The following is a 55206-nucleotide window of genomic DNA, read 5'->3' as shown; positions in this document are numbered from 1 at the left end:
CGAGCCGCATGGTGAGGGGCAGGCGCTCGGGCCACACCGCCCGCACGGCGTCCAGGGCCTCGATGTGGAACCGCAGCCGGTTGTCGAGGTCGCCGCCATACTGGTCGGTGCGCTGGTTGGCGAGGGGCGAGAAGAAGCTCGCGCCGAGATAGCCGTGGGCGAAGTGCATCTCCAGCCACTCAAACCCGGCTTCCAGCGCCCGGCGGGCGGCGTCCGCGTAGGCGCGGTGGATGCCCCCGATCTCCGCCACCGTCAGTTCCTCGACCGGGTAGGTATAGCGGCCGCCGTAGGAGATCGGGGAGGGGGCCTTGAGCTGCCAGCCGTCGGGATGGTCGGGCGGCAGCTGCAGCTTGCCCTCCCAGGGCTTCTGCTCGCTTCCTTTCCGCCCGGTATGCCCGAGCTGGATCGCCGGCACGCCGCCCATCTCCCGGATGATGCGGGTGACGCGAGCGAGGCCCTCGATGTGCCGGTCGTCCCAGATGCCGGCGCAGGCGCTGGTGGTGCGGCCCTCCGGGGTGACCGCGATCTGCTCGGGGAAGACGAGGCCGAACCCGCCTGCCGCCCGCGAGCCGTAGAGCATCACGTGATAGTCGCCCATCGCCCCGTCGACCGAGCGATGCATGGTCATCGGCGACATCGCAATCCGGTTGCGGAGCGTGACGTCCTTCAGGGTGAAGGGGCTGAACAGATCGGGCATGCGGCCTCGCCGAACGGGACAGGCCACGCGCGGTGCCTCCGCGGAAGGCCACGCTCAAAGGGGTATGACGCCGGGTGGAGGGCCGGCAAGGGAGCGTAGCACAAAACGGCGATCCGTCGCGGGGGCGCGCGACAAGGCGCGTACGCAACCCCCTTCTGCGACGCGGCTGTCCGGCGAAAATTGACGCGTAGGATCTGGCGGGGGGGGGCATGCCCCCGAGCCTGACGGAGCAGCGGCTGTTTTCTTGTTGTCGAGACACGGACAACGGGTCCAGGGCATGCTCTCCCTGCCTATCCTCTCCCGCCAGCCGTCGGCAGCCATCGATCGCACCGCCTTCGCGCAGCGCGCGGTGCGGGCCAAGGCCCACGGCAAGTGCCTTGGCCCGTGGGATCACCTCGTCGTCGCGATCATCGCCCCGCTCAGCCGCGCCACCAGCGATCCCGACACCCGGCAGGCTGCCGCTCCGGGGATCACCGATGCCACCGTCGACGACACTCGGATCGGGCGAGCGATCACGCTGCAAGCCGGACGGATCGACGTCGTGCGGCAGGGCTTGGTCGAACCCTGCCACCTCGCCGGGCCCGGCCACCGCCGCCCCGACGGGAGCTCGCTCCCGCCCACCGTGCTGTCGACCTCGGAGCTTTCCCCGGACAGCCGTGGCCGAGGGCGGGAGGTTCGGGTCGGTGCACACCATCCCTTAACGCTCCCGCTCGCCACCCTCCTCTTCACCCCCCGGCAAGCATCTTTGCCAACCGGAACGACAGGTTTCCCGGCGGATTATCACGTGGCTCATAAGGTCACGCTCGAGGACCGCAGGGATGCACAAGCAGAGTGGATGGGCCGCGGCGATGATCGTCGCGGTGACGATGGCGGCCGGGCCGGCCGCGTCGCGGGAACTGGTCGCCTTCGATGCGGCGGCGGAAGCCGGCACGGTGGTGGTGCGGACCACCGAGCGGCGGCTGTACTTCGTCAACGGCGACGGGACGGCGATCCGCTATCCCGTCGCGGTCGGCAAGGTCGGCAAGCAATGGACCGGCTACGCCCGCATCGACGGGAAATACCTCCGGCCAGCCTGGTCGCCGCCCGACGAGGTGAAGCGGGACAATCCCCGCCTGCCGGACGTGATTGCCGGCGGCTCGCCGAGCAACCCGATGGGGGCGGCGGCCCTCACCCTGGACCGGGGCGAGTACGCGATTCACGGCACCAACCGGCCGGGCTCGATCGGCACCTTCGCGTCCTATGGCTGCATCCGCATGTACAACCAGGACGTGGCCGACCTCTACGGCCGCGTCCAGGTCGGCGCCACCGTGGTGGTGACGCGCTGAACGTGCCTCAGCCCTCGCGCCCGTGCACCTGCGCGGGCGGCGAGGTCGCCTCGACGGCGGTGAAGGTCTCGAGGATGCGGTAGGTGTGCTCGGCGCCCGCCGGCACCAGCCAGGAATCGCCCGGCTCCAGCCGCACGGTCTGGCCCTCGACCACCAGCTCGGCCCGGCCCGCGATCACGTAGCCGACGGTCTCGTAGGTGCGGGCGGCCCTCGGCTTGTCGTCGGTGGGCGGCTCGTCGACCCACAGCCGCATCGCGACGTGCTTGCCAGAGGCGAGGTAGCGCTGGCCGTCCGGCCCCTGGGGCGACTGCGCGCCGGACACCTTCTTGATCGTCGTGTCGCCCATGATCCTGCTCCTGTCGGGGGACGTCTCGTCCTTGTCGGGGACTTCCTGTCCTTGTCGGGGACTTCGCGACCCCAACGGGAGCGGGTGGCAGGCGTTCCGGATCTCCCGTCAGCGGAGTGACGCGGCGATCGCCCGCTGGATGCCGCGGATGTCGGCCCCGCGCTTCAGGGTGCGGGAAATCGGGTCGGGCCGGCCCGAGACCCAGATCGTCAGTTCCGAATCGAGGTCGAAATTGCCCGCATTCTCAATCGAGAACGAGGTGATCGCCCGGTAGGGCACCGTGAGGTAGGAGACCTTGCGGCCGGTGACACCCTGCTTGTCGACCAGGATCATCCGCCGGTCGGTGAACACCATGAGGTCGCGGATCACCCGGAACGCCACCTGCACCATCTCGCCCGGGACCAGCATCCCGTCGAGTTCCTGCGCCACCGCCTCCGGTGCCGCGTCGCTGCCATGGCCCAGCAGGCCGTCGAGCAATCCCATCGTCGCCCCCTCAGAAGTCGGTCGCCAGGCCCTTCACTTCCCAATCGTCGTAGCGCACCGGCTCCAGGCCGCCGCGCCCGTTGATCTCGCGCTCGCGCCGGATCTCCTCGGCCCGGGCGTCGATCTCGGCCCGCCGCGCCTCGGCCTCGGCGAGGGCGCGCTGCGCGGCCGGCGACAGGGCCTTGCGGGAAGGGGATTCGCTCTCGCTCATCGATCGACTCTCGATTGCTCCAGGTCGTCCTGGTCGTCGTCGCGGCGCTTGCATCTCGGGCGGCCGGATGCCACCCCGGAGCACGAGGCCGCCGATCCCTCCGAGGTGGAGGGCGCGAGCGGCAGCGTCAAGGTCCGCGCCGGGGGCGCGGTGGAGTGAGGATGGACGGACAGCAAAACGAGGTCGCCGGGCTGCCGGCGCGGCGCCTCGCCTGGGGGATCGTGGCGGACCTGCTCGGCAAGAACCGCGGCACGGCCCTCGAGGACGTGATGGAGCCGGCGGCCCACCGGGCTGCCTTGCCGCCGCAGGATGCGGGCCTCGCCCGCGCCATCGCCACCACGACCTTCCGGCATCTCGGGGTGATCTTCCATGCTCTCGACCAGCGCCTGGCGAAGGGCCTGCCGGAGGACCAGCCGGGCCTCGTCGCGCTGCTCGCCACTGGGGCTGCGCAGATCCTCTACCTCAACGTTCAGGACCACGCCGCCGTGGACCTGGCGGTGCGCCTCGCCAAGGCCGAGCCCGGCCTGCAGCACCTCGCCGGCCTCGCCAACGCGGTGCTGCGCCGGATCGCCCGCGAGCGCGACGCGATCCGCCAGGAGGGCGACGCCGACCCCCTGCACCTGAACACGCCGGGCTGGCTCGCGCGGCGCTGGATCGCGGTCTACGGCGCGGAGACGGCCCGGGCCATCGCGGCCGCCAATGCCCGCGGGGCGGGGCTCGACCTCACCCTGCGCCCGGGCGCCTCGATCCCCGATCGGTTGGACGGCCGGCGCCTGCCGGGATCCTTGAGCCTGCGCCTCGACGATGCCCGCACCCCGGTGCCGGAGCTGCCCGGCTTCGCGGACGGCGCCTGGTGGGTCCAGGACGCCGCGGCGGCGCTGCCGGCTCACCTCCTCGGGGTCAAGCCCGGCGAGCGGGTCGCCGATCTCTGCGCCGCGCCGGGCGGCAAGACCGCTCAGCTCGCCGCCGCGGGCGCGCAGGTGCTGGCGGTCGACCGCTCGGCACCCCGCCTGCGCCGGCTCGAGGCGAATCTCGCCCGCCTCGGTCTCTCGGCGGAGGTGCGGGCCCTCGACGCTCTTGCGCTGCCGGAGGACCAGCCCTTCGACGCGGTACTGCTCGACGCGCCGTGCAGTGCCACCGGCACGGTGCGGCGCCACCCGGACGTCGCCTGGTCGAAGCGCGAGAGCGACCTTCCCCGCCTCACCGCGCTCCAGGCGAAGCTCCTCGACAAGGCGGCGCGTCTTGTCCGCCCGGGCGGGCGTCTCGTCTACTGCACCTGCTCGCTGGAACCGGAGGAGGGCGAGGCGCAAGGAGAGGCCTTCCTGAAGCGCCATCCGGATTTCGCCCGGCGCCCGATCGCCCCCGAGGAGGTCGGCGATCCCGCCCTCGTCACCGCGACGGGCGACCTGCGCACCCTGCCGTCGCACTGGCCCGAGGAGGGCCGCGGCGGGCTCGACGGCTTCTACGCGGTGCGGCTGGAGCGCAAGGGCACGTGAGGAAGCGGCACGTGAGGAATCTGTTCACGGGGCGATCCGGCGGTTTGACCCCGCGGCGATCCTTGACCATTCCTTGACGAGCGTGGCCGCTCAATGTCGGCCCCTTCGGCGGACTTGCGTTGGCACGCCAACGCTTCGTCCGCCGAGGTCCTTGTTTTGCCGCAGGTTTTCGTCGCAGAACCGGCGGCCATGGTGGCGAAGCCTGCGGAGCGGGAGGTGGCGTGGGTTGGGGGCCTGACCGCTGGCGATTCTACCGGCTCGTCGGGCACGAGGCGGGGCGCGTCCTGCGGGGCGCTGCCGTGCGCGCGACCTCGCGCCCCTCGGCACTGGCCCGCCTGCGCCCCACCGGCCTCGTCATCGCGCCGCAGGACCTGCGCACCAGCGACGCGACCATCGCGGCCGACATCTATGCCGGCCTGTTCGTGTTCGCCGGCCGAGCGCTCGCCACCGGCGGGCGCTCGCCGTTCGACTTCGCGCCGCCGTCGAGCCAGTGGGGCGAGGAGCTCTACGGCTTCGGCTGGCTGCGCCACCTGCGCGCCGCCGAGAGCGCGCTGGCGCGCTCCAATGCCCGCGCCTTCGTGCAGGACTTCATGGCCGGGCGCGGCGACCAGGCCCTGGCCCAGCGTCCCGCCGTGGTCGCCCGGCGGCTGATCTCGCTCCTGTGCCAGTCGCCCCTGGTGCTGGAGGGGGCGGATCACGCCTTCTACCAGGCCTTCCTGAAGCTGATCGGGCGCTGCACCCGCACCCTCGACCGGGCCCTGCGACGCGGCGTCATGCCCCGCGGCCGGCTCGTCGCGGCGGTGGCGCTCACCTATGCGGGCCTGTGCTGCGAGGGGTTCGAGCCGGTCCTGCGCCGGGGCACGCGGCTCCTCAACCGCGAGCTGACGCGCCAGATCCTGCCCGATGGCGGCCATCGCAGCCGCGATCCGGGCTTCGCCAAGGACCTGCTCCTCGACCTGCTGCCCCTGCGCCAGAGCTTCCTGAGCCGCGACATCGCCCCGCCGGAAGCCCTGCTGAACGCCATCGACCGGATGCTGCCGCTCCTGCGCCTCCTCCGCCACGGCGACGCCTCGCTCGGCCACCACAACGGCATGGGGGCGACCGCCGCCGACCAGCTCGCCACCCTGCTGGTCTATGACGGGGCGCTCGCCAAGCCGCTGATGCACGCGCCCCATTCCGGCTATGCCCGCCTCGAGGGCGGGGGCGGCACCCTGGTGGTGGCGGATATCGGCGCGGCGCCCCCGCCGGCCTACTCGGCCGCGGCCGGGGCCGGCTGCCTGTCCTTCGAGCTGTCCTGCGGGCCGCAGCGGCTGGTGGTGAATTGCGGCATGCCGGCGACCGGCGAGGAGATGCGCGAGCTCGCCCGCACCACCGCCGCCCATTCCACCGCCTGCCTCGCCGATTCGTCCTCCTGCCGCTTCCTCGCCCTGCCGCAGCCGGGCCTGATCCACCCGCTCGCCGCCTGGCTGAAGCGCCGGATGGGGCCGATCGTCGTGCGCGGCCCGGCCGAGGTCACGGTCGAGCGCGGGACCGACGCGGCCGGTGCCGCCGTGCTCGCCGCCCGGCACGACGGCTACGCCCCGACGCTCGGCCTCCTCCACGAGCGGCGCTGGCGCCTGCATCCGGACGGCGCCCTTCTGGAGGGACATGACGGCTTCGTGCGCGATCCGGCCGGACGGGGCGGTACGGCCGAGGCGGCGATCCGCTTCCATCTCCACCCGACCGTGCGGGCGAGCCGGGTCGGGCGCGGCGTGCGGCTCGCCGGGGCCGGCGCGCCCTGGCTGTTCGAGGCCGACGAGATCGACCCGGTGATCGAGGAGAGCGTGTTCTTCGCCGCCCTCAACGGTGCCCGTCGCACCGAGCAGATCGTACTCCATCTCACGGCCGCCGACGGGACCCGGGTGGCCTGGCGCTTCCGCCGCCTGGCGGATTGAGCCCGCCTGTTAGTTTTTGAGCCGCCGCGCAGCCGGCAATTTTCCTCTTCTCTCACCCGATTGAGGGTTTCGCGGCGACGAATGAACATTCTTCGGGCATTCGGCCGTGCTACAAACCGTGCCGAGCGACGCCGGGCGGGAATCACGGGATGAAGCTGGACGCGCCGACCCTGGTGGCCGTGACCGTCTTCGTGATGGTCGTGATGGGAGCGCTGTACCTCCTGTCCTGGAGTCAGGCCAGGCAGACCCGGGCCCTCGGCTTCCTCGGTGCGGCCCAGATCGTCGGCGCCGTCGCGGTCACGCTGTTCGGCCTGCGCGACGTCATCCCGGACTGGCTGTCGATCGGGCTCGCCAACGCGATGATGCTCGCGGCCTACGGGCTGATCTGGGGCGGCGCCCGCTCGTTCGAGGGACGGCGCGTCCCGCTCCTCTGGATCGCCGCCGGCCCGCTCGTCTGGCTCGCCGCCTGCCTGGTGCCGCCCTTCTACGCCTCGCTCGGGGCGCGGGTGATCCTCTCCTCCGCGATCGCCGGCCTGTCCTGCGCCCTCGCCGCCCGCACCCTCTGGCACCATCGCGGCGAGAGGCTGCCGTCGCGGGCGCCGGCGGCGATCCTGCTCGCCAGCGAGGCGCTGCTGATCTGGACGCGGATCCCCGCCACCCTGGTCCTGCCGGCGCCGCCGACCGGAACCCCGGGCCAGACCTTCTGGGTGGCGGTCCTGTCCTTCGTCGCCCTGCTCTACACCGTGGCGATCTCGGTGCTGTTCATGGCGATGGCGAAGGAGCGCCTGGAGGCCGAGCAGCGCCGCGTCGCCGAGACCGACCCGCTCACCGGCGTCGCCAACCGCCGGGCCCTGGCGTCCGCGGCCCGCCGCGCGCGCAGAGCCGGGCCGACCGCCCTGCTGCTGTTCGATCTCGACCACTTCAAGCGGGTCAACGACACCTACGGCCACGCCGTCGGCGACGCGGTGCTGATCGGCTTCTGCGCCGCCGCCCGCCAGATCCTGCCGGAAGGGGCCGCGTTCGGACGCCTCGGCGGGGAGGAATTCGCCTGCCTGCTGCCCGGCGCCGGCACGGCCGAGGCGGCGGCCACCGCCGAGACCGTGCGCCTCGCCGTGGCGGCGATGCGCCCCGACCCGGTGCCGGGCCTCGCGGTCACGGTGAGCGTCGGGGTCGCCCGGGGCACGGGAGACTTCGACGCCTTGCTCGCCCTCGCCGACCGGGCGCTGTACCAGGCCAAGGCACAGGGGCGGGACCGGGTGGAGCTCGCCGCGCCGGAGCTGCGGCAGGTGGCGTGAGGCGGGGAGTCGATCGGACAACCCGGCAGGGCTCTCCGGGGACGTGAAACGGCGCAGGACTTCCCCTCTTCCCGAACAGCCCCGTCTCCCCTGGGAGGAGGGAAGCCGCCGATCTCCCCGGCGCATCCCCACCCCGGCGCCCGACCGGCTTGTCGTCGCCTCCCAGGCTCCTAAGACACCTCCATCCCATGACACCCGGGCACGCCGCCCGGCGCCAGATGAGGGCTCAACCCATGGAATATCGGCAGTTCGGGCGGTCCGGCCTCAAGGTTCCGGTCCTGAGCCTCGGCACCGGCACCTTCGGGGGCAGCAACGAGTTTTTCCAGCGCTGGGGGCAGACGGACGTCGCCGAGGCGAGCCGGATGGTCGACCTGTGTCTCGATGCCGGCGTCACCTTCTTCGACACCGCCGACATCTACTCGCAGGGCGCGTCTGAGGAGATCCTGGGCCAGGCGCTCAAGGGCAAGCGCGACCGGGCGCTGATCTCCACCAAAGCGACCTTCCCGATGGGCGAGGGGCCGAACGACAAGGGCTCGTCGCGCTACCACCTGGTCCGCGCCTGCGAGGCGAGCCTGCGCCGGCTCGGCACCGACCATATCGACGTCTACTTCATGCACGGCTTCGACGCGCTCACCCCGGTCGACGAGACCCTGCGAGCCCTCGACGACCTCGTCCGGGCGGGCAAGATCGGCTATATCGGCGCCTCTAACTTCTCCGGCTGGCAGCTGATGAAGGCGCTCGCGACCTCCGAGCGCTACGGGCTCGCCCGCTACGTCGCCTATCAGGGCTATTACTCGCTGGTTGGCCGGCACTACGAGTGGGAGCTGATGCCGCTCGGCCTCGACCAGGGCGTCGCCCTCATGGTGTGGAGCCCGCTCGGCTGGGGTCGCCTCACCGGCAAGATCCGCCGCGGCGCCAACACCAGCGGGCGCATCGCGTCCGGCGGCGCCGAGGGCGGGCCGCCGGTCGCCGACGAGGCCCTGTTCCGGGTCGTCGACGTCCTCGACGAGCTCGCGGCCGAGACCGGGCGCAGCGTGGCCCAGGTGGCGCTCAACTGGCTGCTCAGCCGTCCGACGGTCGCCAACATCGTGGTCGGTGCCCGCAACGAGGAGCAGCTGAAGCAGAATCTCGGCGCCGTCGGCTGGACCCTCGACCCCGCCCAGATCGCCCGCCTCGACGCGGCGAGCCAGGAGACGCCGATCTATCCTTACTGGCATCAGAAGGGCTTCGACGAGCGCAATCCGAAGCCGACCACCTGGTAGCTCCGCAATCGTGGGACGATCAAATGCGATTGCGCAACTCCCAATTCGTGCGTCGCGCGGGTTTGCGAGCTGCGGTATGAGATAAGGTGCGAAGCTCCCCGGCTCGGTCGAGCCGGGGTCGGACGCATCCGCTCCGGCGGCCGTCCATGCGAGTTCAAGGTGCCCGATGGCGCATGCCGGCGTCCACGATCCCGTCCTCGTCACCCTCTCGATCGCGATCGCGATGCTGGCGTCCTTCGTGGCGCTGGATCTCGCCGGCCGGATGAAGGCCGCGACCGGCTGGGCCCGGCGGGCCTGGCTGATGACCGCCGCCCTGGTGCTCGGCGGCGGCATCTGGTCGATGCACTTCGTGGCGATGCTGGCCTTCCGCCTGCCTGGCCTCGAGATCACCTACGACCTCGGCCTGACGCTGCTCTCCCTCGCGCTCCCGGTCGCCGTGACGGCGTTCGGCCTCGCCGCCGTCCAGGGACCGAAAGCCGGCCCGGGGAGGATCGTCGTGGCGGGCCTGGGGACCGGGCTCGGCATCGTGTCGATGCACTATACCGGCATGGCGGCGATGCGCCTTCCCGCCTCGCTCCATTACGATCCGGCCTGGGTCGCCGCCGCGGTGCTGATCGCGGTAGGGGCCGCCACGGTGGCGATCCGGCTGGCGCTCGGCGAGAGCGGGCTCGTCTTGAGGATCGCGGCCTCCGTGGCGATGGGCCTCGCCATCGCGGGCATGCATTACGCCGCCATGCAGGGCCTGCACGTCTCTCAACCCACCGGGGCGGACCAGTCCGGGGCCGGAGCGGGGTTCGACCAGGTCCGCCTCGCCGTCGGCGTCACGGCGGTGACCTTCCTGGTCTTCACCCTCGCGCTGCTCGCCGCCGCGATCGACCGCCGCGTCTCCCAGCGCGCTGCCCGCGAGGCCGCGGCGTTGCGCGCCAGCGAGGAGCGCTACCGCCTGCTCCTCCAGAGCGTGACCGACTACGCGATCTTCATGCTCGACCGCGACGGCGTGGTCGCGAACTGGAATTCCGGCGCGCGCCGGATCAAGGGCTACGAGGCCGGCGAGATCGTGGGCACCCACTTCTCGCGCTTCTACACCGACGAGGATCGGGCTTCCGGCGTGCCGGCCCGGGCGCTCGCCACCGCCGCGGGGAGCGGGAAGTTCGAGGCCGAGGGCTGGCGGGTGCGCCGGGACGGCACGCGGTTCTGGGCGAGCGTCGTGATCGACCCGATCATCGGCGAGGATGGCAGGCTCGTCGGCTTCGCCAAGGTCACCCGCGACATCACCGAGCGCAAACGGGCGCAGGAGGCCCTGGAGCAGGCGCAAGCCGCGCTCGCCCAGGCACAGAAGATGGAGGCGGTGGGCCAGCTCACCGGCGGCGTCGCCCACGACTTCAACAACCTGCTGATGGCGGTGCTGGGCAGCCTCGAATTGCTGCGCAAGCGCCTGCCCGACGATCCCCGCCTGCTGCGCCTGCTCGACAATGCCGTGCAGGGCGCCGAGCGCGGCGCGGCCCTCACCCAGCGAATGCTCGCCTTCGCCCGGCGCCAGGAGCTCAAGCCCGAGGCGGTCGACCTCGCGCGCCTGGTGCGCGACATGACCGACCTGTTGCAACGCTCGATCGGCCCGGCCGTGCGGATCGAGACGCGCTTCCCCCTCGGCCTGCCACCGGCCCTGGTCGACGCCCACCAGCTCGAGCTCGCGCTCCTCAACCTCGTGGTCAATGCCCGCGACGCGATGCCGGAGGGCGGCACCGTCACGATCGCGGCCCGGCTGGGTCAGGAGGCACCTGAGCAGGAAGCACTTGGGCAGGAGGCACTTGGGCAGGAAGCACTTGGGCAGGAAGCACTTGGGCAGGAAGCACTTGGGCAGGAGCATTCGGCCGGGGAGAACACGCCCATGCTCTGCCTCTCGGTCACCGATACCGGCACCGGCATGGACGCGGCGACCCTCGCCCGGGCGCAGGAACCGTTCTTCACCACCAAAGGCGTCGGCCGGGGCACCGGCCTCGGCCTCTCGATGGTGCATGGCCTGGCGGCGCAGTCGCAGGGCCGCCTGGTGCTGCGCAGCCGGCCGGGCACCGGGACCACGGCGGAGATCTGGCTGCCGGTGGCGGCGCCGGATGTCGCCGCCACCGCGGCACCGGGCGAGGCGCCCTTCCGCTGCGGCGTCTCCCGCACCCTGGCATCGCAGGTCGTCCTCGTCGTCGACGACGACCCGCTGGTGCTCGAGAACAGTGCCGCGATGCTGGAGGATCTCGGCCACCGGGTGATCGAGGCCCGCTCCGGCCAGGAGGCGCTGGAGCTGATGCGCCGCGCCCGCACCCTCGACCTGGTCCTCACCGATCACGCCATGCCGGAGATGACCGGCCTCCAGCTCGCCGCCCGTATCGCGGCCGAGCGGCCCGGTCTCAAGGTGATCCTCGCCACCGGCTATGCCGACCTCGCCCCGGATGAAGCCGCCCGCCTGCCGCGGCTGGCCAAGCCCTACGATCAGGCGACCCTCGCCCGGATGATCGAGGCGGTGGTGCGGGGTGCGGAGAAGGGCGGCGGCGGGGACGAGACCGTGGTACCGTTTCCGAAGAGCGCGTGAGGGGTATTTCCGTTCGCGATTCTGCGACCGGCCGGTCGTTCCGGGTCCGCGCGACGAAGCCCGGAATCCGGAACCGGAGGCGTGGACGCATCAGGCGGAAAGCGCCCCGCATTCTTCTGGTCGCCGGCGTGTCTGGATCCCGGGCTCCGCTGCACGGGCCCGGGACGACCGTGTGACGCCGATGCGATGCGGCCAGTCAGGCGCGCTCCAGCCGTCGAAGCCGGCCCGGCCCCCCGCTCACGCCGCCGGCATCTTCCGGGCCTTGGCCTCGCGCAGCAGCGCCAATCCGTCGGGTCCGAGATCGAGCGCGAGTCGCAGCACCTCGTCGGCATAGGCCTGCGGCGTGGTGCCGGCCTGCTTCGCCGCCCGCGCGAGGCGCAGGCCCAGCGCCCCCTCGACCGGGATCGAGGTGCCGCGGGGCGCCGGCTCGGCCGCGGGAGAGGACGGCGATGCCGGGGCGGCCGGGGAGACGGCCGCGGTCATGGTGGGCGTCATGACGGGCGGCGTCTTGGCCGGCGCGATGTCCGGGCGGGGCGGCAGCCCGAGGGCCTGGCGCCTCCCTTGCGCCGCCAGCCGGTCGGCGCGCTCGTTGCCGGCCTCGCCGGCATGGCCCTTCACCCAGACCCAGCGCACGTCGCGCCGCGCCGCCAGCTCGTCGAGGCGCTGCATCAGCTCGACGTTCTTCACCGGGCCGGTCGTGGTGCGCCAGCCCTTGAGCTTCCAGCCGCGGATCCACTCGGTGACGGACTTCACCACGTACTGGCTGTCGCAGCGCATCTCGATCGCCGCGCCCTCGGGAAAATGCTCCAGCGCCCGGATCGCCGCGGTCAATTCCATGCGGTTGTTGGTGCTCTGCGGGTCGCCCCCGCACAGCTCGACGGTGCCCTCCGGCGCCTGGATCACCACGCCCCAGCCGCCCGGGCCGGGATTGGGATCGCAGCCGCCGTCGGCGTACACGATGGTTCGCATGGCTGCCTTTGCCTGAACGTCATAACGGAACGCGGCCGTTCCCCGAATCGGGGTGCCGGCCGCGTGGGCAGTGTCGGCCCGGAATGGTGAACAAATACCCAGGCGCGCCCATCCGCAACCCGGACGGGCACTGGCACGGCGCTTGCGGCTCCCGCAGGATGCGCGATGATGAGGCGCCGGCGCGACGCAGGGACGTCGCAGTCGGTCTACCCGCGCTGCCCTCGGAAACGCGAAGAAGAGACGCGACCCATGCCAGTCGAGCACGCCGATGCCGTCGAGGAGATGCTGCCGCCGGCCCGCCTCGTGCCACTCGCGGTGCAGCACGTGCTGGTGATGTATGCGGGCGCCGTGGCGGTGCCGCTGATCATCGGCCGGGCGCTCGGATTAGGCCCCGAAGAGGTCGCATTCCTCATCAGCGCCGACCTGTTCGCCTGCGGCCTCGCGACCCTGATCCAGTCGGCGGGATTTCCGGGCGTGGGCATCCGCCTGCCGGTGATGATGGGCGTGACCTTCGCGGCGGTCGGCCCGATGCTGTCGATGGCAGCCACGCCCGTAATCGGGCTCCTCGGCATCTACGGCTCGGTGATCGGTGGGGGCGTCTTCGGCCTCCTGGTCGCGCCCTTCGTCAGCCGCCTCCTGCCGCTGTTCCCGCCGGTCGTCACCGGCACCATCATCCTGGTCATCGGCATCTCGCTGATGCGGGTCGGCATCAACTGGGCCGGCGGTGGCCAGCCGACGCTGACGAAGATGATCGATGGCGTGCCCGCCGCGGTCCCGAACCCGAACTACGCGCAGGCGGGCGGCCTCGGCATCGCCCTCCTGGTGCTCCTGACGATCCTGGCCCTGATCCGCTGGGGCCGGGGTTTCCTCGCCAACGTCGCGGTGCTGCTGGGCATCGTCGCCGGCTCGGTGCTCGCGGCGTTCCTCGGCCTCATGCATCTCGACAAGGTGGCGGCGGCGCCCTGGTTCGCCCCCGTCCTGCCGTTCCATTTCGGCTGGCCACAGTTCCACCTGGTGCCGATCGCCACGATGTGCGTGGTGATGATCGTGGTGATGATCGAATCGACCGGAATGTTCCTGGCGCTCGGCGAGATCACCGGCCGGCCGGTCTCGCAGAAGGACCTTGCCCGGGGCCTGCGGGCCGACGGCCTCGGCACGCTGCTGGGCGGCATCTTCAACACCTTCCCGTACACCTCGTTCTCGCAGAATGTCGGCCTCGTCGGGGTGACGGGGGTGCGCTCGCGCTACGTCACGGTGGCGGGCGGGGTCATCATGCTGGCGCTCGGCTTGGCTCCGAAGATGGCCGCCCTCGTCGAGGCGGTGCCCCAGGTGGTGCTCGGCGGCGCCGGCCTCGTGATGTTCGGCATGGTGGCGGCCACCGGCGCGCGCATCCTCACGGCGGTCGATTTCCGGGGCCAGCCGAAGAACCAGTTCGTGGTGGCGATCGCGGTCGGCTTCGGCATGATCCCGCTGGTGGCGCCGACCTTCTTCCGCAACCTGCCGCACGCGCTGCACCCGCTGCTCGAATCGGGCATCCTGCTCGCCTCGATCGTCGCGGTCGTGCTCAACGCCTTCTTCAACGGCGTCGGCAGCACGGAGCAGGCGGGCCGGGACGCTTCCGCTGCGGCGGCCGCCGCCGAACACGTCTGATCCGAGATCCATTTCCACGAGGTACCGATGACCCTGCTGCACAAGACCTACGGCAAGGGCCGGGTGCGGGTGATGCGCGTCCACCGCGACGGCGACCGGCACGAGGTGCGCGAGCTGACCGTGAAGGCGATGCTGACCGGCGCCTTCGACCGCACCTTCACCCACGCCGACAACAGCCAGACCGTCTCGACCGACACGGTCAAGAACGTGGTCTACATCGTCGCCCGGGAATGCCCGACCCTGCCGGCGGAGGCGTTCTGCCGCGCGGTGGCGCAGCGCCTCCTCGACAGCTACCCGCAGATGGAGACGGCCACCGTCACCGGCCACGAGACCCGCTGGAACCGCCTCGCGGTGGATGGCACGGCTCACGCCCACACCTTCACGCTGGACGGCAACGGCCAGCCCTTCGCCCGGGTCGCGCTGTCCCGCGACGGTGCGGTGGTGGAATCCGGCCTGTCGGGCTTCACCTTCCTGAAGAGCACGGAATCGGGCTGGGCCAACTACGTCAAGGATCCCTACACCACGATCCCCGAGACCCACGACCGCATCGCCGCCACCAGCATGGAGGCCTCCTGGCGCTGGACCTCCGAGCCCGCCGATTACGAGGCCGCCAACGCCCGCATCCTGGATACCCTGCTCCGGGTGTTTGCCGGCAGCTACAGCCACAGCCTGCAGGACAGCCTCTACCGCATGGGCACGGCGGCCCTGGAGGCGGTGCCGGAGATCGAGACGATCACGCTCGCCTGCCCGAACAAGCACTACCTGCTGGCGAACCTGTCTCCGTTCGGCCTCGACAACCCGAACCAGGTATTCATCGCGACCGACGAGCCGCACGGGCAGATCGAGTGCACGGTGGGACGGTGAGGCGCATCGCGCCATCACGGGCCGCTCAACGGGCTGCTCGACGCGGCATCGCCTCCGCACCGAGGGAGACCGACGCGTGCTGGATCATCTTGCCATCGATGTGTCCGACCTCGCCCGCAGCCGGCGCTTCTACGCCGCGGCCCTCGCTCCGTTAGGCTACGTCGTGCGACGGGACGAGATCGCCTCGGTCGGGTTCGGCGTGGTCGAGGGCAGGGGACGATCGCTCGATCCGGGCGGGGATTTCTGGATCGCCGTGGGCGCTCCCCCCGCTCCGCACGTTCATTTCGCCTTCAGCGCATCGTCCAGGGCAGCCGTGGATGCCTTCTTCGCCGCTGCGCTCGAAGCGGGCGGCGTGGACAATGGCCGCCCGGGCCTGCGTCTGCGCTACCATCCGAACTACTACGCGGCCTTCGTGATCGACCCGGACGGCTACAACATCGAAGCCGTCGGTCACGAGGCCTGCGACTGATCGATCGACGCGACCGCCGCGCACTCGCCGTCGGAACCGGTCGGCCGGAACTTGGGAACGGCTTCGTGCCGTCGGCGGCATCGCCACGCTCGATCCGTCCGACGCCTCAATGCCGGGTCGGGTTCGCTCCCACCGTCTCGGCCGTGAGCCAGTCGACCACCTCGGCCAGTGCCTCCCGCGGCGGCAGGCCGCGCCCCTGCGCTTCGGTGAACAGGGCAAGCTGGCGGTCGGCACTGGTGCCGCGGGCGACGATCCAGCGCGCGAGGTCGAGCTCGGCCTCGCAGGCGAGCGCCCGCGCATCCTCGGCGACCAGCGCCAGGGTCTCGGCGAGCACCGTTGCCACCGGCCGCGCCGCCCGCGTCGTCTCGCAGACGAAGCTGCCGTGGATGCCGTAGCGCTGTGCCCGCCAGCAATTCTCCGCCGCGATCGCCTGCGAGGCGCCGGTGAGGTCGCGGTGGCGCTCCGCCTCGCGGGCGAGGCGGCGCACCAGGCAGCGGTAGAGCGCCGCGATGGCGAGTGCGTCGTCGAGGCGGGTGCAGCTGTCGGCGATGCGCAGGTCGAGGCTCGGGGTCGTGGGCGAGGGGCAGATCACCCACCAGACGTGGCGCGGGTCGTCGATGGCGCCCGTACCCACCACCGTGTCGAGGTAGCGGGCGTAATCCGCCTCGTCGCGGAAGAGCGGCGGCAGGCCGCTGCGGGGCAGCTCCCGCGCGGCAGCGAGGCGGTAGCCGAGGAGCCCGGTGCGCTGCGCCTGCCAGAACGGCGACGAGGTCGAGAGGGCGAGGAGCAGGGGCAGGAAGGGCTGCATCCGGTTCATCAGATCGACCCGTGACACGCCCGAAGGCACCCCGACCCCGACGCTGAGCCCGCAGACCACGTTGCGGCTGCCGACCATCTGGAGGTCGCGCAGCACCCGGCCGCGGGCGGCCTGGTCGCGCGGGCGCACCCGGCTCCACAGGGCGAGCGGATGAGTGCCCGAGGCCATCAGGGCGAGGCCGCGGGCGGAGGCCAGCGCGCCGATGCCGCCGCGGAGCCCGGCGAGCGCGCGGCGCGCCTCGCCAAGGTCGCTGACCGGATCGATGGACCAGACCAGCTGCGGCTCCATCAGCTCGGTGCGCACCTGCGGGTAGGTGGCGCGGCAGGCGGCCAGGAAATCGCGGGTGCGGGCCCGGGCTGCGTCGCGCTTGCCCGCATCGTTGATGAACACCTCCTCCTCGAGGCAGACGTCGAATTCCGCTCGCATACGCAACACCTCCGGCAACAGCGGGCCGCGACGCGCCGACGACCGTCAGCCGCGAATCGGCTCACGGCCGCGGGGCGGCTCCGTGATTCAGCGCTTGGATTGCGGCGCAAGCCTGGCCAGGCGGCGCCGCGAAACAGGGTGGATCAGGCCCCTGGGCTCTTCGTCAGACCCTCGCCCGCCCGTCGCCGAGCACGGCCTGGACCAGGGCGAGCACTGCCACGGCGGCAGTGTCGGCGCGCAGGATCCGCGGGCCGAGGGAGAGGCGGACGGTATTGGGACGGTCTCCGATCAGGGTGCGCTCCTCCGGCGTGAACCCCCCCTCCGGCCCGATCACAACGGCCAGCGGGACGGCGCCGTTCCCCGATACGGCGTGGCCTCCCGCCGCGGCGCCAGCCTGGGTCAAGGCCACGACCGGATCGGCTAACGGAGCGTCCTCGTCGCAGAACACCAGCAGGCGATCCGGCGCGAGCCCGGCTAGGGCGTCCGCCAGCGGCGCGGCGTCGCGGATCTCCGGCAGGCTCAGGATGCCGCATTGCTCGGCGGCCTCGATGGCGTTGGCCCGCAGCTTGTCGAGCTTGATCCGATCCCCTTGCGTGCGCCGCGTCACCACCGGCTGGATCAGGCTCGCGCCCATCTCCACCGCCTTCTGGGCGACGTAGTCGAGGCGGGCGGTCTTCAGGGGGGCGAAGAGGTAGTGCAGGTCGCCGGGGAGGGTCTGGGGCCGGGTCTGCGCCCGCAGCACCAGGTCCGCCGCCTTGCGGCCGGTGGGCTCGATCTCGGCCCGCCACTCGCCGTCACGGCCGTTGAACACGAGCACCAGCTCGCCCGCGCCGCGGCGCAGCACCGAGAGCAGGTAATTGGCCTGCGCCCGGTCGAGACTGTGCCGCGCGCCCTCGTGCATCGGAATGTCGAGGAAGAGCCGGGGAGCGTTGAAATCGTAGGCCGCCATGGCCGCCCTGCTCGCCGAGGTGGAGGCGGAATGTCAATCCACCGGCCTGTGGCTCCTTCGCAACACGGGCCGGCGACCGGGGCCGGACCGGTTGCCTTGCGGTGCCTCCCGCACGATGGCGCCACATTCCTGTGCAGAAAGCGCAACGAGGCCGGGAGCGGCACGGAATTCTTCACTATGCCGGGCGCGCCGCCGAGAATGCGGCCGGGACCGGCTTGTCGGGGCCGAGACTTTGGGGCCGAAACTTGGGGCCGGAGCTTTGGGGGGTTGGGAGATGACTCGCATGCGTGTGACCGTGGCGGCGCTGGCCGGAGGCCTGCTCGGCGCGACGCTCCTCGGCGGGGCCGCCCGGGCCCAGGGCGCCGATTGCTCGGCGATCCAGAAGACCCTGACCGAGCGCAAGGACATCGTCGGCAAGGTCAACGCCGCCTCCCAGGGCAAGAAGGCGAAGATCACCGCGGCGGCGGCCTGCACCCTGTTCACCAAGCTCCAGGCCAACGGCAACGAGGGCCTGAAGTGGATCACCGCCAACAAGGATTGGTGCTCGATCCCGGATTCCTTCGTCGAGGGCTTCAAGGCCGATCACGGCCGGGTCTCGACGCTGCGCGGCAAGGTCTGCCAGGCGGCCGTGCAGCAGGCGGCGATGGAGAAGAAGGCCCGCGCCATGGCGGCGCAGCAGCAGCAGCAAGGCGGGGGCGGCGGCCTCCTCGGTGGGCCCGGCCTGACCGGCAGCTTCCGGGTCCCGCAGGGCGCGCTGTGAGCCGGATGCCGATGACGGCTTCGGCACCTCGCAACCGGGCATGAATCCTGCCCCCGACCGTCCGGTCGCCGACGCGGTCACCGGGCACTGGGTCGACCGGCACGCCCCCGAGGCCGTGCGCCCCTACCTGCGCCTCGCCCGCATCGAGCGGCCGATCGGCTGGTGGCTGCTGCTCCTGCCGTGCTGGTGGTCGGCGGCCCTCGCCGCCATCGCGGCCGGCCGGCCGGGCCCGAGCCTGTGGCACCTCGCCCTGTTCCTGATCGGCGCCGTCGCGATGCGGGGGGCGGGCTCGACCTACAACGACATCGCCGACCGCGACCTCGACGCCCGCGTCGAGCGCACCCGCCTGCGGCCGCTGCCCTCCGGGCGCGTGCGCGTGCGCCACGCCCTGATCTTCCTGGTGCTGCAGGCCCTCGTCGGCCTCGCGGTGCTGCTGCAATTCAACGAGACGGCAATCCTCGTCGGCATCGCCTCGCTCGCGCCCGTCGCGATCTACCCGTTCATGAAGCGGGTGATGCCGGTGCCGCAAGCGGTCCTCGGCCTCGCCTTCGCGTGGGGTGCCCTGATGGGCTGGGTCGCCCTGTTCGGCCGTCTCGACGCCCCGGCTTACTGGCTCTACGCCGGCGCCATCGCCTGGGTGATCGGCTACGACACCATCTACGCGGTTCAGGACATCGAGGACGACGAGATCGCCGGCATCAAGTCCTCGGCGCGCTTCTTCGGCACCCGGGTGCGGCTCGCGGTGGCGGGCTGCTTCCTGGCCTGCGTCCTGTTCATCGGCCTCGCCCTGTCCGGGGCCGGGGCCGGCCCGATCGGTCTCGCGGGTCTCGCGCTGTTCGCTGGTCACCTCGCCTGGCAGGTTGGCCGGCTCGATCCGCGCGACGGCGCGGAGGCGTTGCGGCTGTTTCGCAGCAACCGCGATGCGGGGCTGATCCTGTTCTGCGGACTCGCCCTCGACGCGCTCTGGCAAGGATTGATGTAGCCGGTTGAGGAAACCGGGGACGCGATCAGACGCTCTCGCCCTCGGTCATCAGCGCCTCGTCGCGGTAGACCAGGGGGCGCAGCGGCAGGCGGCCGGTCTTGCGGCGGGTGAGGAAGCGCGGCCGGCGGTGGTTCAGGAGGCCGTGCCGGCGGCGGATCCGCACCGCGCCGAGCTTCACCCGGCCGAGCTGCTGGCCCATCGGGGAGACGGCGCCGTCCTCCTGGATCACCACCAGGGGCAGGCCCGATTCGGCGCCGAGCCGGCGCCACACCGCCACCACCTCGTCGTCGCCGTAAGTGCCGAGCCGCATCACCGGGTCGCCGCTGCGGTCGAGCACCATCACGGTGAAGCGGTCCTCCCCGGCGGCATCGCTGGCGTCGCCATCGAGGCAGAGCGCGAGGCTGCCGGCGGCGCTGCCGCCGGGCAGGCGGCCGACGATCGGCAGCGCCGACGGCTCGGCCTGGACCGGGCCGCGGTGGATGACGGGGAGCCCGAAATCACGGCGGGCGGTCTGGCGGTTCGACGAGGGGAATCTGGTGACCATGGATCTGCTCGACGCCCTGTTCGCGTGAGGCGGCGACCTCTGTCGTGTCGTCCGCTGTTGTCACGACATTGGACCGTGCCCGGCTCAGAACGCCTTAAAAGGCAGCGTTAAGCGATGGTTGTGGCGATGCAGATGCGCCGAATGCTCAACGGATCCTTGTCCCGACCCGATTCATTTATCGTTCACCGCCAGTACATGGCAGCGCGGCGTGGCGAAACGCTTCGCTAAGACAATGCGGCATCGCTGCCGCCGCGTCGCGGCCGCGGCGTCCTTGTGGCGCCCGGTGGGGGGGCCTACAACGGAATCAATCTTGGGAATCGATCTTGCTCCGTGCTCCCCCGTGCCCGCCGCGGGTCCGCCGGGCGCTCTCCTCGAACCTTCGGCGGCCGACACCATGCCTCTCCCCGACGACGTGCGCCCGCTCCTGCCTCAGGTCCGGGCGATCATCCGCGAAGCCGCCCTGCTGGCCCTGCCGTATTTCCACCAGGGCGAGCGCACCAGCGCCCGGGTCTGGAGCAAGGCCGGCGGCTCGCCGGTGACGGAAGCCGACGTGACGGTGGACGCCTTCCTGAAGGTGCGCCTGAGCGAGCTGATCCCCGGCGCCGCCTGGCTGTCCGAGGAGACCCGCGACGACCCGGTCCGCCTCGCCCACGACCTGGTCTGGATCGTCGATCCGATCGACGGCACCCGCGCCTTCCTGTCGGGCGATCCGGATTGGTCGATCGCCGTGGCGCTCCTGGCCCATGGCGAGCCGGTGCTCGGCCACGTCGCCGCGCCGGTCACCGCGACCCTCTACGAGGCCGTGGCCGGGGAAGGGGCGACGAAGGACGGAATGCCGATCCGGGTCTCCGGCCAGGATGGCATGGCGGGCGCCCGGGTCACCGGCCCGAAGCCGATGGCCGACCGGCTCGAGCGCCAGCTCGGCCTGGGCGGGACCCCGGGCGCGCTGGTGCGGCTGCCCCGCATCCCGTCGCTGGCCCTGCGCCTGGTGCGGGTGGCCGAGGGCCTGGTCGATGTCGGGCTGGTCTCGTCGGATGCCCGCGACTGGGACCTCGCCGGCGCCGACCTGATCCTGCGCGAGGCCGGCGGGGCCGTCGTCAGCCTCGACGGCCGTGCCCCTGTCTACAACCAGCGGGAGCCGATCCACGGGGAGCTCGTCGCCCTGCCGCAGGCCTTGCGGGAAGTGGTGCTGGCGGGGCTCGCCTGAAGCGCTTCGGCGGGCGGGATCATGCGGGTTCATACGATTTCCGATCCATTGCTTAGCAATGCGGAAATCGGCTTCGCTCAGGCGCCGCGCGGGCTGCTGATACCCTCGCGCCTTCGCCTCGACGTGTCGATGCGACGGCGAGCGGCGCATCGGCGCCGGCGCCCGTGCGGACTTGCCTGGCACCTTCGAACACGTCCGTTCGAAGGCGCGGCGGTATGACATGAGGTCCGGAAGGAGTCGTCCGGAACGCGAGTCAGAGCTTTTTCCCCGCGGCCCATGAAACCGACACAGTCATTCCAGGCTCCGCTGCACGGTCCCGGAATGACGCGGCCGATGTCAGACGTGTCGGGGACGTCGAAACAGCGCTCGATACGACGGGATTCGCCTGGGTCGAGCCTCCGTCGAGGCCTGCTCGGTCCGCCGGCCGGAAGCCTACCGCGCCTCCCGCTTCTCCAGCGCCGCTTTCACCTGCTTCATCTGGTCGAACACCGCGCTCGGCGTTGTGCCGAAGAAGGCGAAACCCGCATTGATCGCCCAGTAGCCGGCGAGCAGGATCAGCGGAACGAGGATCCAGCCTAGGATCTCCTCGCCGATCTTGCGCCGGCGGCGGCGCTGACGGCGCATCTCGCGCCGGGTCGCCTTCGGGGAGGGCGGGGTCACCGTCGCGGCCGGGGCGAGGGGGCCCTCGTTGAGATCTCCGCTCATGGGAACACTCTCATGGGGATCCTCTCACGTCCTCTGTCGCAAGGGCTCGCGCCCTCGCGTGTCCGTCGCCCCGCAAAAGCCGCTCGGGACACGGCCGGGGCCTCAAATGCACATCCCGGCGGGGAGGCCCCGCCGGGATGCGCGTCTCGCGGAGCCTCATACACGGGAGGGGATCCGGGATCGAGGGGGTGTGCCCTCGATCCCGGGCGCTCAAGCCCGGACCAGCGGCACCTTCGGCACCGTGCGGACCCCACCCTCGCCACCGCCCGAGCCGCCATCCTTCGGCTTCTTCGGCGCGGCGCGCGGGCGCTTCTGCTTCTTCGCCGCCTTCTTGGCCGCGATCGTCACGTCCTTCTCGGGCCGCGGCGTCACCGGACCGGCCGGGAAGACGAAGCCGAGGCTCGGCTTCTCGCCGTCCGGCCGCTTGACGATCACCCGGACGGCGCCGCCATCCTTGAGCTTGCCGAACAGCACCTCGTCGGCGAGCGGGGTCTTGATGGTCGACTGGATCAGGCGGGCCATCGGGCGGGCGCCCATGGCCTCGTCGTAGCCGTTCTCGACCAGCCAGTCCCGCGCCTCGTCGGACAGCTCGATGGTGACGTTGCGGTCGGCGAGCTGCGCCTCGAGCTGGAGCACGAACTTGTCGACGACCTTGGCCACCACTTCCTTCGGCAGATGGCCGAAGGACACGGTCGCGTCGAGGCGGTTGCGGAATTCCGGGGCGAACAGGCGGTTGATCGCCTCCTGGTCGTCGCCGGTGCGCTTGTTCTGGGTGAAGCCGAACGCCGCCTTGGCGAGGTCGGCCGCGCCCGCATTCGTCGTCATGATGATGATGACGTTGCGGAAATCGACCTGCTTGCCGTTATGGTCGGTCAGCTTGCCGTGGTCCATCACCTGCAGCAGGATGTTGAACAGGTCCGGATGCGCCTTCTCGATCTCGTCGAGCAGCAGCACGCAATGCGGGTGCTGGTCGATGCCGTCGGTGAGCAGGCCGCCCTGGTCGAAGCCGACATAGCCCGGAGGGGCGCCGATCAGCCGCGAGACGGTGTGCCGTTCCATGTATTCCGACATGTCGAAGCGCAGCATCTCGACGCCGAGGCTGGAGGCGAGCTGCTTGGCGGCCTCCGTCTTGCCGACGCCGGTCGGCCCGGCGAACAGGTAGGCGCCGATCGGCTTGTCGGGATCGCGCAGGCCGGCCCGGGCGAGCTTGATCGAGGCGGTCAGCGCGTCGATGGCGGCGTCCTGGCCGTAGACCACCCGCTTCAGGTTGTCGGTGAGGTGGGCGAGCACCTCCGCGTCGTCCTTCGAGACGGTCTTCGGGGGAATGCGGGCCATCGTGGCGATGGTCGCCTCGATTTCCTTGACGCCGATGGTGCGCTTGCGCCGCCCCTCCGGCACCAGCATCTGCGAGGCGCCGGTCTCGTCGATCACGTCGATCGCCTTGTCCGGCAGCTTGCGGTCGTTGATGTAGCGGGCCGACAGCTCGACCGCGGCCTTCACGGCCTCGGTCGTGTATTTGAGCTTGTGGAACTCCTCGAAGGACGGGCGCAGGCCCTTCAGGATCTCGATCGCGTCCGGGATCGACGGCTCGTTGACGTCGATCTTCTGGAAGCGGCGCACCAGGGCCCGATCCTTCTCGAAGTACTGGCGGTACTCCTTGTAGGTGGTCGAGCCGATGCAGCGTAAGCTGCCGGAGGCGAGCGCCGGCTTCAGCAGGTTCGAGGCATCCATCGCACCGCCCGAGGTCGCACCGGCACCGATCACCGTGTGGATCTCGTCGATGAACATGATGGCGTTCGGATGCGCCTCGATCTCCTTCATCACCTGCTTGAGGCGCTCCTCGAAGTCGCCCCGGTAGCGGGTGCCGGCGAGCAGCGTGCCCATGTCGAGGGAGAACACGGTGGCGTCGGCCAGGACCTCCGGCACCTCGTGCTGGATGATCTTGCGGGCCAGCCCCTCGGCGATCGCGGTCTTGCCGACACCGGGGTCGCCCACCAGCAGCGGGTTGTTCTTCTGCCGGCGGCACAGCACCTGGATCGTGCGCTGGACCTCGTTCTCGCGGCCGATCAGCGGGTCGATCTTGCCCTCGCGGGCCTTCTTGTTGAGGTTGACGCAATAGGCGTCGAGGGCATCGCCCTTCTTCTTCTGACCGCCGCGCTCGTCCTCGGGGCCGCTCGGGCGCTCCGCCGGACCGTCCTCGTCGGCACCGCGCACGGGCTTGCCCTCGGACAGGCCGGGGCGCTTGGCGATGCCGTGGCTGATGTAGTTGACCGCGTCGTAGCGGGTCATGTCCTGCTCTTGCAGGAAGTAGGCGGCGTGGCTCTCGCGCTCGGCGAAGATCGCCACCAGCACGTTGGCGCCGGTGACCTCCTCTCTCCCTGAGGACTGCACGTGGATCACCGCGCGCTGGATCACGCGCTGGAACCCCGCCGTGGGCTTGGCGTCCTGCCGACCGTCGCCTGTGAGATTGGCGAGCTCGGTGTCGATGTACTCGACGAGGTTGCGCTTCAGCAGGTCGACGTCGACGTTGCAGGCCCGCATGACGGCGGCCGCGTCCTGGTCGTCGACCAGGGCCAGCAGGAGATGCTCGAGCGTGGCGTACTCGTGTCGGCGCTCGCCCGCCAGCGCCAGGGCGCGGTGAAGAGCTTGTTCAAGGCTGCGTGAGAAGCTGGGCAAAGCGGGCCTCTTAGCTGGTGCCTATTTCTTTTCCATGACGCATTGCAGAGGATGTTGATGTTTCCGCGCAAAGTCCATGACCTGCGTCACCTTGGTCTCGGCGACCTCGTAGGTGAATATGCCGCACTCGCCGACGCCGTTCTGGTGGACGTGCAGCATGATGCGGGTCGCGTCCTCGCGCGACTTGTTGAAGAAGCGCTCGACCACGTGGACCACGAATTCCATCGGGGTGTAGTCGTCGTTGAGGAGCAGCACGCGGTAGAGGTTCGGCCGCTTGGTGCGCGGCTTCGTCCGCGTGATCACGGCGGTTCCCGATCGCCCGTCGCCGTTACCGTTCCCGGGCGCGCGGGGATTGGCCGCGACCGGCCTGGTGGAGGGTTCTCCCTGCCTCGGGACCTGAGCCATCTGAATCGTACCGACCTCGCTCTGGCGACCGCGCCGAACCGCGGGCCTCCCTCTGGCGGGGGGCTCGGTTGGTCGTGCGGGACGGCAGCCTATCACGTCGGCTGCCGGTGCCGAGCCTAATCTATAGGCCGAGTCGGCGCTTCGCCAGTCGGCTGCGCGCTCTTGTCGTGCAGGCCCCGCGGGAGGGCCCGAAACGCGCGCGACCGGCACGGGATCCCGTGCCGGTCGCGGTCGCGATGATAGAGCGGCGGCCCGAGGGGCCGTCCGCCCTCGCGTGAGCCGTGCTTACGCGGCGTCCTGGATCTTGTGGGTCTCGTCCTCGACCTTCTTCAGGCCGTCCTTGGCCATGCCGACGGCGCGGTCCTGGGCCTTGAACGCCTGCTCCTGAGCCTTCGCGACGATGCCCTCGAACGGCTTCGCCATCTCCTTGGCGAGGTTCTGGTAGAGCTCGGTCATCTTGGTGGTCTGCGCCACGAGACGCTCGTACGAGGTCTTCATGTACTCGGTCTGGATCTCGAGCGCCTTGTCGAGCGAGCGCACGCCCGCGAGCTTCTCGAGGGTGGCGGTGCCGTGCTCGAAGGACTGCTTGGCGAAGTCGGTCGCCTCGACGGCGATCGCCTGGCTCGCCTTCGACAGGGTGCCGAAGCTGCGCAGCATTGCGTCCATGCCGTCCTTGCCGAACTTCTGGGCCGCCTCGGCCTGCTGGCTGATGTTCTGCTGGTTCATGGTGTAGCGGCGCCCGAGGGGGCGCCCCTCCTCGCGCGGCGTTCTGGGCTTCGGCGGGGCGCCCGCGCCTCGCGCCCCGCTGACCTGCAATATGTGCACCGCACAAAATCCGTCAAGAGCCGATTGTGCATTGCACAATGAGGCGAATTCGAGCGCCGAAATTCGCCTCGGATTAACCGGGGCGTAACCGCGCCTCCCTAGCCTGATTGACAGTGATGCCGCTGCGCCACGCCGTCTTCGCGGGGCGCTGTCGGTCCAAGGGCGCCGCCCCCGTCGCAGGCGCCCTCTTCCATCGAGTGGGGTATCTGCGTGATGCGTTGCGTTCACGGCCAATCTGGACCCGCGCTGCCGGCCGTGCTCGCCGCCGCGGCGGTGCTGACGGCGCTCACCGCCTCGCCCGCCGAGGCGCGCCGGCGCGCCCATCACGGCGGCGGAGGCTACAACCCGCCCTATGCCGCGATGGTGGTGGACGCCAAGACCGGCCGCGTGATGCACGCGGTCAACGAGGACGCCCTGCGCCACCCGGCCTCGATCACCAAGGTGATGACGCTCTACCTGCTCTTCGAGCAGCTCGAGCGCGGCAAGATGGACCTCGACACGCCGCTGACGGTCTCGGCCAACGCCGCCCGGATGCCGCCCTCCAAGCTCGGCGTCCGCCCGGGCTCGACGGTCACCGTCGAGGAGGCGATCAAGGCGCTGGTGACGAAATCGGCCAACGATATCGCCTGCGCCATTGGCGAGAACATCGCCGGCTCGGAAGCCGCCTTCGCCGAGATGATGACCCGCAAGGCCCATGCGCTGGGCATGACGCGCACCCACTACGCCAACGCGTCGGGCCTGCCGGATTCCGACCAGATCACCACCGCCCGCGACCTGACGATCCTCGCCCGCGCGATCCAGGACCGGTTCCCGCGATACTACCGCTACTTCCAGACCCGCTCCTTCGCCTTCAAGGGCCGGGTGATCGGCAACCACAATCACCTGCTCGGCCGGGTCGAGGGCGTCGACGGCATCAAGACCGGCTACACCCGGGATTCGGGTTTCAACCTGATGACCTCGGCCCGCACCGGCGACCGCCACATCGTGGCGGTGGTGCTCGGCGGCAAGTCGGGCGCGAGCCGCGACAACATCATGGCCAAGCTCGTCCAGGCCAACCTGCCGGTGGCCTATGCGGGCGCCCGCACCACGGCCCCGGTGATCGAGGTGGCCGAGCGGCCGCGCCCCGCCGTGGTGGCCGAGCGCCCGGTCGCGACCCGCACCCTCGTGGCCTCCGCCGACGAGGACGATGCGGTCGAGACCACGAACTCCACCGGCCAGCCCCTCGACATCGCCCCCCGCGGCGGTGCCACGCCGCAATCCTCGCCGAAGTGGCGCGCCGCTGCCGTCGGCGCCGTGCCGGCGAGCGCCCAGGCCTACGCCCCCGCCACGACGGCGGCCTTCCCGGCCGCCAACGGCAAGTACGCCTCGCGCCTGCCGGCCTCCGAGCCCGGCGAAGCCCGGGCGCCGGCCCCGCGCGAGGCCGCTTCACCCGCCGCCAAGCCCGTCACGGTGACGCCCTGGGTGATCCAGCTCGGCGCCATGGACGACGAGGGCAAGGCGAAGTCGATGCTCACCGAGGCGCGCCAGCGGAGCGGCGGGGCGCTCGGCAAGGCCGCTCCCTTCACCGAGAAGGTGACCCATGGCGGCACCACGCTCTATCGCGCCCGCTTCTCCGGCTTCTCCGAGGCCGAGGCCGCGCAGGACGCCTGCCGCGCGCTCAAGCGCAACGGCTTCACCTGTTTCGCGACCCGGAGCTAGCGGGCTTTCCCGCTCCGCGAGGGGAGGGCTCTACGCAGAATGCAAGGGAGCGGGTCCCCTCTCGCACACGGGAGAGGGAACCCCGCGCCAAGTTCATCACCGTCGAAACCCCGCCGCGGCGCGTCCCTGCCGCGGTTTCGTCGACACGCGCGTGGAGTATCAGCGATGTCGGTTGAGCAAAAAGTCCTTGGCCGCGTTGACGCGGGCCGCCAGGTAGTCGGACCCGCCCTGGTCCGGGTGAAGCCGTTTCATCAGGGTGCGGTGCGCCCGGCGCACCTCCCCGAGGGGCGCCCCGCGCTGAAGCCCCAGGATCTGATAGGCCTCCTCCTCCGTCATCGGCCCTGGCTGCGCCGCACCGCCCGGCCGCGGGTCGCGATCAGCCTCAGCGTCTACGCGCCATCCGGAAAACCGGCGGTCCAGATAAGTCTCTAGCAGCCGGGCGCCGTCCGGGTCGCTCGCGCGGCACTCGGACAGAAGCGCGACGAGGCGCGGCAGGCCCAAGCCGTCGAGGGCCTGGCCCGCCAGGGAGCCTGCCAGCACCGTGCCGCGCATCGCGCCGCTGGCATGGTCGAGTTCCATCTCCAGCATGGCGGAGCGGACGCGCGAGGTCGCGTCCTGGCGCCGCGCGGCGGTGGTGCCGAGACCAACCCTGCCGAGGCCGAAGGGCAGGGGAGAGCCCTGCCGCCAGCCGAGCAGCCAGGCGCCGCCGAGGCCGAGCGCCCCGGCCATGTCGAAGCGCCCGCGCAGGAACAGGAAGGCCGCAACGGCGAGCGCCAGCCAGCCGCCGGCCTGGCGGACGACCCGTGCGATCGTCGTGGGGTTTGCCGTCGCGTAGTGGCGGCCAAGCCACCACAGGCCGACGAGGACCAGGACACCGAGGCCGAGGGCGATCATGCGTCTTCCATCACCCTCAGGTGCGCGCGGGGACGCCGTGTCTACCCGCCGGTCATGCCGGCGAGGAGCCGGCGCGCCGCCGCATCCTCATGCGCGGCCAGGCGCAATCCGTCGAGTCCCCGGGTGGCGTAGATCGCGGCGGCGCGCAGGAGGGCGGCCAGCACTTCCGGCGCCGTCGGATCGAAGCGCGCCGAGACGCCGCCGCTGAGCCGGGCGATCTCGGCGAAGCCCGCGGCGACCGCCGGATCGAAGCCTTCGTGGAAACAGAAGACCGGCAGGCCGAGGAGGCCGAGTTCGCCGGCGACGCCGCACAGGTCGTCGATGTGCTCCTCGATCGCGTCGCCGACGAGCACCAGCGCCTTGACCGGGCTCCGCCCGGCCTCGTTGCGGGCGTGGCGCAGTACCCGGCCGATCTGGGTCCGGCCGCCCTGGCAGGTCACGCCCTGCATCAGGCCGGTGAGCGCCCGCGCGTCGGCGACGAAGCGCGAGGCCCGGCACTCGGAGAACCCGCGGAAGTAGACGAGCTGTACCGCGAGCCCGCCGAGCCGGGCCGTCGCCTCGAACATGCCGGCCTGGACCCCGCAGGCGAGGTCCCAGGTCGGCTGCCGGCTCATCGTAGCGTCGAGGGCGAAGATCAGCCGCGGAGCGTCGCCGGAGGGTGGGGCGACCCGCCGCGCCGTCTCCAGAAAGGCGTCGACGGCAGCGCCCTGTGCCGTGTCGAGGTCGCGGGACCCGCCCATCGCCCGGTCAGTGTCGCCGGATGGTGCTGGCGGTGAGCGCGTGGACCGAGAACAGCCCGTCCGGATCGGTCCAGACGCTCTTGTGCTCCCAGCCGGCGCCGCGGGCGAGCGCCCGGAAGCCCGGCACCGTGTACTTGTAGCTGTTCTCGGTGTGGATCGTCTCGCCAGAGGCGAAGTGGAACGGCACGCCCGCCACGGTGACGAGCTGGCTGCGCCGGCTTACCAGATGCATCTCGATCCGCCCGAGATTCTCGTCGAAGAAGGCCTGATGCGCGAACCCGTCGAGGTCGAAATCCGCCCCCAGCTCCCGGTTGATGCGGGTAAGCAGGTTGAGGTTGAAGGCCGCCGTCACCCCGGCGGAATCGTCGTAGGCGGCGTCGAGCACCGCCTTGTCCTTCACGAGGTCGATGCCGACGATCAAGGTCGCGCCGGTGCCAGCACCGGTGCCGGCGCCCAGGGTGCGGGCGAAGCTGCCGAGCAGGGCTGCTGCCAGCTCGGGCTCGAAATTGCCGAGGGTCGAGCCCGGGAAGAAGCCGGCCTTTGGCGCGTCCTTCAGGTCGTCGGGCAAGGCGAACGGCTTGGTGAAGTCCGCCGCCACCGGCTCGATGCGCAGGCGCGGGAAGTCGCGGCCGAGCTCCTCGGCCTCGCTGCGCAGGAATTCCTCCGAGACGTCGACCGGCACGTAGGCCGCGAGATCGGAAAGGTGCGGCAGCAGGCGGCGCACCTTGGCGGTGGAGCCGCTGCCGAACTCGACGAGCGCCGCGCCCGGCGGCAGCCCGGCCGCGATCTCGGGGCCGTACTGATCGAGGATCGCGAGCTCGGTGCGGGTGGGATAGTATTCCGGTAGGCGGGTGATCGCCTCAAACAGGTCCGAGCCGCGCCGGTCGTAGAAATACTTGGCCGAGAGGTGCTTCTGCGGGGCGCGCAGGCCCGCGATCACGTCCTGGAGGAAGCCCCGGTCGATGCGGGCGGGGGTGGGCGCGAGGTGGGGAATCGGGGCAGTCACGGGCGGAATCTCCGAGGTCGATCTCCGGGGTCGGGCGGGCGCCCCTCAAGGGCGCCCGTGTCGAGGCACGTCCTTCCGCGCCTCACGCGCCGTACTGAGATAGACGCAGGCCCGTGAACTGCCAGCGCTGGTGGGGATAGAAGAAGTTCCTGTAGGTCGGCCGGCTGTGCCCCTGGGGCGTCGCCACGGAGGAGCCGCGCAGCACGAACTGGCTGACCATGAACTTGCCGTTGTACTCGCCGAGCGCCCCGGGCAGCGGTCGGTAGCCCGGATAGGCGCTGTAGGCGCTGCGGGTCCATTGCCAGACATGGCCGAAGGCGGCATCCAGCGCGCCGCTGGCCGCCTCCCACTCGGCCTCCGTCGGCAGGTCGCGACCGGCCCAGCGGGCGAAGGCGTCGGCCTCGTAGTAGCTCACATGGGTCACCGGCAGGGCCGGATCAACCGGCCTCAATCCGGCGAGCGTCATGCTCGACCACACACCGTCGGCGCGCCGCCAGTAGCCCGGCGCCTCCCAGCCCTCATTCTGCGCTGCGACGAACCCGTCCGAGAGCCACAGCTCGGGCTTTGCGTAGCCGCCATCCTGCATGAATTCGAGCCACTCGCCGTTGGTGACGAGGGCGCGGTCGAGGCTGACCGGGCGCAGGAGCACGTCGTGGCGCGGTTCCTCGTTGTCGAAGTGGAAGGCCGATCCCGCGTGGCCCATCTGCGTCACGCCGCCCTCGAGCGCCACGCGGCCCGGCTCCTGTGCCAGGGCGGGCCAGCGCCAGCCCTCGTCATAGGCCGGCAGGAGCGGGTTCTGCGCGAAGGCGTGCAGGATGTCGGTGAGCATCAGCTCCTGGTGCTGCTGCTCATGGTGCAGGCCGATCTCGACGATGGCGACGATCTCGGGGATCTGCGCCTCGGAGGCGCCCGCGATCAGGTCGGCGACGGCGGCGTCGACATGGGCGCGGTAGCCCGCGACCTCGTCGCAGGTCGGCCGGGTGACGAGGCCGCGGCTGATCCGCGGTGCACGCGGACCCGCCTGCACGTAGTAGGAGTTGAACAGGTAGAAGAAGCGCTCGTCGAAGACCGTGTAGCCCGGCACCCGCTCCTTCAGCAGGAACTGTTCGAAGAACCAGGTCGTGTGGGCGCGGTGCCACTTGGTCGGGCTCGCATCCGGCATCGACTGGATCTGCTGGTCCTCCGGCGAGAGCGGGGCGGCGCGGCGCTCGGTCTCGTCGCGAACGTGGCGGAAGGCCGCGATCCAGGCCCCCCGGTCGACCGGGCGGGCATCGACGGAGGGCGGAGGGAACGCGGGGCGCGTGTCGAGAACCTGCGCGGTCGCGGTCGCTGCCATCGGATCTTCCCTCATGCGTAGACTGATTGTCCACGTTTAACGCGGGTTAGGGGAACTCGTTTCTCCGGCGCGGCGTTACCGCGCAGCTTGCGTCCCAAGCGGCGGGGCCGAGGGTCCTGTGCATCGCGAGAGAAGCGGAGCCTTTTTGCCGCCGCAGTGACCAGGCGTTAACGATCCCGCCGGACTCTCGCCGGCAACTTCCCATCCCTCTCGGTCAAAACCTCTCATGCGGTTCGATCTGATGGCCGGCACTGCCGCGGCGCCCCTGGCGCCGATCACCCGTGCGCCGGTGGTCCTCGTGTTCGATTCCGGCCTCGGCGGCCTCACGGTGCTGGCCGAGGTGCGGCGCGCCCGCCCCGACGCCCGGGTGATCTACGCCGCCGACGACGCCGCCTTCCCGTATGGCGGCCTCGCCGAGCCGGTGCTGGTGGCGCGGGTGGTCACCGTCATGGAGCGGCTGGTCGCCGCTCACGCCCCCGACCTCGTGGTGGTGGCCTGCAACACCGCCTCGACCCTGGTGCTGCCGGCCCTGCGGCAACGCTTCGACATCCCGTTCGTCGGCACCGTGCCGCCGATCAAGCCGGCCGCGGCCGCGACCCGCTCCGGCCTCATCAGCGTGCTGGCGACGCCCGGCACCGTGCGGCGCGACTACACCCGTGACCTCATCGCCACCTACGCGGCGGGCTGCGCCGTCACGCTCGTCGGGGCGACGGGCCTCGCCGCGCTGACCGAGGCGGCGCTCTCCGGGCTGCCGGTGTCGGATGCCGATCTCTGGGCCGAGATCGGGCCGTGCTTCGTCGAGGCCGAGGCGGGACGCACCGACGTGGTGGTGCTCGCCTGCACCCATTACCCGCTGCTCCTCGCCCGCTACCAGGCGATCGCGCCCTGGCCGGTGACCTGGATCGATCCCGCCCCGGCGATCGCCCGACGCATGACCCAGCTGATCGGCGGCCCCGTCCGCGGGCCGGGCAACGGCTTGCCCGACGACGACGTGCCGGGTCCGGTGCTGGCCGCCTTCACCTCCGGCGACCGGCTGACGCCGGCCCTGCGCGCGGCCCTCGGCGACCGCGGCATCGCCGAGGTCGCGCTCGAGGCGATGCCGCTCGTCCTCCAATGAGGCCCGAGCCTTGACTCTGATGCGGGTCGCGCTGATCGCGGCCGGCCTGCTGCTCGTCCTGTACGGCGCCGTCGTGGCGGCGTTCTGGTGGTTCCAGCGCGGCCTCCTCTATCCGGGGCAGGGCGGTCCGGTGCCGGTGACCGGCGCCCGATTGCCGCCAGGAATCGAGACGGTCGCGGTGTCGACGGCGGATGGCGAGCGCCTGCGGGCGCTCTGGCTGCCGCCGGCCGAAGGCTCCGGTGTGGTGGTGACGTTCCACGGCAACGCCTCGCTGCCCGAGTGGCACGCCGAGCGCTTCGCCGCCGGGCCCTGGCGGGCGCGGGGCTGGGGCGTGATGGCGCCGGCCTATCGCGGCTACCCGGGCTCGACCGGCCGCCCGAGCGAGGCCGGCCTGATCGCCGACGGGCTCGCGGCCCTGGCCGAGGCGCGGCGCCGGGCGCCGGGGGCGCCGGTGCTGCTGCACGGCCACTCCCTCGGCGCGGCGGTCGCCGTCGCGGTGGCGGCGCGCACCGGCCCGGCGGGCGTGCTCGGTCTCTATCTTGAGGCGCCGTTCGACTCGATGACCGCGATGGCGCGCCACCATTTCCGGCTCCTGCCGACGGGCCTGCTGTCCGACACCTGGCGTTCCGACCGGATCGCCGGCACGGTCGCGGTCCCGATCCTGGTCGTGCACGGCGATGCCGACCCCGTGATCCCGGCGAAGTACGGTGCCCGCCTGGCGCGCGCAGCCGGTGCCGACTTCGTCGAGGTGCCGGGCGACCACGTCTCCATCCTGGGGATCCGCGACGCCGAGGCCGAGGGGCGGTTCCGCCCCACGCGCTAACCCTTGACCCCACACGCTTTGTCGCCTAAGAGCGCCCGGTTCGCGGGGCTCCGGTTCGGGGCCCCGCAGCATTTTGCGCACCCGCGAGCGGCTCGTCACGGCCGCTCTGTCGCCCCGGATTCGGGGGGAGGAGGGCGCGTTCCTCTCATACGTGATGCGATAAGTTCTCAGAGGACACGCGATGTCGAAACGCGTTCAGGCGAAGCACAAGCTCGATCGCCGCATGGGCCAGAACATCTGGGGCCGCCCGAAGAGCCCCGTGAACCGCCGTGAGTACGGCCCGGGCCAGCACGGCCAGCGCCGCAAGGGCAAGATGTCCGACTTCGGCACGCAGCTGCGCGCCAAGCAGAAGCTCAAGGGCTACTACGGCAACATCACCGAGAAGCAGTTCCGCCGCTACTACGCCGAGGCGATCCGCCTGCGCGGTGACTCGGGCGAGAACCTGGTCGGCCTGCTCGAGCGCCGCCTCGACGCGGTGGTCTACCGCTCGAAGTTCGTGGCGACCCCCTTCGCCGCCCGCCAGTTCGTGAACCACGGCCACATCCGGGTGAACGGCGTGCGCGTCAACATCCCGAGCTACCTGGTGAAGCCGGACGACGTGATCGAGATCAAGGACTCGTCCAAGCAGCTCGAGATCGTCGTCGTCGCGAGCCAGCTCGCCGAGCGCGACGTTCCCGACTACATCGAGGTCGACCACGGCAAGATGACCGCGCGCATGACCCGCGTGCCGACCCTGTCCGAGGTCCCGTACCCGGTGCAGATGGAGCCGAACCTGGTCATCGAGTTCTACTCGCGCTGATCGCGCGACGCGGGAACCGAGACGATGGGAAAGCCGCCCGAGAGGGCGGCTTTTCTTTTTGGGCCGTGACGTGCCGGTCCGACCTTGCGCTGCTTTGCGCTGGTTTCTCAGCAGAAGGCGCGCCCCCTCTCCGGTCGGTGCCGACGCTTGCCGCGCGGGAGAGGGGATCCTGCGCCCTTTCATTTCCTGGGACAGCCCTGCTCTGCGACAGGGGCCGAGGTCCGAAGCCGATCGAATCGATCGTGTGAAGGGCTGCCGAGGGCGATGCGGCGTGGTTCAGGCTCTGCCTGCGGGGGCTGGCTCCTGACGCAGTGCCGACACCGAAGGGAGGGCCAGCATCCGGGTCGATCACCCGGCCTGTTGCCCACCGAGGCCGGGGGCGCGATACTCGCCCGGCCGTTCCAACAAAAAATCGATGCTGCGGAGGAAATCACATGCGAGTCTTGAGTCGGTTGCGGACCGCAGCCGCGGGCGCGGCCTTGTCGTTGATTGCTCTCGCGGCGATCGCCGCAGACTACCCGGCGCCCAGGACGGGCGACTGGACGATCAAAGACTTCACGTTCCACACCGGCGAAGTCCTGCCGGAGCTGCGCCTGCACTACACCACGGTCGGAGACCCGAAGGGCGAACCGGTGGTCGTCCTGCATGGCACCACCGGTTCGGCAGCCAGCATGCTGACGCCCGGATTCGCCGGCGAGCTGTTCGGCCCTGGCCAGCCGCTCGACGCCGCGAAGTACTACATCATCATCCCGGACGCGATCGGGCACGGAAAATCGTCCAAGCCGTCCGATGGGTTGAAGACGAAATTCCCAAGATACAACTACGACGACATGGCCGAGGCGCAGTACCGCCTGCTCAAGGAGCATCTCGGTCTCAAGCACGTTCGTCTCATCATCGGCAACTCGATGGGAGGCATGCACACCTGGATCCTGGGCGTGAAGCATCCCGAGTTCATGGACGCCCTCATCCCCATGGCGTCGCAGCCGAGCGAGATGGGGAGCCGCAATTGGATGTTGCGCAGGCTCCTGATCGAGACCATCCGGCGCGACCCTGCCTATGCCAATGGCGAGTACACGACCCAGCCGCCCTCGTTGCGGGTCGCCAACGTCTTCTTCGCTCTGGCCACCAGCGGCGGCACGCTGGCCCTGCAAAAGCAGGGGCCGACGGGTGCGCTGGCCGACAAGCTCGTGGATGCTCGCCTCGCGGCACCGTTCAACGCGGACGCGAACGACTACATCTATCAGTGGGACTCGTCGCGCGGCTACAATCCCTCACCCGGCCTCGAGACGATCGAAGCGCCCGTTCTGGCGATCAACTCTGCGGACGACGAGCGCAACCCGCCCGAAACAGGGATCATGGAGCGCGAGATGAAGCGCCTCAAGACCGGACGCCTGTACCTGATCCCGTCCAGCACCGAGACCACCGGCCACGGCACGACGGGCTTCGCCAAGTTCTATAAGCAGCAGATCCAGGAGTTCCTGGAAGCGGCTCCGAAACGAGCCATGTGATTCCTCCGCGGTCGGCGTGGCATCGCGCCTGGTCACGGGATGCCGGCAGCGCGGACATCCGCGAAGGGCCGCGCGCATCCCCTCGCGCACCCGAGCTGACCGGTCTCTTGTTCCACGGTGGGAAGGGGCGCGGGACCTGTGATCCCCATGCCTCCTCCCACGGCTCGCAGCGATCTCGGGCTTGCCCGAGATCGCCTGGGGTGGGGACGTGATCTACCGTGCGGCGCGAGCCGCGACAGGACCGTCTCTCGCGGATCCGAACCAGACCGGCTCCGAGAGACCCCCCATGCGGACCCTGCTCCTCCTCGCCGCCCTCCTCGCCGGCTTCCCGGCCGTCGCGGCCCCGATCGAGATCCCGGTTGCGGCCGAGGGCGCGCGGCCCGAGCCCGGTGGGGTCGCCACCCTCGCCGAGGCCGTCAACGAAGCCCGCCGCCGCCGCGCTCGCGACCCTCGCGCGGCGATCACCGTCGCGCTCTCGCCCGGCACGCATCGCCTCGCCGGTGCGGTGCGGCTCGGGCCTCAGGACAGCGGCAGCGCCGGGGCGCCGCTGGTGATCCGTGGTCCCGCCGACGGATCGGCGCGCCTCGTCGGCACCTTGCGCCTCGCGCCGGTCCCGCTCGATCCGGCGCTGGCCGCCCGTCTGCCGGCGGCGGCGCGAGGCCAGGTGCAGGCCTACCGGTTGCCTCCGGCCTTGCGCGGCGCGGGGCGGATCCAGGCGCCGATCGTCCTCAACGGCCCGCCATCGCCCCCCGCCTTCGAGGTCTTCGACGGCGAGGGCGCGATGCATCCGGCGCGCTGGCCGGCCGAGGGCTTCGCCAAGGCGGATGATGGCGACGGGCCAGCCTTCACCCTGGCGAACCTCCCGATGAACGCCTTGCGCGACGAGCCCGACCTGTGGGCCGAGGGATATTGGCGCTGGGGCTGGCTGTTCGAGGCGCTGCCGGTGGTACGCGCCGCGCAGAAGGGGAACGGAACGCGCCTCACCCTCGACCGCACGCCCTACGAGGGCATCCGCCCGGGCGCGCCGGTCCGCCTCGTCCACCTGCTCGCCGGCCTCGACCGGCCCGGCAGCTGGTGGCGCGACGCGAAGAGCGGGATCCTGCTCGCCTGGCCGCGGGGCGGCGACGCGATCGAGGTATCGGTCGCCGAGATGCTGCTGGCTGTCGAGGGCGCCTCCCATCTGCGGATCGAGTCCCTGCGCCTCGCCATGGCCCGGGGCGACCTCGTGAGCGTGCGCGGTGGGCGCGACGTGGTGATCGCCGACAGCGTGCTCTCCCTCTCCGGCGGGCGCGGGGCGGTGTTCACCGGCGCGCGAGACGGCGGGCTCCAACGCTGCGACATCGCCGGGACCGGGGCCGAGGCGGTGATCCTGTCGGGGGGCGACCGCCGCACGCTCACCCCCGGCGGCCTGTTCCTGCGCGACAGCCGCCTGACTGCTTATGCCCGCCGGGAGCCGACCCAGCATCCGGCCGTCGCCCTCGACGGCGTCGGCGCCGAGGTCTCCGGCAACGTCATCCACGATTCGCCGGCCTACGCGGTCCATATCCGCGGCAACGACCACCGGGTCACGGCCAACGAGATCGCGAACCTGCTCGCTGGCGCCACCGATACCGGCGCGATCTATGCCGGCCGCGACTGGACCGCGCGAGGCAGCGTGATCGCCGGCAACGTCCTGCGCGACATCCGGGGCGGCACCGACACCGAGGTGAAAGGCGTCTACCTCGACGACATGGCGAGCGGGTTCACCGTCACCGGCAACCTCTTCCTGCGGGTCGACCAGCCGGTCTTCCTCGGCGGCGGGCGCGACAACCGGGTGGAGGGCAACGTCTTCGTGGCGTCGAGCCCGGCGGTCCACGTCGATTCCCGAGGGCAGACCTGGGCCCGGGACGCGATCGATGACCCGCAATCGGAGCTGCGCGCCGCCTATACGGCGATGCCGGTGGAATCCCCGGTCTGGCGGGCGCGCTACCCCCGGCTCCCCGGCCTGCTCTACGACCGCCCGGCGGTCGCGACCGGCAACGTCATCACCGACAACCTGCTGGTGCTGAGCGACCCGCCCCGCTTCACTGACGGGGGGCAGGCGGCCGAGCAGACGCTTGCCCGCAACCGCGGCCCGGCGAGCCCCCGCGCCGACTTGCAAAAGCTGGCGCGGACCTCCGTCGACCCGGCGGAGATCGCCGGGCTCGCTGCGGGAACCGGGCTCAGGCTGCCGACGATCCCGTCCGCCCGGACGCGGCGCTCGCCGCCGGCCGGGACGCCTTTCGGGCGCTGATCGCGTCCCGCGCCGCGATCGCGAGGAAGCGCGGGATCGTGTCGAGGTAGCGCCGCCACAGGCGCCGCGGCTCGCGGGCGAGGCGGTAGGCCCATTCGAGCCCCGCCACCTGAAGCATCCGCGGTGCCCGCGGGATGCGGCCGGTGGCGACGTCGAAGGCGGCGCCGACCCCCATCGCGATCGTGCCCGGCAGGTGCGGGGCATGCGCCGCCATGAACAGTTCCTGCTTCGGCGTGCCGAGGCCGACCCAGACGATCTGCGCCCCCGAGGCGCGGATGCGCTCCCGCATCGCCTCGGTCTCGGCGGCATCAAGGGGGCGGAAGGGCGGCGTCTCGACGCCGGCCACCTGCAGGCCGGGCACCCGGGCGCGCATCGTCGTGGCGAGGAGATCCGCGACCCCATCGCCCCCGCCGAGGAAATAGTGGCGCCAGCCCGCAGCGGCACCGGCCCGGCACAGGGCCTCGACCGATTCGATGCCCGGCACCTGCTGCATCGTGGTGAGGCCGCGCCAGCGGCCGATCCAGCTCAGGGGGCGGCCGTCAGCGACGACCAGCAGGGCGTCGTGATGGGCGGCGCGCAGGTCGGGGTCCTTCTGAGCCCGCACCACGCCATGGGCGTCGCGGAACACCACGAAGGTGCCGGGCTGTGCCGACCCGGCCGCGAGCCGGCGCCCGACCGCCTCGGCCAGCCCGGCCATGTCGGTGGCCGAGACCGGAACGCCGCCGATCGTGAAGGAAGGGACGAGAGGATCGTGTGCCACTGAGGTCAGGTTCCCGTACTGGCGAGGGGCGCTTCCGCCGCCCGGGCGGCGACGGCATCCCGGTAGATGTCGAGGAGGGCGCGGGTGGTGACGTCCTCGCGCCACTCGCGCGCGTAGACGGCGCGGGCCTCCCGCCCCATGGCGGCCGCGGCCGCGGGATCGCCCGCGATGCGCCCGAGGGCGCCGGCGAGGTCGGCCGCATCGCCCGGCTCGGCGAGGAGCCCCGTGACGCCGTCGGCGACGAGGCCGGCCAGCGCCCCGATGCGCGAGGCGACGACCGGGGTGCCCGTTGCATAGGCCTCCGCCACCACCATCGGCAGGCCCTCGTACCAGAGCGACGGCACGACGAGGGCGGCGGCCCGCGCCATCGCGGCCTGGACAGCGTCCGGGGCACACGTGCCCGTCAGCTCGAGGCCGGGATGGCCGGCGAGGGCGCCGGCGAGCGGCCCCTCGCCGATGACCGTGACCCGCAGGCCCGCCCGGGTGGCGGCCTCGGCGAGAACGAGCACACCCTTCTCGGGGCTCAGACGCCCGACGAAGAGGAGGCCTTGCCGCGGTCCGTCCGCGGGCGGCCCCGGATCGGGCAGCCCGTTCGGGCGGACGCGGATCTTCTCCGCCGGAAAGCCGGCCGCGACGAAGCGCTCGCGGGCGAAGGGCGTGAGCGCCACGAACCGATCGACGTCCCGCCGCCAAGTCCCGGCCCGGCGGTGATGGTCGATCATCCGGGCAACCGCCAGGGAGCCGGTCCGGGAGCCGCGGTAGCAGGCAAACCGCACCGCCCGGTAGGGAGAGCCGGTGACGCAGAGTTCGCACGGCGCGCCCTCGCGCATCAGGAAGGCGTTGGCGCAGATCAGGCGGTAATTGTGCAGCGTCTGCACCGTGGCGCAGCCGGCCGCCCGCGCCGCCGCGTGAATGCCCGGCGAGAGGAGCGGGAAGAAGTTGTGGATGTGGACCACGTCCGGCGCGAAGCGGCGCGCCGCCACCATTACCCGGGCGATTCCCTCCGGCGCGTGCGTCGCCGCGGCAGCCGCCCGCAGCCGGGCGGGGCCGGAAGCGATTGCCGCGTTGTCGAGGAAGACCGCCTCGACCGCGCAGCCCGCCCGTTCCAGCGCGGCGATGTCGCGGGCCACCGCCGCATCCTCGCCGCCGCGGACCTGGTAGCGGTTATGGGCGACGAGGACACGCGGCAGCGGAGTGCCGACGCTCACTGGGACGGCCTGCGCGTGGCCGTCCGCGCCGCCGGGCGACGCCCGGCGACAAACGCAGCGTTCCGGCCGGTGATGCCGGCGATCCGTCCCGTCCTGGCTTCCATCTCGCCTATCCCGATCTCTGCGGCCGGCTGACCCGTCCCGAGAAGTACACTGCTCGCCGTATCGAGCTGGACTGGTCCCATGCCGAGATCATCCAACCCAGGGCGATCGTCGTGCCGAGGACATTCGGAACGATAGCCGATCGAGCATCAGGGATATAACGCGTTACATGCGGGAAACTCAGTTGCGGAGGACTACCGACCCCGGCCGATCGAACGAATTCGACGTGCCCCGTCACGCCGGTTCGGGACGAGACAGCCCGTTGTTCTCGACCGTGCCCGGCCTTGGCGAGACAAGGTATTCCGTTGCGATCGCAGCGACTTGGCGGCGTTCGGATCGCAACCGATGCCCGCCGGCACGTCAAACGACAGTCGCGAGGGATCAGGCGAGCGGGCCACGCGGGGTGTGACGCGATGTCCGTCCCTTCAGCGGCCGGTCATACCCCCGGCCAGGATAGCCTCGACGATCTCCTGCACCTCCAGGGCCTCCGTCAGGGTGGCGAGGGCGTGGGATTCGCCCCGCGTCATCCGCACAACGCCCTCGAGCTGGCGCCGCAGGGCGATCGGACGAGCGCGCTCGTTCGGGAGCGCGTCGGGCGCGGGCGCGAAGCGTCCGTCCGGCCCCCGCCGCTCGGCGATCGCCCAATCGCGCAGGCGGACGGCGCCGGCCTCGCCCTCCAGCGTCCAGGTGTTGTGGTCGTCGAGCGTCGTCTCGCCGACCCGGCCGCGCAGTACCACCGGCACGGCGCCGGCCCGGAAGTCCGCATCGACCGCCCGCTCGGATCGGCCGGGCTCCGGAAACCGGGCCTGCGCACGAAGCCCGCGCAGGGGTCCGAGCAGGCGACGGCTGAGGAACAGGAAATGCGACACCACCTCGCGGGTGAAGCCGCCCTCCTGCGGTGCGTCGAGCCAGCCCGCGGCGTCGGCCTGCCATCCCCGCGGCCAACGTGCGAAGGCAACCTCGATGGTCAGGCGCTGCTGCGTGCCGACCGCGCCCTCGGCGATCCATCGCGCCAGCGTGGCGACCCCGAGGGAGGAGGCGAACGGGAAGTTCACCGCCCCCCGGTCGCCGGCCATCGCCACGAAGTCGCGCGCCTCGGCGAGATCGACGGCGAGCGGCTTCTCGCAGAACACGCTCCGCCCCGCCGCCAAGGCCGCCCGGGCGTGGCCGAGATGCGAGGCGGGCGGAGAGGCGATGTAGACGCACTCGCTCGCCGCCACGACCGCGGCGGCATCCGCCACCAGGGGCAGGGACGGGAACCGCGCGGAGATGCGCTCCCGCGCCGCCGGGTCCGGGTCCCACAGGGCCACGACGCGGACCGGAGCCTCGTCCTGCCCGAGGACGGCGTTGAGCATGCGCTCGCCCATGATGCCGGCGCCGATGATACCGAGGGGGAGAGGTGAGGGGGGCTGGCGCATCGGGGCTCCCAAAGCATTGTCCGGCAGAGTGGATACCGGATCGTCGAAGACAGTGCGGCACGATCGAGAACCGGGAGCGCCTCTCATAAGACCGAACAGGCGGCGGTGGAACGCGCCGCGATCGAACGGCCTGGCCGCGAGCAATGCGCGGAGAGCGGTCGTGGCGCGCGACGGCAAGGCTTGCCCTCGCGGATAACGCTGCGTTAACCACCCGCCCCGACCGGCACGCCGCTCGCAACCACCCTCCTGCGCGCGGGAAGAGTGTCCCGCTCCGGGAGAGAGTGTTCACATGTGGCACAGTGCCGTCGGTTTCCTCGCCGTCGCGGTTTCGGTCGCGCTGATCATCCGGCACTTCGGTGCGCCCCGCGCGGTGATCTACGGCTTCGTGATCACCGGGATCGGGGCCTCCGTGGCGACGGTGTTGCTCGCCGACGTCAACACGGTCGATCCGGGGATGAGCCGCGCGCCGACCTTCACCGCGCAGATGCCGCCGGTCCCGGGTCGCGACGCGCGCGACCTGCGCGGCTGGCGCTGAGGCTCAGGACATCGAGATCAGCGCGACACCGGCGATCATCAGGCCGCAACCGAGAAGACGCCCGAAGCCGGCCGGGTGCTGGGCGAAGCCGACCCAGCCGTAATGGTCGAGCAGCACCGAAGTGACGAGGCCGGCGGTGACGGTAAGTCCGGTGAAGATCGCGGCGCCGAGCCGCCCAGCGAGACAGATCATCGCCAGCACGTAGGCACCGCCCATCGCGCCGCCGAGCCAGGCCCACCACGGCACCTGGGCGAATCGCGAGGCCCCGGGCCAGCCGAGCCCGACGAAGGGCACGGCGGCGAGGTAGACCACCGCATTGGCGGCGGAGACCGTGAGGGCGACCAGCACCGGCTGGCCGAGCGCCTTGCCGAGCGCCGCATTCGCCCCCGCCTGGACGGTGTTGAGTGCGCCGGCGAGGAGGGCGATCAGGGTGATGAGGGCTGGCATGGACGGGCGCTCCGCGGTGGAGCCCCGTCAACACCGTTCCGGCCCCGAGGTCGCGTCGCCTGCCGTCGGATCACGATCGGGATCGGGGCGGCCCGCTACGCCGGCTCCCCTCGCACCGGCAGGATACCGATCTCGCCGGAGGTCTCGGCCATCACGCGCCGGTCACCGATCCGGGCCGGCAGCTGCTGGGCCGTGTAGGTGTCGCGCACGTAGGCGATCCAGGCGGGATTGCCGATACCGTCCCGGCCCTCGCCGACGCCCTGGACGCCGGGGATCTGCTGGAGCACGGTCTCGGCCTCGCGCCGCTCGGGCGACACCGCCTGCCGGGGCCGGTACGGGACCGGCCCGCCTTCGAAGATACTGTCGCCGGACATGGCTGCGACCCTTCTGGTCGCCCCCGACGTCCCGGTGCTCAGGCGAACAGAGCGATGTCGAGCGCGTCGAGGACGTGGCTGATCTTGTTCGCGAAGGTAAGCTCCGTGCCGCCTGCGAACAAGAGTCCGACCGGCGATCGGCCCTGGTCCCAGGTCCAGATCAGCGAGCCCGAATCGCCGGGCTGGCTGAAGGCCTTGCCGTCGTTGCCCTTGATGGAGATCTGGTCGCGGAAATTCGCCACGCGCCCGCCGCCGTACTTCACCTGGATCGATGCGTTCACGTCGATGATGCGGCCGGAGGTCAGCTGGGTCGTCCGGCCGGACTTGCCGACGATCAGGTCCTCCCGCGGCGCGACGGGCTGGCTGCCGACGGTGAAATAGGCCCAGTCCGCACCGTTCCGATAGATGAAGTCCTTGCGCACCCGATCGGGCCAGCACCAGGCGACCGCGCAATCGACGTAGTTGTCGCCGTTTGCCGAATAGTCGAGCGGCACCCACCGCTCGAGCACCGCGACCTGGTTGGCCGGATCAGGCTTCAGGTCGTCGGGGCCGGGCTGCAGGATGGCGTCGCCGGCCCGGCAGTCGTTCCGGTTGGCGAGGACGTGGTTGTTGCTCAGCATGAAGAGGCGGTTCTGGCGGGCGCCGGACCGGCCGCGCACCAGCGCACCCTGCGTACCGGCCGTCACGTTGAAGTGCCCGACCGAGATGCCGCAGGGCGAGGGCCGCGCCGGGTGAGTGTGGACGTGCGCCTCGATCGGGCCCGACTTGATCACGTTGACGGGCTGGCTGTCCGAGATCAAGGAGCGCATCCCCAGATGGTCGACGAGCACCGCCTTGGCGGCGTCCATGCCCATGGGCTCGGTGACGTAGACGTTGAGGACCGGGGCGCCCGGGCCGGCCGCGCCGACCGACTCGAAGTCGCGATGCGCCGACCCGATGCCGACGCCGACGACAACCCGATGCGGCTCGGGCGGCTCGGTCGCGGCGCCCAGGGCGAAGGCGGCCGCAGGGGAGCGGGCGAAGATCTTCGCCTCAAGTTCCCGGTGCATCGCCACGAGCTCGTCGCCGACGTCGCTCCGGCCGATGACGACGGCCGGCGCCGGCATCGCCGCAGCGCCCGCATCCGCCGCGAGGGCCATTGCCTCGGCGACGGTCTCCATCCTGCCCGCCTGAGGCGGTGGCTCGAAGGCCGGCTCAGTGCCAGGCGCGACGAGGTCGGCGGACAGTGCCGTCCCGCCGCCGCCGTCAGTCAGGAACCGGCGGGCATCGTCCCGCGCCTTGTTCCACCGGTTGACGAGGCCCCTCCAGAAGCGGCTCGTCTCGTCGCGACGCCGGCGCTCATAGGCTTCCCGGGCCGCGCGCAGATCGGCGAGCAGCCGCCGCGGATCGGCCTCGGCGCGGGTCACGGCGGCACGGGTCTCCGGGCCGACCGATTGATCGGTCGCGACGCCCACGGCCTTCTGGAGGATCCAGGCGGCGCCGCGCGTCCCGCGGTTGAAGACGCAGTCGCGCAGGTAGAACTCGATGGCCGCGTTCGACGTCCACCCCGCCGCCACGTCCGTGTTCTGCGCGATGAACGCGACGGCGCGGCGCTCGGCCTCCGCCTGCCGGCCGCTCTCGACCAGCGCCACCAGCTCGTCGCAGAGCGCCTTGTTGAAGCGCTCGTTGATCCCGGCGACCTCGTAGCGGCCGCCGCCGTCGTCGGGCGGCAGGTGGTAGACCTCGAGCCGCCCCCGGCTGTCCCGCCGCGCCTCGTAGTTCACGATGATCTGCGCCATCTCCAGGCGCCGGGTATCACCGACGTCGGCTGCTTCGGCGACGAGCGCCTGCGGCTCCGCCTCCGCGTCGACCTTGAGGTCTTGGACCACGCAGATGTACGGGTTGGCCTCCGTCTGCGCGACCGTGCCGTCCGCCCGCAGAGCCACCCGGGTCCGCCGGATCGAGTCGCTCTCGTTGCCGCCGATGGTCGTCGCGTAGCGGCCGATCCGGTCCTCGCCGATCTCGACGACGATTGCGCTGTGCGACGGGTAGTCGGAGCGGTCGCGCGCCTCCGCGTAGGTGACGGTGCCGCGGGAGCGGTTACGGTGGATCAGGTCGCCGATCCGCGGGGCGTACTCGTCGATCGGCCGGGCGCGGAACACGCCCCGCCTCGCATCGGCATTCGCGATCGCCGCCTTCACGAAGACCGCGTGGGACGCCGAGAAGGCGAACTCGCTCCGGGACGCCCCGGCCGTCTTGATGCACCAGGAGATGAAGGTGGCGGACCACGGGAACGCGGTGACGTCGCCCGGTGGCGCGATGCCGATCGCGCGGCAATACGCGTCGATCCGCGAGCGCAGGGGCTCGTCCGTCTCGATGATCCCGTGATAGGCGGCGTACTCGGCGGTCGCGACGGCGACGAGGGCCCTGACGTACCCGGTCGTCGCCGGCGCCGCCTCGGTCGACGGCCCGCTGAACTCGGCCATGGCCGGCAGCGCCGCCGGCTCGCCCTCGGAAAGCGCCGCCGCGACGGCCGCTGCGCCCTCGTCGGCCTGGCCCATCACGATCGCGACCTCCTCCGCCGTGTAGGCCGGATCCCAGTGGCTGTTGTGGGGCACCTGGCTGTGGCCGTAATGGCCGCCCCGGGTGGTCCAGTTCCCGACATCGCGGTTGTGGCCTCCGGGATCGCGGCCGTTGACCGCCGGCCGGGGAAAGCCGCTCGGCCATTCGGCCGGAATGCCGTGCTGCTGCTCCAGCCAGCGGCAGAGCGCCGCCAGGGTCGCGAGCGAAGTCGGCGACTTGGCGCGGCCGGCGAAGCCGACGAGCTCGATCTGGATCGCATGGCTTCGGTTGGTCTCGGGCGTCCCCGCCGGATGGGCCAGGGCGGTGACCGCGGTCTCGGTATCGACGTGCTGATAGACGACGTCCTCGTCGACGGTGAAATGCGGGTAACTGCCGGTTGTCTTGTAGGTCGCGATCGCTCCGGCCGCCGAACTTCCTTCGGTCGTGTGATGGATGATCTTGTATGGCCCGCTGCGATAACCGCCGATCCCGGGGAAAGTCGTCTGGATGGCGAGAGGATACCAGGCCATGGCGCTCCCTCTGATTCATTGATTAGTTGACGAGATCCGTCTTTCCGTGCATTAGACGCCGGACCCGCAGTCAAGTCAACTGCATGCCCATACCTTGATTGCGGGACACGGAGGATCGGACAGCCATCCTTACCGGTCTCATCGACGAATATCGGTATCCACGCGGATGACGCGCGGCATCGACTGAGATGCATTGCAAGTGAGAAAATCGGTGATGCACCGGCGCGACGCCCATCCGCGCCGGTGCAGGGGGCGCTCGGCGGGCGACGCGGAGGACGGGGATGATCGCGTATGTCGGGGCGACGTGTTTCGGCGCTCTCGTCGGCTGGTACGTCTACTATATCAACCGGTATCGCCGCAGCGACGTGCAGCTCGGCGACCTGACGACGGTGGTCGGCGTGATCGGCGGCGGGGTCGTCACCGTCCTGTTCAAGGATCCGAAGCTCTTCGGCGCCTACGGCCTGGGACTGGCGCTCGGGTTCTTCGGCTACTTCCTGGTCCTGATCGCCCTGGTGCGCCGCAGCAAGAACTTCGACAGCGACTGGTTCCTGGACGGGCGCCGGACGCGCCCCACCGAGCCGATCTACATCCCGGGCGATGCGCCGCCACCCGCATCGGGCTTCTCGATTCCGACGGCCCTCCCGCCGGGGCTTCCGTCGGCGACGGCGAGCGCCCTGTCCGTCCAGGCCTTCCAGGCCGTCGATGCCAACGCCGACCGGATCATCCGGGCCTGCGAGGACGCGTGGCCGACCACGAAGGGCGATTGCAGCGCCTTCGTGCGCGACGTCGCGGCCGATCTCGGCATCACTCTCGAGGGCAACGCCGACGCGATCGTCGACCGGATCGCCGGCGCGGGTTGGCAGGCGCTCGCCGACGGCCGCGCCGCGAAGGTCGCGGCGGACCAGGGCCTGTTCGTCGTCGGCGGCCTCAAGGGGAGCGACCAGCAGGAGCCCTCGGCGCACGGGCACGTCGTCGTGGTCGTGGCGGGACCGCTGGCCCGCGGGCTCTACCCGACGGCGTATTGGGGACGGCTCGGCGGCGTCGGCGAACGGGCGAAGACGGTCAACTGGGCCTGGCGCGCCGCCGACCGCGACAGGGTCGTCTACGCGGCGCGTCCCGTGCCGTGATCCCGAGGGGCCGGTTCGTGACTTGGCTCGACACCCTCGGCAGTGCCGGCTTCGGGCTCGTCTCCGCCTGGCTCGCGCTGCACGTCGCCCACGGGCGCCGGCACCGCCTGCGTTCGACCGCCTTCGCCGCGGCACTCCTGGCGGGCGGCCTGGTCCTGGCCCATGAAGCGGGGTCGCCGGTCGCCCTGGTTGCCGGCAGCGCCGTCGGTGCCGCGGCGCGGCTCGGCCTGGCGCGGGGCTGGCGGGCAGGCGGCGGACAAGCGTCGTAGGAGCGCCCGCGAGAGATGAGCGCGGCGCTCGTCGGAGTGCCGCACTTGGACGCCCTACTCGGAAGCCTCAGACCTGCGGCTCCCCGTCCTCGGGCGGCGCGGGCGGGGCCGGGGGCGCCGGCGGAACATGGTCCTTGCGCCACTGGGCAAACAGGCTCTGGAGCACCGCGACGGTGTCGCGCACCGCCTTGGCCTCGTCGTCGACCGACACGCCCTCGGAGACGGAGTTGCGCGTGGTCAGCACGGCACGCTCCTCGATCTCGGTCAGGCGCTCGAGGAAGTCGGGACGCGTGGCCAGGAGGTCGAGGGCGTCGCCCATGGCGGTGGCGAGGGTGGTGGCGAGAAGCCCCGCGGTCGCGACGTCGCCGACCGAGGCCTCGTAGGGCTCCGGGGCCTCGTCGTCCTCGTCCTCCTCGGCGGCGGCCTGCAACCCCTCGACCAGGGCCTCGACCAGCTCGACGGCGGTGTCCTCCGGCACGGCGAGCTTGACCGCGACCTCGACGTCGTCGCCGCTGAATCCGGCAGTGCCGAGGGTCACCTGGAGGATGCCCGGCCGGCGCAGGCTCAAGGCCATCAGGGTGTTGGCGTAGATGGTGGGCGCGTCCGGCATGACCTCGACCTCTTCCGGGCAGGCACGGGGATCCCGATGCCTGCCCGGCCTATATCGCGCTCCGGCGCTCGCGGCGACCGCAGGCGAAGGCGGTCACGCGCTGGCGAGCCGGGCGACCTTGTTGTCGGGGAGCTCGATGTCGACGCCGAGGGTCGAGACGGCCTCGCCCCGCTCCATCGTCACCTTCACCTTCTCCTGGTCGATGGCGACGTGCTTGGCGATCACCGCCAGGATCTCCTCGCGCAGGATCGCCACCAGATCCGAGCGGCCGAACGCGGTGCGCTCATGCGCCAGCAGGATCTGGAGCCGCTCGCGCGCGACCGGCGCCGTCCCGCGCCGCGACAGGAAGTTCAGCAGGTTCATGCCGCCCTCCGGGGGAACAGCTTGCCGAGCAGCGAGCGCTTCTCGCTCGGTACGGTCATCGCCACGGTCTCGCCCTTCAGGCGCCTGACCGCGTCGGCATAAGCGCGGGCGGGTGCGCTCTGGGGCGCGTTCAGCGTGACGGGGCTGCCGAGGTTCGAGGCCTTCAGCACCTCCTCGCTCTCCGGGATCACGGCGAGGAGCGGGATCGACAGGATCTCCAGCACGTCGTCGATCTTCAGCATCTCGCCGCGCTCGGCCCGGCCGGGGTCGTAGCGGGTCAGGATCAGGTGCTTCTCCAGCCGCTCGCCTTTCTCGGCCCGCTCGGTCTTGGAATCGAGGAGCCCGATGATACGATCCGAATCGCGGACCGAGGAGACTTCGGGGTTGGTCACCACCACGGCGATGTCGGCGTGGCGCATGGCCAGCGTCGCGCCGCGCTCGATCCCGGCCGGGCTGTCGCAGATCACCCAGTCGAATTTCTCGCGCAATTCGCCGATGACGCGGGCGACGCCCTCGTCGGTGAGCGCGTCCTTGTCGCGGGTCTGCGAGGCGGGGAGCAGCGAGAGGGTGTCGAGGCGCTTGTCGCGGATCAGCGCCTGGGGGAGCTTGGCGTCGCCCTGGACGACGTTGATGAGGTCGTACACGACCCGGCGCTCGGCGCCCATGATGAGGTCGAGGTTGCGCAGGCCCACGTCGAAATCGACCACGCAGACCTTCTGTCCGGTCCGAGCCAGGGCCGCGCCCAAGGCCGCCGTCGTGGTGGTCTTGCCCACCCCTCCCTTGCCGGACGTCACCACGATGACTTTGGCCATTGGTCCCCCTTTACGGATCGTTTGCCGATCGATGTCTGAAGTCGCGGCCGGCGCGGCCGCTGCGTGTGTTTTCTTTGATCTCGCCCCGTCCGCGGATCGTTGCCGCGGGGCCCCCGGGGCGGCGAAGACGAAGGTCGAGTGTCAGTCGAGGGCGGCGGTGCGCATCGCGTCGCCGTCGAGCCAGACCTGGACGGCCCGGCCGCGCAGGGTCGGGTCGATGTCGTCGGCGATGCGGTAGAGGCCGTCGATCGCGAGCAGCTCGGGCTCGAACTTGCGGCAGAAGATGCGGGCGCCGGGCGAGCCGGCGGCCCCCGCGATGGCGCGACCGCGCAGGGCCCCGTAGATGTGGATCGAACCGCCAGCGATGATCTCGGCGCCCGACGCCACCGAGCCCATCACGGTCACGTCGCCCTCGGGGAAGAGGATCGCCTGGCCCGAGCGCACGGGGCTCTCCAGCATCAGCGATTTCGCGCCCGTGACCCGCTCGACCTGCGGGGCGGCCGGCGCCTCGCCGGGCATCGCCACCTCGCCGGAAGGCCGGCCGCCATTGAGGGGCGGCGGCATCCCCGGCCCGAGCGAGCCCGCCGCGGCGCCCTCGATCCCCATGATGGGGATCTCGCGCTCGTTGAGGGCAGCCACCAGGTCCTTTAGCGCGTCCCGGCTCGGAGCGAGCGCGGTCACGTCGAGGATCACGGCGCGGCCGGCGAAGAACGCCGGAGAGCGCCTGGCAAGGGCGTCGAGGTCGGCGAGCCAATCCTCGATCGGCGCCTCGGGAGCTAACACGACCGCCAGGAACGAGCGGCCACGGAAGCGGATCGGCGGGCGGGTTTGGGTCTGGCTGGTCACGTCTTTACGACTCGTTACCAGCCCATCAGGCGCGCCTGATGGTTAGCGAATGGTTAACGGTCGTAACGAAGTGTTCACCTTTGCGATGAAGCGGCGGCGAGCGTGGCTTCGATGTGGCGCGCGAAGCCCGGATCGAGCCCGAGCCGCCGGGCGAGATGGTCGAGATAGGCCCGCTCCTGCGGCGTGTCGACGCTGATCGCCATCAGGGAGGCGGCGTAGATCTCGCTCGCCTGCTCCGGGTTGCGGGCGAGGCGCGCCACCGCTTCGACGTCGACGGGCGCGCGCAATGCGTCCATCAGGAAGGCCTTGTCGTCGGCGTCCAGGGCGTGCCGGTCCATCTCGCCGAAAATGCGGCGTTGCTCGTCCGAATCGATGTGACCGTCGGCCTTTGCGGCGGTGATCATCGCGATCAGGAGCGCGCGAGCCCGGTCCTGCTCGTCGGCTGGCGAGGCGGGCGCGAACCGCGTGCCGCCGAGCATCCTGGCCGCCTCGTCGGCGGAAGGGATGAAGCCGCTGACGCGGGCGGGCGCAGGCCCGTTCCCGCTCCGATTCGACTGGCCCTGATTCGCCTGCCAGCTCTGATAGGCCTGGTAGGCGAGGGTCGCGACGAGGGCGAGGCCACCGAGCCGACCGGTCGAGCCCATTCCCATGCCCGAGCCCATGCCCGAGCCCATGCCCGGCGCACCGAAGCCCGGCCCGAACCCGCCGCCCCCGCGCCGCCCGCCGAGGACCAGCGAGGCGAGGCCGCCGAGGATCGCCGCCTTGCCGCCTCCGCCACCGAGGGAACGGGCGACCTGTTCGAGGGGGGAGGGTGCGTGACCGTGATGGCCTTGTCCGTAGGGCGCCTGGCCGGGATGGCCGCCGAAGGAACCACCGGAATGTCCACCTCTCGGCGCGCCGCCGAGGAACTGGTCGAGCAGGCGCTTGGCGTCGAACATCGGGGCTCCCTCCGGCACGAGCCGACGAGATGGGGCGTCGGGGCGCTCTCGCAAGGGTAGGATGGCGGGTCGGCGGCGAAAATCCCCTCGACCCGCCTCAAGTCGATCGCATTCCCTCGCCCGCGCGGAAGGCGGGTTGTCGGTGAGAGTGGCGCGCTTGCGTAGTAAAGCGAGAACCATCGTGCCGGCAGCTCGACGTTCAGTGCTTGATTCGGCACCGTCGCCACCCTCACCCCACCCGTCTCCCACACAGGGGAGGGGATCCCGCGACTTCCGGGTGTGCGGGTCCATCAGGCAGACATCATTGCCCCGGCCGACGTTCCGCCCCGGCCCAGCGCCGCCGCACGCTCCAGGCGTAGCGCGAATCACCGTCGAGCAGGTGCAGGTGGTCCTGCAGCCGGTTGCGCTCCAGCCAGGCGAGGGCCGCCTCCAGCTCCTCGACCGTCATCGCGGCGCGGCTCTTGTTGTTGAAGAGGCGCTTGAGCACCGCGTTGTAGCGGTGGGGCAGGGGAGCGCCGCCGGTCCGGCGCAGCTCGGCCTCGTCCTCCACCGCCTGCGCCGTCACCATGGCGGCGACGCGGGCGCGCAGGGCGCGCTCGACCCGCGAGGGCGGGACCGGCGCCGGCTCGGCGGCCGCTTGCCGGGCTTCCTTGCGGGCCATCGCCACGGAAGGGCCGGGCCGCAGCATGGCGTAGCGCAAGCCCAGCGCATTGCTCTCCAGTGGCACGATGCCCTCGTCGGTCTCCCGCGCGAGGGGCCGCGGCTCGGGCGAGGCGGCCCCCGTCGGGCGCTTGCGCGGGCGCGTCGCGGTCGCCTGCTCGGTCTCGATCCGGGCGCGGAACTGCGCGAAGAGGGGGTCGTCGGGATGGAAGACCAGGGCGTGCTGGTCGGCATAGTCGCCCGCATGGGGGTCGACCCGGGTCGCCCGGGCGATCATCTGCTCGAGCCAGGGGCGGGAGCGGATATGGGTGAGCGCCGCCACCACCGCGACCTCGGGGGCGTCGAGGCCCTCGTAGGCCATCGCCACCGTCACCAGCACGGCGGGCTCGGGGGTGAGCCGGAAGGCGGCGAGGGCCGCGTGGGCGTCGGTCTCGGCGGAGGTGGCGATGCGCACGTCGCGGCGCGCCTGCTCCTCCGGCATCCAGGCCTGGAGCATGGCGTGGTAGCTCTGCGCGCTCGCCTGGTCGGGGGCGACGACCAGGAGCTTGCCCAGGCCGCGCACGGCGTCCGCTGCGGTGAGGCCGCGCTTGCGCCGGCGCTCGGCCCGCAGCCGGCGGGTGGCGTAGAACGCCTCGCGCAGGAGGTCGCGGGCGAACCCCGTGCGGAGCGCCGTGAACAGGGCCGGCCGCGTCGTCGCGCTCGGGCCCGGCCCCGAGAGCCGGTGCGGGCCGACCCGGGCCTGGCCGCTGGTGCGCCCGCCCTCGAGCCAGCTCGCCTCGCCGTCCAGCGCCCCGAAATTGACCGGAAGCACCGCCTTCTCGGCCAGCGCCTCGGCGCGGGAATAGCCGATCACCGCCCAGCCCGGCGCCTCGATGTCCGGCACCGGCGCGCCGCCCTCCTGGCGGTAGGGCAGCCACAGGATGCGCCGACCGTCGGCCCGCTCCAGGGTGCCGGAAAGGAGCAGGCGCAGCCGCGCCTCGCGGAACAGCGGCAGCAGGGCGCTGCTCCAGGCCGCGGCCTCGCTCCCCGTCTCGCCGTCGGCGAGGGCCGGCAGGTGGTGCACCTCGTCGACGACGAGGAGGGTGCGGTGGCGGCGCATCTCGGCGAGGTGCAGGGCGGGCGCCGCCGCCACCGCCTGGTAGGTGGTGACGTAGCCGGCCAGGCCTCGGCTCGGATCGGGCGAGTTGTCGGCGGCCCGCACCGAGAGGGAATGTCCCAACGCCGAGCGCCAGGCCGGATCGGCGAAGGCCTCCTCGGCCTGGAGGCGCAGGGAATCCCGCGGCACGACCCAGACCACGCGGTCGACGAGGCCCGCCGCGATCAGCCGCGAGGCGGCGATGACCGGCAGGAGCGACTTGCCGCCCCCCGGCGTCACCGCCGCCAGGATGTCGGCGATGCCCGTGGCCTCGCCGCGGGCGAGCGCGGCCACGAGTTCGAACAGGCTGCGCTGGTGGCTGCGCAGGGGACGGGACGGGGCGCTCAAGGCCTGAGGGAATCACGAACCATCACCGGACCATGCCGGAGCCCGCCCCCCTTGTGAATCCGGGGGACAAGCAGGATTTCCGCGTTCCCCACATCAGAAACCGGTTGCGCCGGCTCCCGCGCTCAGCCTCGCCCGCGCTCCAGCATCCGCGACACCACGCGCGCGGTGAAATCGACCATCGGGACGATGCGGGCGTAGTTGAGCCGGGTGGGGCCGATCACCCCGACGACGCCCACGATGGTCTGGCTGCCGTCGCGGAACGGCGCGGCGATCATCGATGAGCCGGAGAGCGAGAACAGCTTGTTCTCCGAGCCGATGAAGATCCGCACCCCCTCGCCGCCCTCGGCGCGGGAGAGGAGATCGATCACGTCCTTCTGGCTCTCCAGGTCGTTGAAGAGCAGGCGGATGCGCTCCAGGTCCTCGGCCGCCCGCAGGTCGTCGAGGAGGTTGGCCTGGCCGCGCACGATCAGCTGGCGTTCCTCGCTCGGGCCGACGGAGCGGGCGAGGCCGGCATCGACCAGGCGCTCGGTGATCTCGTCGAGCTCCTGCTTCATCGCCGCCCGGGCGGCCTCGATCTCGCCGCGCAGTTCGCCGAGCGTCCGGCCGCGGATGCGGGCATTGAGGAAGTTCGAGGCCTCCTGCAGCGCGCCCGCCGGCAGGCCGTGCGGCAGGTCGAGCAGGCGGTTCTCCACCGAGCCGTCGTCGGAGACCAGCACCACCAGGGCACGGCCGGGATCGAGGCGCACGAACTCGATGTGGCGCAAGCGAGGGTTCTGCTTGGCGGTCACGACGACGCCGGCGCCGCGGGAGATACCGGAGAGCAGCACCGAGGCCTCGGTCAGGGCGCTCTCGAAGGTGTGACGCGAGGCGGCGGCGCGCATCTGCGCCTCGATCCGGCCCTTCTCCTCCTGGCCGACATCGCCGAGCTCGAGCAGCGCGTCGACGAAGAAGCGCAGGCCGTGCTCCGTCGGCAGCCGGCCGGCGCTGGTATGGGGGGCGTAGATCAGCCCGGCCTGCTCCAGGTCCGACATCACGTTGCGGATCGAGGCCGGCGAGAGCGCCATCGGCAGGATGCGGGCGAGGTTGCGCGATCCTACCGGTTCCCCGGTGGCGAGATAGCTCTCGACGATCTGGCGAAAGATTTCCCGCGAGCGCTCGTTGAGCTCGGCAATGGCACGGGCCTGTCCGGAGCCGCCGGGCAGGGGTGGGAGATCGCGCGTGTTCATCAACCCTACGGGAGCCAAACGACCCCTTACTGTGATGGGCCGAGGCGCCCGGCGCAAGCGGACGCGACGCCGCGCGGCGGCCCGATCGCGATCTCCGCCCGTCGTGAGTGTCGTCACCTGAACGGAAGCCGACCTCGCGTCTCAGCCCGCGTTCAGCCCCCCGGCATCACTCTCGTCTCCATGGCCGCACGAGAATGCGGCGAGAGGAACCGGAGGCGAACATGCTGACGATGCGAAATCCGATGGCGGCCGGCAAGCGGCTCCTGGCGGCGGCCGCTCTGGTGGCGGGCGGTCTCCTCACGGCCGGGGCGGCCGAGGCGGCGCCCTTCGCGCCCGGCGCAGCCCCGGCGCCCGCGGCCGAGGTGGTCCAGGTGCAGTACGGCCACCATCACGGCTGGGGCCACCGCCATCACCACCATCATGGCGGCTGGGGCCGCCACCATCATCACCACGGGGGCTGGGGCCATCACCGCCACCACCACGGGCACTGGGGCCATCATCACGGCCGGCATCATCACCGAGGCCACGGCTACTACTGATTGATTTTATTCCAACAAAATACAGTCATGAGGACGATGCGGGATCCCCTCTCCCGTGCGGGAGAGGGGTAGGGGTGAGGGTGGGACGCTTCCGTGCAGTGCCGAGAGCGTGGTGCTGGCAGCGGACCGGCCGGAGCATGGCTCAGGACCGTCGCACCCTCACGTGGGATCTTCGATCCCCTGGCCCCTCTCCCACACGGGAGAGGGGAAGCGCGCTCTCCTTTCGAATGTCGATATGAATGCATCCGTGCCGGATCGGGCGCGAAGGCCTGAATCCGCTCCGGACAGTCTGATACCGCCGCACCTTCGAACGGACGCGTTCGATGGTGCCAGGCAAGCCCGAACGG

The 55206-nt window shown here is 71.5% G+C and carries 50 protein-coding genes and 1 pseudogene (1 of these 51 only partly in view); 22 read left to right on the top strand and 29 right to left on the bottom strand.

Annotated elements, in window-relative coordinates:
- Nucleotides 1-697, bottom strand: the 5' portion of a protein-coding gene (locus tag MFF64_RS23620; RefSeq protein WP_238192579.1) for an oxidoreductase. Its footprint begins 452 nt before the window's first position; 697 of the gene's 1149 nt are visible here — the first part of the coding sequence; the start codon lies at nucleotides 695-697; the stop codon falls past the left edge of the window.
- Between the two features lie 818 nt (nucleotides 698-1515).
- Here MFF64_RS23620 and MFF64_RS23615 point away from each other — a divergent pair.
- Complete coding sequence (locus tag MFF64_RS23615; protein WP_099903061.1) at nucleotides 1516-2022, top strand: L,D-transpeptidase; 507 nt, start codon at nucleotides 1516-1518, stop codon at nucleotides 2020-2022.
- A 7-nt stretch (nucleotides 2023-2029) separates the two neighbouring features.
- On the opposite strand, the gene MFF64_RS23610 is transcribed toward MFF64_RS23615, so the two are convergent.
- The 3 genes from MFF64_RS23610 to MFF64_RS23600 all read right to left on the bottom strand — a co-directional run bounded on the left by MFF64_RS23610 (nucleotide 2030) and on the right by MFF64_RS23600 (nucleotide 3062).
- On the bottom strand, nucleotides 2030-2368 hold the full coding sequence (locus MFF64_RS23610; protein ID WP_099903059.1) for a cupin domain-containing protein: 339 nt from the start codon (nucleotides 2366-2368) through the stop codon (nucleotides 2030-2032).
- 108 nt (nucleotides 2369-2476) lie between these two features.
- On the bottom strand, nucleotides 2477-2851 hold the full coding sequence (locus MFF64_RS23605) for a PH domain-containing protein (RefSeq protein ID WP_099903057.1): 375 nt from the start codon (nucleotides 2849-2851) through the stop codon (nucleotides 2477-2479).
- A gap of 10 nt (nucleotides 2852-2861) precedes the next feature.
- On the bottom strand, nucleotides 2862-3062 hold the full coding sequence (locus MFF64_RS23600) for a DUF1674 domain-containing protein (RefSeq protein WP_099903055.1): 201 nt from the start codon (nucleotides 3060-3062) through the stop codon (nucleotides 2862-2864).
- 161 nt (nucleotides 3063-3223) lie between these two features.
- On the opposite strand from MFF64_RS23600, the gene MFF64_RS23595 reads away from it, so the two are divergent.
- The 5 genes from MFF64_RS23595 to MFF64_RS23575 all read left to right on the top strand — a co-directional run bounded on the left by MFF64_RS23595 (nucleotide 3224) and on the right by MFF64_RS23575 (nucleotide 11630).
- Nucleotides 3224-4558 (top strand): RsmB/NOP family class I SAM-dependent RNA methyltransferase, encoded by a 1335-nt coding sequence (locus tag MFF64_RS23595; RefSeq protein WP_238192578.1) that lies wholly within the window; start codon nucleotides 3224-3226, stop codon nucleotides 4556-4558.
- 221 nt (nucleotides 4559-4779) lie between these two features.
- On the top strand, nucleotides 4780-6492 hold the full coding sequence (locus MFF64_RS23590; protein WP_099902320.1) for a heparinase II/III family protein: 1713 nt from the start codon (nucleotides 4780-4782) through the stop codon (nucleotides 6490-6492).
- Nucleotides 6493-6641: 149 nt separating this feature from the next.
- Nucleotides 6642-7787 carry a GGDEF domain-containing protein gene (locus MFF64_RS23585; RefSeq protein ID WP_099902902.1) on the top strand — a complete coding sequence of 382 codons (1146 nt, stop codon included), beginning with the start codon at nucleotides 6642-6644 and terminating at the stop codon, nucleotides 7785-7787.
- Between the two features lie 233 nt (nucleotides 7788-8020).
- Entirely contained in the window at nucleotides 8021-9049 is a 1029-nt protein-coding gene (locus MFF64_RS23580; RefSeq protein ID WP_099902900.1) for an aldo/keto reductase, read from the top strand.
- 166 nt (nucleotides 9050-9215) lie between these two features.
- Nucleotides 9216-11630 (top strand): MHYT domain-containing protein, encoded by a 2415-nt coding sequence (locus tag MFF64_RS23575; protein WP_238192577.1) that lies wholly within the window; start codon nucleotides 9216-9218, stop codon nucleotides 11628-11630.
- A gap of 237 nt (nucleotides 11631-11867) precedes the next feature.
- Here the strand turns inward: MFF64_RS23575 and rnhA are convergent, their stop codons facing one another.
- Nucleotides 11868-12599 (bottom strand): ribonuclease HI, encoded by a 732-nt coding sequence (gene rnhA, locus MFF64_RS23570; protein WP_099903993.1) that lies wholly within the window; start codon nucleotides 12597-12599, stop codon nucleotides 11868-11870.
- Nucleotides 12600-12848: 249 nt separating this feature from the next.
- Here rnhA and MFF64_RS23565 point away from each other — a divergent pair, with 249 nt between their 5' ends.
- The 3 genes from MFF64_RS23565 to MFF64_RS23555 all read left to right on the top strand — a co-directional run bounded on the left by MFF64_RS23565 (nucleotide 12849) and on the right by MFF64_RS23555 (nucleotide 15582).
- The gene (locus MFF64_RS23565; protein ID WP_099903995.1) at nucleotides 12849-14249 is read left to right on the top strand and encodes a nucleobase:cation symporter-2 family protein; all 1401 of its coding nucleotides are present in this window, start codon (nucleotides 12849-12851) and stop codon (nucleotides 14247-14249) included.
- Nucleotides 14250-14276: 27 nt separating this feature from the next.
- Nucleotides 14277-15113 (top strand): factor-independent urate hydroxylase, encoded by an 837-nt coding sequence (gene pucL / locus MFF64_RS23560; protein ID WP_099903997.1) that lies wholly within the window; start codon nucleotides 14277-14279, stop codon nucleotides 15111-15113.
- Between the two features lie 76 nt (nucleotides 15114-15189).
- Nucleotides 15190-15582 (top strand): VOC family protein, encoded by a 393-nt coding sequence (locus MFF64_RS23555; protein WP_099903999.1) that lies wholly within the window; start codon nucleotides 15190-15192, stop codon nucleotides 15580-15582.
- A gap of 106 nt (nucleotides 15583-15688) precedes the next feature.
- Here the strand turns inward: MFF64_RS23555 and MFF64_RS23550 are convergent, their stop codons facing one another.
- Together MFF64_RS23550 and MFF64_RS23545 are read right to left on the bottom strand one after the other, a co-directional pair.
- Nucleotides 15689-16825: a carboxylate-amine ligase gene (locus tag MFF64_RS23550; RefSeq protein WP_238192576.1), complete on the bottom strand. Its 1137-nt coding sequence runs from the start codon at nucleotides 16823-16825 to the stop codon at nucleotides 15689-15691.
- A gap of 163 nt (nucleotides 16826-16988) precedes the next feature.
- Nucleotides 16989-17774, bottom strand: coding sequence for a 16S rRNA (uracil(1498)-N(3))-methyltransferase (locus MFF64_RS23545; RefSeq protein ID WP_099905796.1), 786 nt, complete (start codon nucleotides 17772-17774; stop codon nucleotides 16989-16991).
- Nucleotides 17775-18048: 274 nt separating this feature from the next.
- Here MFF64_RS23545 and MFF64_RS23540 point away from each other — a divergent pair, with 274 nt between their 5' ends.
- On the top strand, nucleotides 18049-18534 hold the full coding sequence (locus tag MFF64_RS23540; protein ID WP_207768189.1) for a hypothetical protein: 486 nt from the start codon (nucleotides 18049-18051) through the stop codon (nucleotides 18532-18534).
- 40 nt (nucleotides 18535-18574) lie between these two features.
- A complete protein-coding gene (gene ubiA / locus MFF64_RS23535; RefSeq protein WP_099905800.1) occupies nucleotides 18575-19516 on the top strand; it encodes a 4-hydroxybenzoate octaprenyltransferase in 942 nt (313 codons plus the stop codon).
- Nucleotides 19517-19541: 25 nt separating this feature from the next.
- On the opposite strand, the gene MFF64_RS23530 is transcribed toward ubiA, so the two are convergent.
- Nucleotides 19542-20060, bottom strand: coding sequence for a DUF6101 family protein (locus MFF64_RS23530; RefSeq protein WP_099905803.1), 519 nt, complete (start codon nucleotides 20058-20060; stop codon nucleotides 19542-19544).
- A gap of 394 nt (nucleotides 20061-20454) precedes the next feature.
- On the opposite strand from MFF64_RS23530, the gene MFF64_RS23525 reads away from it, so the two are divergent.
- On the top strand, nucleotides 20455-21267 hold the full coding sequence (locus MFF64_RS23525) for a 3'(2'),5'-bisphosphate nucleotidase CysQ (protein WP_099905809.1): 813 nt from the start codon (nucleotides 20455-20457) through the stop codon (nucleotides 21265-21267).
- A gap of 432 nt (nucleotides 21268-21699) precedes the next feature.
- On the opposite strand, the gene MFF64_RS23520 is transcribed toward MFF64_RS23525, so the two are convergent.
- The 4 genes and pseudogenes from MFF64_RS23520 to MFF64_RS23505 form a co-directional block, all read right to left on the bottom strand.
- Complete coding sequence (locus tag MFF64_RS23520) at nucleotides 21700-21972, bottom strand: hypothetical protein (protein WP_099905807.1); 273 nt, start codon at nucleotides 21970-21972, stop codon at nucleotides 21700-21702.
- A 210-nt stretch (nucleotides 21973-22182) separates the two neighbouring features.
- The gene (clpA, locus tag MFF64_RS23515; protein ID WP_238192575.1) at nucleotides 22183-24648 is read right to left on the bottom strand and encodes an ATP-dependent Clp protease ATP-binding subunit ClpA; all 2466 of its coding nucleotides are present in this window, start codon (nucleotides 24646-24648) and stop codon (nucleotides 22183-22185) included.
- A gap of 21 nt (nucleotides 24649-24669) precedes the next feature.
- Nucleotides 24670-25053, bottom strand: coding sequence for an ATP-dependent Clp protease adapter ClpS (clpS, locus tag MFF64_RS23510; protein ID WP_048443496.1), 384 nt, complete (start codon nucleotides 25051-25053; stop codon nucleotides 24670-24672).
- A 384-nt stretch (nucleotides 25054-25437) separates the two neighbouring features.
- Nucleotides 25438-25764: pseudogene (locus tag MFF64_RS23505) on the bottom strand (phasin family protein); the annotation flags it as partial.
- A gap of 327 nt (nucleotides 25765-26091) precedes the next feature.
- Here MFF64_RS23505 and MFF64_RS23500 point away from each other — a divergent pair.
- Entirely contained in the window at nucleotides 26092-27576 is a 1485-nt protein-coding gene (locus MFF64_RS23500; protein ID WP_238192574.1) for a D-alanyl-D-alanine carboxypeptidase, read from the top strand.
- Between the two features lie 159 nt (nucleotides 27577-27735).
- On the opposite strand, the gene MFF64_RS23495 is transcribed toward MFF64_RS23500, so the two are convergent.
- The 4 genes from MFF64_RS23495 to egtB all read right to left on the bottom strand — a co-directional run bounded on the left by MFF64_RS23495 (nucleotide 27736) and on the right by egtB (nucleotide 31552).
- Nucleotides 27736-28470 carry a J domain-containing protein gene (locus MFF64_RS23495; RefSeq protein ID WP_099906003.1) on the bottom strand — a complete coding sequence of 245 codons (735 nt, stop codon included), beginning with the start codon at nucleotides 28468-28470 and terminating at the stop codon, nucleotides 27736-27738.
- Nucleotides 28471-28511: 41 nt separating this feature from the next.
- A complete protein-coding gene (locus tag MFF64_RS23490) occupies nucleotides 28512-29210 on the bottom strand; it encodes a hypothetical protein (protein WP_099906005.1) in 699 nt (232 codons plus the stop codon).
- A gap of 7 nt (nucleotides 29211-29217) precedes the next feature.
- On the bottom strand, nucleotides 29218-30216 hold the full coding sequence (gene egtD, locus MFF64_RS23485; protein ID WP_099906007.1) for an L-histidine N(alpha)-methyltransferase: 999 nt from the start codon (nucleotides 30214-30216) through the stop codon (nucleotides 29218-29220).
- A gap of 82 nt (nucleotides 30217-30298) precedes the next feature.
- Complete coding sequence (gene egtB / locus MFF64_RS23480) at nucleotides 30299-31552, bottom strand: ergothioneine biosynthesis protein EgtB (protein WP_099906009.1); 1254 nt, start codon at nucleotides 31550-31552, stop codon at nucleotides 30299-30301.
- Nucleotides 31553-31778: 226 nt separating this feature from the next.
- Here egtB and murI point away from each other — a divergent pair, with 226 nt between their 5' ends.
- From murI to MFF64_RS23455, 5 genes are all read left to right on the top strand, one after another.
- Nucleotides 31779-32669, top strand: coding sequence for a glutamate racemase (gene murI, locus MFF64_RS23475; RefSeq protein WP_099906011.1), 891 nt, complete (start codon nucleotides 31779-31781; stop codon nucleotides 32667-32669).
- Between the two features lie 19 nt (nucleotides 32670-32688).
- The gene (locus MFF64_RS23470) at nucleotides 32689-33492 is read left to right on the top strand and encodes an alpha/beta hydrolase (RefSeq protein WP_238192585.1); all 804 of its coding nucleotides are present in this window, start codon (nucleotides 32689-32691) and stop codon (nucleotides 33490-33492) included.
- 181 nt (nucleotides 33493-33673) lie between these two features.
- A complete protein-coding gene (rpsD, locus tag MFF64_RS23465; protein ID WP_099900980.1) occupies nucleotides 33674-34291 on the top strand; it encodes a 30S ribosomal protein S4 in 618 nt (205 codons plus the stop codon).
- Between the two features lie 434 nt (nucleotides 34292-34725).
- Entirely contained in the window at nucleotides 34726-35799 is a 1074-nt protein-coding gene (locus tag MFF64_RS23460; RefSeq protein ID WP_238192573.1) for an alpha/beta fold hydrolase, read from the top strand.
- 286 nt (nucleotides 35800-36085) lie between these two features.
- Nucleotides 36086-38071, top strand: coding sequence for a right-handed parallel beta-helix repeat-containing protein (locus MFF64_RS23455; RefSeq protein WP_099900005.1), 1986 nt, complete (start codon nucleotides 36086-36088; stop codon nucleotides 38069-38071).
- Here MFF64_RS23455 and MFF64_RS23450 read toward each other — a convergent pair.
- The 3 genes from MFF64_RS23450 to MFF64_RS23440 form a co-directional block, all read right to left on the bottom strand.
- Nucleotides 38001-38831, bottom strand: a complete 831-nt coding sequence (locus MFF64_RS23450) for a WecB/TagA/CpsF family glycosyltransferase (RefSeq protein WP_099900003.1) — start codon at nucleotides 38829-38831, stop codon at nucleotides 38001-38003. The genes MFF64_RS23455 and MFF64_RS23450 overlap by 71 nt on opposite strands.
- Nucleotides 38832-38836: 5 nt before the next feature.
- The gene (locus MFF64_RS23445; RefSeq protein ID WP_238192572.1) at nucleotides 38837-40039 is read right to left on the bottom strand and encodes a glycosyltransferase; all 1203 of its coding nucleotides are present in this window, start codon (nucleotides 40037-40039) and stop codon (nucleotides 38837-38839) included.
- 527 nt (nucleotides 40040-40566) lie between these two features.
- Nucleotides 40567-41559 carry a Gfo/Idh/MocA family protein gene (locus MFF64_RS23440; protein ID WP_238192571.1) on the bottom strand — a complete coding sequence of 331 codons (993 nt, stop codon included), beginning with the start codon at nucleotides 41557-41559 and terminating at the stop codon, nucleotides 40567-40569.
- Between the two features lie 289 nt (nucleotides 41560-41848).
- Here MFF64_RS23440 and MFF64_RS23435 point away from each other — a divergent pair, with 289 nt between their 5' ends.
- Nucleotides 41849-42094, top strand: a complete 246-nt coding sequence (locus tag MFF64_RS23435; protein WP_099900001.1) for a hypothetical protein — start codon at nucleotides 41849-41851, stop codon at nucleotides 42092-42094.
- A 3-nt stretch (nucleotides 42095-42097) separates the two neighbouring features.
- Here MFF64_RS23435 and MFF64_RS23430 read toward each other — a convergent pair whose 3' ends face one another.
- From MFF64_RS23430 to MFF64_RS23420, 3 genes are all read right to left on the bottom strand, one after another.
- Nucleotides 42098-42541, bottom strand: coding sequence for a DMT family transporter (locus MFF64_RS23430; protein WP_099899999.1), 444 nt, complete (start codon nucleotides 42539-42541; stop codon nucleotides 42098-42100).
- A gap of 95 nt (nucleotides 42542-42636) precedes the next feature.
- Complete coding sequence (locus MFF64_RS23425) at nucleotides 42637-42915, bottom strand: hypothetical protein (protein WP_099899997.1); 279 nt, start codon at nucleotides 42913-42915, stop codon at nucleotides 42637-42639.
- 38 nt (nucleotides 42916-42953) lie between these two features.
- A complete protein-coding gene (locus tag MFF64_RS23420) occupies nucleotides 42954-45986 on the bottom strand; it encodes a DUF2272 domain-containing protein (RefSeq protein WP_238192570.1) in 3033 nt (1010 codons plus the stop codon).
- Nucleotides 45987-46267: 281 nt separating this feature from the next.
- Between MFF64_RS23420 and MFF64_RS23415 the strand changes: the two genes are divergently transcribed.
- Together MFF64_RS23415 and MFF64_RS23410 are read left to right on the top strand one after the other, a co-directional pair.
- Nucleotides 46268-47113 (top strand): hypothetical protein, encoded by an 846-nt coding sequence (locus MFF64_RS23415; protein WP_238192569.1) that lies wholly within the window; start codon nucleotides 46268-46270, stop codon nucleotides 47111-47113.
- 17 nt (nucleotides 47114-47130) lie between these two features.
- Complete coding sequence (locus MFF64_RS23410) at nucleotides 47131-47382, top strand: hypothetical protein (protein WP_099900412.1); 252 nt, start codon at nucleotides 47131-47133, stop codon at nucleotides 47380-47382.
- Between the two features lie 67 nt (nucleotides 47383-47449).
- Here the strand turns inward: MFF64_RS23410 and MFF64_RS23405 are convergent, their stop codons facing one another.
- The 7 genes from MFF64_RS23405 to hrcA all read right to left on the bottom strand — a co-directional run bounded on the left by MFF64_RS23405 (nucleotide 47450) and on the right by hrcA (nucleotide 54320).
- Complete coding sequence (locus tag MFF64_RS23405) at nucleotides 47450-47992, bottom strand: hypothetical protein (RefSeq protein ID WP_099900410.1); 543 nt, start codon at nucleotides 47990-47992, stop codon at nucleotides 47450-47452.
- Nucleotides 47993-48085: 93 nt separating this feature from the next.
- On the bottom strand, nucleotides 48086-48355 hold the full coding sequence (gene minE, locus MFF64_RS23400) for a cell division topological specificity factor MinE (RefSeq protein ID WP_238192568.1): 270 nt from the start codon (nucleotides 48353-48355) through the stop codon (nucleotides 48086-48088).
- A complete protein-coding gene (gene minD, locus MFF64_RS23395; protein ID WP_238192567.1) occupies nucleotides 48352-49167 on the bottom strand; it encodes a septum site-determining protein MinD in 816 nt (271 codons plus the stop codon). Before minD ends, minE begins: the two co-directional genes overlap by 4 nt.
- Nucleotides 49168-49308: 141 nt before the next feature.
- Nucleotides 49309-50013, bottom strand: a complete 705-nt coding sequence (minC, locus tag MFF64_RS23390; RefSeq protein ID WP_238192566.1) for a septum site-determining protein MinC — start codon at nucleotides 50011-50013, stop codon at nucleotides 49309-49311.
- A gap of 74 nt (nucleotides 50014-50087) precedes the next feature.
- On the bottom strand, nucleotides 50088-50951 hold the full coding sequence (locus MFF64_RS23385; RefSeq protein WP_099902264.1) for a tellurite resistance TerB family protein: 864 nt from the start codon (nucleotides 50949-50951) through the stop codon (nucleotides 50088-50090).
- A gap of 301 nt (nucleotides 50952-51252) precedes the next feature.
- A complete protein-coding gene (locus tag MFF64_RS23380; RefSeq protein ID WP_238192565.1) occupies nucleotides 51253-53094 on the bottom strand; it encodes a DEAD/DEAH box helicase in 1842 nt (613 codons plus the stop codon).
- 122 nt (nucleotides 53095-53216) lie between these two features.
- Complete coding sequence (gene hrcA / locus MFF64_RS23375) at nucleotides 53217-54320, bottom strand: heat-inducible transcriptional repressor HrcA (RefSeq protein WP_099908252.1); 1104 nt, start codon at nucleotides 54318-54320, stop codon at nucleotides 53217-53219.
- A gap of 221 nt (nucleotides 54321-54541) precedes the next feature.
- Here hrcA and MFF64_RS23370 point away from each other — a divergent pair, with 221 nt between their 5' ends.
- Nucleotides 54542-54859, top strand: a complete 318-nt coding sequence (locus tag MFF64_RS23370; protein WP_238192564.1) for a hypothetical protein — start codon at nucleotides 54542-54544, stop codon at nucleotides 54857-54859.
- Nucleotides 54860-55206: the final 347 nt, after the last annotated feature.

The organism is Methylobacterium frigidaeris, assembly GCF_022179185.1.
In the GTDB taxonomy this organism is placed as follows: Bacteria; Pseudomonadota; Alphaproteobacteria; order Rhizobiales; family Beijerinckiaceae; genus Methylobacterium; species Methylobacterium frigidaeris.
The sequence above is the reverse complement of the archived record's forward strand: the minus strand, read 5'-3'. Positions and strand labels throughout refer to the sequence as shown.

Coding starts and splice junctions, on each gene's coding strand:
- MFF64_RS23425 (WP_099899997.1), bottom strand. CDS start 42,915: ATGTCCGGCGACAGTATCTTCGAAGGCGGGCCGGTCCCGTACCGGCCC.
- MFF64_RS23545 (WP_099905796.1), bottom strand. CDS start 17,774: ATGGCGGCCTACGATTTCAACGCTCCCCGGCTCTTCCTCGACATTCCG.
- rpsD (WP_099900980.1), top strand. CDS start 33,674: ATGTCGAAACGCGTTCAGGCGAAGCACAAGCTCGATCGCCGCATGGGC.
- MFF64_RS23370 (WP_238192564.1), top strand. CDS start 54,542: ATGCTGACGATGCGAAATCCGATGGCGGCCGGCAAGCGGCTCCTGGCG.
- minD (WP_238192567.1), bottom strand. CDS start 49,167: ATGGCCAAAGTCATCGTGGTGACGTCCGGCAAGGGAGGGGTGGGCAAG.
- hrcA (WP_099908252.1), bottom strand. CDS start 54,320: ATGAACACGCGCGATCTCCCACCCCTGCCCGGCGGCTCCGGACAGGCC.
- murI (WP_099906011.1), top strand. CDS start 31,779: ATGCGGTTCGATCTGATGGCCGGCACTGCCGCGGCGCCCCTGGCGCCG.
- MFF64_RS23525 (WP_099905809.1), top strand. CDS start 20,455: ATGCCTCTCCCCGACGACGTGCGCCCGCTCCTGCCTCAGGTCCGGGCG.
- MFF64_RS23540 (WP_207768189.1), top strand. CDS start 18,049: ATGACTCGCATGCGTGTGACCGTGGCGGCGCTGGCCGGAGGCCTGCTC.
- MFF64_RS23605 (WP_099903057.1), bottom strand. CDS start 2,851: ATGGGATTGCTCGACGGCCTGCTGGGCCATGGCAGCGACGCGGCACCG.
- MFF64_RS23520 (WP_099905807.1), bottom strand. CDS start 21,972: ATGAGCGGAGATCTCAACGAGGGCCCCCTCGCCCCGGCCGCGACGGTG.
- MFF64_RS23435 (WP_099900001.1), top strand. CDS start 41,849: ATGTGGCACAGTGCCGTCGGTTTCCTCGCCGTCGCGGTTTCGGTCGCG.
- MFF64_RS23495 (WP_099906003.1), bottom strand. CDS start 28,470: ATGATCGCCCTCGGCCTCGGTGTCCTGGTCCTCGTCGGCCTGTGGTGG.
- MFF64_RS23585 (WP_099902902.1), top strand. CDS start 6,642: ATGAAGCTGGACGCGCCGACCCTGGTGGCCGTGACCGTCTTCGTGATG.
- MFF64_RS23500 (WP_238192574.1), top strand. CDS start 26,092: ATGCGTTGCGTTCACGGCCAATCTGGACCCGCGCTGCCGGCCGTGCTC.
- MFF64_RS23600 (WP_099903055.1), bottom strand. CDS start 3,062: ATGAGCGAGAGCGAATCCCCTTCCCGCAAGGCCCTGTCGCCGGCCGCG.
- MFF64_RS23430 (WP_099899999.1), bottom strand. CDS start 42,541: ATGCCAGCCCTCATCACCCTGATCGCCCTCCTCGCCGGCGCACTCAAC.
- MFF64_RS23575 (WP_238192577.1), top strand. CDS start 9,216: ATGGCGCATGCCGGCGTCCACGATCCCGTCCTCGTCACCCTCTCGATC.
- MFF64_RS23595 (WP_238192578.1), top strand. CDS start 3,224: ATGGACGGACAGCAAAACGAGGTCGCCGGGCTGCCGGCGCGGCGCCTC.
- MFF64_RS23470 (WP_238192585.1), top strand. CDS start 32,689: ATGCGGGTCGCGCTGATCGCGGCCGGCCTGCTGCTCGTCCTGTACGGC.
- egtB (WP_099906009.1), bottom strand. CDS start 31,552: ATGGCAGCGACCGCGACCGCGCAGGTTCTCGACACGCGCCCCGCGTTC.
- MFF64_RS23420 (WP_238192570.1), bottom strand. CDS start 45,986: ATGGCCTGGTATCCTCTCGCCATCCAGACGACTTTCCCCGGGATCGGC.
- minE (WP_238192568.1), bottom strand. CDS start 48,355: ATGAACCTGCTGAACTTCCTGTCGCGGCGCGGGACGGCGCCGGTCGCG.
- MFF64_RS23610 (WP_099903059.1), bottom strand. CDS start 2,368: ATGGGCGACACGACGATCAAGAAGGTGTCCGGCGCGCAGTCGCCCCAG.
- rnhA (WP_099903993.1), bottom strand. CDS start 12,599: ATGCGAACCATCGTGTACGCCGACGGCGGCTGCGATCCCAATCCCGGC.
- MFF64_RS23455 (WP_099900005.1), top strand. CDS start 36,086: ATGCGGACCCTGCTCCTCCTCGCCGCCCTCCTCGCCGGCTTCCCGGCC.
- MFF64_RS23565 (WP_099903995.1), top strand. CDS start 12,849: ATGCCAGTCGAGCACGCCGATGCCGTCGAGGAGATGCTGCCGCCGGCC.
- pucL (WP_099903997.1), top strand. CDS start 14,277: ATGACCCTGCTGCACAAGACCTACGGCAAGGGCCGGGTGCGGGTGATG.
- MFF64_RS23615 (WP_099903061.1), top strand. CDS start 1,516: ATGCACAAGCAGAGTGGATGGGCCGCGGCGATGATCGTCGCGGTGACG.
- MFF64_RS23405 (WP_099900410.1), bottom strand. CDS start 47,992: ATGCCGGACGCGCCCACCATCTACGCCAACACCCTGATGGCCTTGAGC.
- clpS (WP_048443496.1), bottom strand. CDS start 25,053: ATGGCTCAGGTCCCGAGGCAGGGAGAACCCTCCACCAGGCCGGTCGCG.
- MFF64_RS23415 (WP_238192569.1), top strand. CDS start 46,268: ATGATCGCGTATGTCGGGGCGACGTGTTTCGGCGCTCTCGTCGGCTGG.
- MFF64_RS23460 (WP_238192573.1), top strand. CDS start 34,726: ATGCGAGTCTTGAGTCGGTTGCGGACCGCAGCCGCGGGCGCGGCCTTG.
- ubiA (WP_099905800.1), top strand. CDS start 18,575: ATGAATCCTGCCCCCGACCGTCCGGTCGCCGACGCGGTCACCGGGCAC.
- MFF64_RS23385 (WP_099902264.1), bottom strand. CDS start 50,951: ATGTTCGACGCCAAGCGCCTGCTCGACCAGTTCCTCGGCGGCGCGCCG.
- MFF64_RS23580 (WP_099902900.1), top strand. CDS start 8,021: ATGGAATATCGGCAGTTCGGGCGGTCCGGCCTCAAGGTTCCGGTCCTG.
- MFF64_RS23440 (WP_238192571.1), bottom strand. CDS start 41,559: ATGCGCCAGCCCCCCTCACCTCTCCCCCTCGGTATCATCGGCGCCGGC.
- MFF64_RS23550 (WP_238192576.1), bottom strand. CDS start 16,825: ATGCGAGCGGAATTCGACGTCTGCCTCGAGGAGGAGGTGTTCATCAAC.
- MFF64_RS23530 (WP_099905803.1), bottom strand. CDS start 20,060: ATGGTCACCAGATTCCCCTCGTCGAACCGCCAGACCGCCCGCCGTGAT.
- MFF64_RS23490 (WP_099906005.1), bottom strand. CDS start 29,210: ATGGGCGGGTCCCGCGACCTCGACACGGCACAGGGCGCTGCCGTCGAC.